The 57,671-nt window shown below is 60.6% G+C and carries 48 protein-coding genes, 1 tRNA gene and 1 other RNA gene (1 of these 50 running past the window's edge); 42 read left to right on the forward strand and 8 right to left on the reverse strand.

The window, feature by feature from the left end:
- Positions 1-245 precede the first annotated feature (245 nt).
- The 6 genes from CKO36_RS07635 (at position 246) to CKO36_RS07660 (ending at position 5,315) form a co-directional block, all read left to right on the forward strand.
- Positions 246-1,268 (forward strand): glycosyltransferase family 2 protein, encoded by a 1,023-nt coding sequence (locus CKO36_RS07635; RefSeq protein ID WP_242469456.1) that lies wholly within the window; start codon positions 246-248, stop codon positions 1,266-1,268.
- Positions 1,269-1,275: 7 nt separating this feature from the next.
- On the forward strand, positions 1,276-1,689 hold the full coding sequence (locus CKO36_RS07640) for a GtrA family protein (protein WP_200282879.1): 414 nt from the start codon (positions 1,276-1,278) through the stop codon (positions 1,687-1,689).
- Between the two features lie 13 nt (positions 1,690-1,702).
- Entirely contained in the window at positions 1,703-2,503 is an 801-nt protein-coding gene (locus CKO36_RS07645) for a class I SAM-dependent methyltransferase (RefSeq protein ID WP_200282882.1), read from the forward strand.
- A 76-nt stretch (positions 2,504-2,579) separates the two neighbouring features.
- Entirely contained in the window at positions 2,580-4,133 is a 1,554-nt protein-coding gene (locus tag CKO36_RS07650; RefSeq protein ID WP_200282885.1) for a hypothetical protein, read from the forward strand.
- A gap of 235 nt (positions 4,134-4,368) precedes the next feature.
- On the forward strand, positions 4,369-4,683 hold the full coding sequence (locus CKO36_RS07655) for a hypothetical protein (protein ID WP_200282888.1): 315 nt from the start codon (positions 4,369-4,371) through the stop codon (positions 4,681-4,683).
- Positions 4,680-5,315 (forward strand): hypothetical protein, encoded by a 636-nt coding sequence (locus CKO36_RS07660; protein ID WP_200282891.1) that lies wholly within the window; start codon positions 4,680-4,682, stop codon positions 5,313-5,315. Before CKO36_RS07655 ends, CKO36_RS07660 begins: the two co-directional genes overlap by 4 nt.
- A 276-nt stretch (positions 5,316-5,591) precedes the next feature.
- On the opposite strand, the gene hisF is transcribed toward CKO36_RS07660, so the two are convergent.
- Together hisF and lptF are read right to left on the reverse strand one after the other, a co-directional pair.
- Positions 5,592-7,244, reverse strand: a complete 1,653-nt coding sequence (gene hisF / locus CKO36_RS07665; protein ID WP_200282893.1) for an imidazole glycerol phosphate synthase subunit HisF — start codon at positions 7,242-7,244, stop codon at positions 5,592-5,594.
- A 15-nt stretch (positions 7,245-7,259) separates the two neighbouring features.
- The gene (gene lptF / locus CKO36_RS07670; protein WP_200282895.1) at positions 7,260-8,384 is read right to left on the reverse strand and encodes an LPS export ABC transporter permease LptF; all 1,125 of its coding nucleotides are present in this window, start codon (positions 8,382-8,384) and stop codon (positions 7,260-7,262) included.
- Positions 8,385-8,581: 197 nt separating this feature from the next.
- On the opposite strand from lptF, the gene CKO36_RS07675 reads away from it, so the two are divergent.
- Positions 8,582-9,406 carry a PilZ domain-containing protein gene (locus tag CKO36_RS07675; RefSeq protein ID WP_338053441.1) on the forward strand — a complete coding sequence of 275 codons (825 nt, stop codon included), beginning with the start codon at positions 8,582-8,584 and terminating at the stop codon, positions 9,404-9,406.
- A 58-nt stretch (positions 9,407-9,464) separates the two neighbouring features.
- Complete coding sequence (locus CKO36_RS07680) at positions 9,465-11,279, forward strand: AAA family ATPase (protein ID WP_200282899.1); 1,815 nt, start codon at positions 9,465-9,467, stop codon at positions 11,277-11,279.
- A 27-nt stretch (positions 11,280-11,306) separates the two neighbouring features.
- Here CKO36_RS07680 and secF read toward each other — a convergent pair whose 3' ends face one another.
- The 3 genes from secF to yajC form a co-directional block, all read right to left on the reverse strand.
- On the reverse strand, positions 11,307-12,254 hold the full coding sequence (secF, locus tag CKO36_RS07685; protein WP_200282901.1) for a protein translocase subunit SecF: 948 nt from the start codon (positions 12,252-12,254) through the stop codon (positions 11,307-11,309).
- 56 nt (positions 12,255-12,310) lie between these two features.
- Positions 12,311-14,167 (reverse strand): protein translocase subunit SecD, encoded by a 1,857-nt coding sequence (gene secD, locus CKO36_RS07690; RefSeq protein WP_200282903.1) that lies wholly within the window; start codon positions 14,165-14,167, stop codon positions 12,311-12,313.
- A 74-nt stretch (positions 14,168-14,241) separates the two neighbouring features.
- Entirely contained in the window at positions 14,242-14,574 is a 333-nt protein-coding gene (gene yajC, locus CKO36_RS07695) for a preprotein translocase subunit YajC (protein WP_200282906.1), read from the reverse strand.
- 197 nt (positions 14,575-14,771) lie between these two features.
- Here yajC and CKO36_RS07700 point away from each other — a divergent pair, with 197 nt between their 5' ends.
- The gene (locus CKO36_RS07700; protein ID WP_200282909.1) at positions 14,772-15,503 is read left to right on the forward strand and encodes a tetratricopeptide repeat protein; all 732 of its coding nucleotides are present in this window, start codon (positions 14,772-14,774) and stop codon (positions 15,501-15,503) included.
- Positions 15,504-15,514: 11 nt separating this feature from the next.
- Here the strand turns inward: CKO36_RS07700 and CKO36_RS07705 are convergent, their stop codons facing one another.
- Complete coding sequence (locus CKO36_RS07705; RefSeq protein WP_200282912.1) at positions 15,515-20,020, reverse strand: hypothetical protein; 4,506 nt, start codon at positions 20,018-20,020, stop codon at positions 15,515-15,517.
- 106 nt (positions 20,021-20,126) lie between these two features.
- On the opposite strand from CKO36_RS07705, the gene CKO36_RS07710 reads away from it, so the two are divergent.
- From CKO36_RS07710 to CKO36_RS07720, 3 genes are all read left to right on the forward strand, one after another.
- Complete coding sequence (locus CKO36_RS07710) at positions 20,127-21,269, forward strand: aminotransferase class V-fold PLP-dependent enzyme (protein WP_200283025.1); 1,143 nt, start codon at positions 20,127-20,129, stop codon at positions 21,267-21,269.
- Positions 21,270-21,341: 72 nt separating this feature from the next.
- A tRNA-Met gene (locus tag CKO36_RS07715) sits at positions 21,342-21,418 on the forward strand.
- 123 nt (positions 21,419-21,541) lie between these two features.
- Positions 21,542-21,838, forward strand: coding sequence for a hypothetical protein (locus CKO36_RS07720; protein ID WP_200282915.1), 297 nt, complete (start codon positions 21,542-21,544; stop codon positions 21,836-21,838).
- A 13-nt stretch (positions 21,839-21,851) separates the two neighbouring features.
- Here the strand turns inward: CKO36_RS07720 and lptG are convergent, their stop codons facing one another.
- Positions 21,852-22,913, reverse strand: coding sequence for an LPS export ABC transporter permease LptG (gene lptG, locus CKO36_RS07725; protein WP_200282918.1), 1,062 nt, complete (start codon positions 22,911-22,913; stop codon positions 21,852-21,854).
- Positions 22,914-23,028: 115 nt separating this feature from the next.
- Between lptG and CKO36_RS07730 the strand changes: the two genes are divergently transcribed.
- The 28 genes from CKO36_RS07730 (at position 23,029) to lpxC (ending at position 53,764) form a co-directional block, all read left to right on the forward strand.
- Positions 23,029-24,543 carry a leucyl aminopeptidase gene (locus tag CKO36_RS07730; RefSeq protein ID WP_200282921.1) on the forward strand — a complete coding sequence of 505 codons (1,515 nt, stop codon included), beginning with the start codon at positions 23,029-23,031 and terminating at the stop codon, positions 24,541-24,543.
- Positions 24,544-24,557: 14 nt separating this feature from the next.
- Complete coding sequence (locus CKO36_RS07735) at positions 24,558-24,989, forward strand: DNA polymerase III subunit chi (protein WP_200282924.1); 432 nt, start codon at positions 24,558-24,560, stop codon at positions 24,987-24,989.
- Positions 24,990-25,051: 62 nt separating this feature from the next.
- An RNA gene (rnpB, locus tag CKO36_RS07740) (RNase P RNA component class A) lies at positions 25,052-25,453 on the forward strand.
- Between the two features lie 32 nt (positions 25,454-25,485).
- Positions 25,486-26,175 carry a site-2 protease family protein gene (locus CKO36_RS07745; protein WP_200282927.1) on the forward strand — a complete coding sequence of 230 codons (690 nt, stop codon included), beginning with the start codon at positions 25,486-25,488 and terminating at the stop codon, positions 26,173-26,175.
- Positions 26,176-26,250: 75 nt separating this feature from the next.
- Positions 26,251-27,468, forward strand: coding sequence for a tryptophan--tRNA ligase (locus CKO36_RS07750; RefSeq protein ID WP_200282930.1), 1,218 nt, complete (start codon positions 26,251-26,253; stop codon positions 27,466-27,468).
- Positions 27,469-27,474: 6 nt separating this feature from the next.
- Positions 27,475-28,302, forward strand: coding sequence for a segregation and condensation protein A (locus CKO36_RS07755; protein ID WP_200282943.1), 828 nt, complete (start codon positions 27,475-27,477; stop codon positions 28,300-28,302).
- Between the two features lie 2 nt (positions 28,303-28,304).
- Complete coding sequence (scpB, locus tag CKO36_RS07760) at positions 28,305-28,919, forward strand: SMC-Scp complex subunit ScpB (protein WP_200282945.1); 615 nt, start codon at positions 28,305-28,307, stop codon at positions 28,917-28,919.
- On the forward strand, positions 28,916-29,803 hold the full coding sequence (rluB, locus tag CKO36_RS07765) for a 23S rRNA pseudouridine(2605) synthase RluB (protein ID WP_200282947.1): 888 nt from the start codon (positions 28,916-28,918) through the stop codon (positions 29,801-29,803). Before scpB ends, rluB begins: the two co-directional genes overlap by 4 nt.
- Positions 29,804-29,842: 39 nt before the next feature.
- Positions 29,843-31,711 carry a phosphoenolpyruvate carboxykinase (GTP) gene (locus CKO36_RS07770; RefSeq protein ID WP_200282949.1) on the forward strand — a complete coding sequence of 623 codons (1,869 nt, stop codon included), beginning with the start codon at positions 29,843-29,845 and terminating at the stop codon, positions 31,709-31,711.
- Between the two features lie 106 nt (positions 31,712-31,817).
- Positions 31,818-33,533: a glutamine--tRNA ligase/YqeY domain fusion protein gene (locus tag CKO36_RS07775; protein ID WP_200282951.1), complete on the forward strand. Its 1,716-nt coding sequence runs from the start codon at positions 31,818-31,820 to the stop codon at positions 33,531-33,533.
- Positions 33,534-33,548: 15 nt separating this feature from the next.
- Complete coding sequence (locus tag CKO36_RS07780) at positions 33,549-34,118, forward strand: DinB family protein (protein ID WP_200282953.1); 570 nt, start codon at positions 33,549-33,551, stop codon at positions 34,116-34,118.
- A gap of 372 nt (positions 34,119-34,490) precedes the next feature.
- Positions 34,491-34,670 (forward strand): division/cell wall cluster transcriptional repressor MraZ, encoded by a 180-nt coding sequence (locus tag CKO36_RS07785; protein ID WP_200282955.1) that lies wholly within the window; start codon positions 34,491-34,493, stop codon positions 34,668-34,670.
- Positions 34,671-34,854: 184 nt separating this feature from the next.
- The gene (gene rsmH, locus CKO36_RS07790) at positions 34,855-35,829 is read left to right on the forward strand and encodes a 16S rRNA (cytosine(1402)-N(4))-methyltransferase RsmH (RefSeq protein WP_200282957.1); all 975 of its coding nucleotides are present in this window, start codon (positions 34,855-34,857) and stop codon (positions 35,827-35,829) included.
- The gene (ftsL, locus tag CKO36_RS07795) at positions 35,826-36,110 is read left to right on the forward strand and encodes a cell division protein FtsL (RefSeq protein WP_200282960.1); all 285 of its coding nucleotides are present in this window, start codon (positions 35,826-35,828) and stop codon (positions 36,108-36,110) included. The genes rsmH and ftsL overlap by 4 nt, the downstream gene beginning before the upstream one ends.
- Complete coding sequence (locus CKO36_RS07800) at positions 36,103-37,947, forward strand: peptidoglycan D,D-transpeptidase FtsI family protein (RefSeq protein ID WP_200282963.1); 1,845 nt, start codon at positions 36,103-36,105, stop codon at positions 37,945-37,947. Before ftsL ends, CKO36_RS07800 begins: the two co-directional genes overlap by 8 nt.
- Positions 37,944-39,551, forward strand: coding sequence for a UDP-N-acetylmuramoyl-L-alanyl-D-glutamate--2,6-diaminopimelate ligase (locus CKO36_RS07805; protein WP_200282966.1), 1,608 nt, complete (start codon positions 37,944-37,946; stop codon positions 39,549-39,551). Before CKO36_RS07800 ends, CKO36_RS07805 begins: the two co-directional genes overlap by 4 nt.
- 2 nt (positions 39,552-39,553) lie before the next feature.
- Positions 39,554-40,951, forward strand: a complete 1,398-nt coding sequence (locus CKO36_RS07810) for a UDP-N-acetylmuramoyl-tripeptide--D-alanyl-D-alanine ligase (protein WP_200282969.1) — start codon at positions 39,554-39,556, stop codon at positions 40,949-40,951.
- A gap of 1 nt (position 40,952) precedes the next feature.
- Positions 40,953-42,035, forward strand: a complete 1,083-nt coding sequence (mraY, locus tag CKO36_RS07815) for a phospho-N-acetylmuramoyl-pentapeptide-transferase (protein ID WP_200282971.1) — start codon at positions 40,953-40,955, stop codon at positions 42,033-42,035.
- Positions 42,032-43,456, forward strand: coding sequence for a UDP-N-acetylmuramoyl-L-alanine--D-glutamate ligase (gene murD / locus CKO36_RS07820; protein ID WP_200282973.1), 1,425 nt, complete (start codon positions 42,032-42,034; stop codon positions 43,454-43,456). The genes mraY and murD overlap by 4 nt, the downstream gene beginning before the upstream one ends.
- A complete protein-coding gene (ftsW, locus tag CKO36_RS07825; protein ID WP_200282974.1) occupies positions 43,453-44,712 on the forward strand; it encodes a putative lipid II flippase FtsW in 1,260 nt (419 codons plus the stop codon). Before murD ends, ftsW begins: the two co-directional genes overlap by 4 nt.
- Positions 44,697-45,776, forward strand: coding sequence for an undecaprenyldiphospho-muramoylpentapeptide beta-N-acetylglucosaminyltransferase (murG, locus tag CKO36_RS07830; protein ID WP_200282976.1), 1,080 nt, complete (start codon positions 44,697-44,699; stop codon positions 45,774-45,776). Before ftsW ends, murG begins: the two co-directional genes overlap by 16 nt.
- The gene (gene murC / locus CKO36_RS07835) at positions 45,773-47,224 is read left to right on the forward strand and encodes a UDP-N-acetylmuramate--L-alanine ligase (RefSeq protein ID WP_242469457.1); all 1,452 of its coding nucleotides are present in this window, start codon (positions 45,773-45,775) and stop codon (positions 47,222-47,224) included. The genes murG and murC overlap by 4 nt, the downstream gene beginning before the upstream one ends.
- Entirely contained in the window at positions 47,221-48,129 is a 909-nt protein-coding gene (murB, locus tag CKO36_RS07840) for a UDP-N-acetylmuramate dehydrogenase (RefSeq protein ID WP_200282978.1), read from the forward strand. Before murC ends, murB begins: the two co-directional genes overlap by 4 nt.
- Positions 48,126-49,082 carry a D-alanine--D-alanine ligase gene (locus CKO36_RS07845; protein WP_200282980.1) on the forward strand — a complete coding sequence of 319 codons (957 nt, stop codon included), beginning with the start codon at positions 48,126-48,128 and terminating at the stop codon, positions 49,080-49,082. Before murB ends, CKO36_RS07845 begins: the two co-directional genes overlap by 4 nt.
- Positions 49,046-49,888 carry a cell division protein FtsQ/DivIB gene (locus CKO36_RS07850; RefSeq protein ID WP_200282982.1) on the forward strand — a complete coding sequence of 281 codons (843 nt, stop codon included), beginning with the start codon at positions 49,046-49,048 and terminating at the stop codon, positions 49,886-49,888. Before CKO36_RS07845 ends, CKO36_RS07850 begins: the two co-directional genes overlap by 37 nt.
- Positions 49,889-49,900: 12 nt before the next feature.
- A complete protein-coding gene (gene ftsA / locus CKO36_RS07855; protein ID WP_200282985.1) occupies positions 49,901-51,130 on the forward strand; it encodes a cell division protein FtsA in 1,230 nt (409 codons plus the stop codon).
- Between the two features lie 85 nt (positions 51,131-51,215).
- Entirely contained in the window at positions 51,216-52,388 is a 1,173-nt protein-coding gene (ftsZ, locus tag CKO36_RS07860; RefSeq protein WP_200282988.1) for a cell division protein FtsZ, read from the forward strand.
- Between the two features lie 464 nt (positions 52,389-52,852).
- Positions 52,853-53,764, forward strand: a complete 912-nt coding sequence (lpxC, locus tag CKO36_RS07865) for a UDP-3-O-acyl-N-acetylglucosamine deacetylase (protein WP_200282991.1) — start codon at positions 52,853-52,855, stop codon at positions 53,762-53,764.
- Positions 53,765-53,821: 57 nt separating this feature from the next.
- Here the strand turns inward: lpxC and CKO36_RS07870 are convergent, their stop codons facing one another.
- Positions 53,822-54,379, reverse strand: coding sequence for a DciA family protein (locus CKO36_RS07870; RefSeq protein WP_200282994.1), 558 nt, complete (start codon positions 54,377-54,379; stop codon positions 53,822-53,824).
- Between the two features lie 349 nt (positions 54,380-54,728).
- Here CKO36_RS07870 and CKO36_RS07875 point away from each other — a divergent pair, with 349 nt between their 5' ends.
- Both CKO36_RS07875 and secA read left to right on the forward strand, forming a co-directional pair.
- Positions 54,729-55,649 (forward strand): M23 family metallopeptidase, encoded by a 921-nt coding sequence (locus CKO36_RS07875; RefSeq protein ID WP_200282997.1) that lies wholly within the window; start codon positions 54,729-54,731, stop codon positions 55,647-55,649.
- Positions 55,650-55,804: 155 nt separating this feature from the next.
- Positions 55,805-57,671: the 5' portion of a preprotein translocase subunit SecA gene (gene secA, locus CKO36_RS07880; protein WP_200283014.1), read on the forward strand. The gene runs 977 nt beyond the window's last position; the window shows 1,867 of its 2,844 coding nt (coding positions 1-1,867); it begins with the start codon at positions 55,805-55,807; the stop codon falls past the right edge of the window.

Raw genomic sequence — 57,671 nt, forward strand, 5'->3', positions numbered from 1 at the left:
AATCGCTCAAGCAGAGCGCGTACCATGACCGTGGCAGGCGCGCGTTCAGCAAACCGGTTGAGAACATCATCAAACATCGGTTGTCAACTCCAACTCTAGAAATAATATCCATATTATACAATGAGTTGCATCACCTTAAAAGGGCTGGTCTGGGGTATAATACGACATGATTTCCGGCCGGGCTGCTGACCGGCACCGTTTCTTTACTTCACCAGCTGCCAATATTGCGCGAATGGCCTCTGGAAATGGAAGAACATGATCCCATGGGCGCGAGATCACCCGATTTCATTGTCCCGCCATGCCTGCAAATCGCAGTTATGGTTCCCTGCTACAACGAAGCCGGCGCAATTGGAAAAGTCGTCGCGGATTTTCACCACGCCCTCCCTCAAGCGACTGTTTACGTCTACGATAATAATTCTAATGATACGAGCTGCGGCGAGGCAAGCGCGGCTGGTGCGATTGTTCGTAGCGAGCATCACCAAGGGAAGGGGTTCGTTGTGCGACGGATGTTTGCCGATGTCGATGCCGACATCTATCTGATGGTGGATGGCGACGATACCTACGAGCCAACCGCCGCGCCTGCGATGATCCAGTGCCTGGTCGCTAACAATCTTGACATGGTTATTGGCGCCAGGATCGGATCTGGTGAAGGCCGCTACCGTCCTGGTCATGTTCTCGGCAATCGTTTGCTCTCTGGCCTGGTCAGAATTCTCTTCGCTGACGAATTCACGGATATGCTGTCTGGCTACAGAGTATTTTCACGCCGCTTCGTCAAGTCCTTTCCGCTTTTGTCCGGTGGCTTTGAGATTGAGACTGAACTCACGATTCATGCACTGGAACTCCAAATGCCCATCGCCGAGGTTTCCACCACCTACCGCGAACGTGCAGCGGGCACAGTAAGCAAGCTACGTACTTTTTCTGACGGGGCGCGCATTCTTTGGTTTATCCTTGAGCTCCTCAAGCAAGAGCGCCCGATGCGGACTTTCGGGCTGATCGGGCTTGCGTTGGTGCTGGTAGCCGTCATGATTGCCTACCCCTTGCTGGGCGAATTTCTACGCACCGGCCTGGTTCCGCGTTTTCCAACCGCGATTCTCAGCGTTGGCTTGGTGCTGCTTGGATTTCTGAGTATTGCCTGCGGTTTTATTCTTGATACAGTCACCCGCGGTCGTCAGGAGGCAAAGAGAATGTGTTACTTGAGCATACCTAGCACCAGCACACGACTCGAGATTTGCCGCGCATCAGTGGAACCCACCACCGCCCAACCCTGAATGATCCATGGATCCGGTTTTGCGCCGTTTCGTGGTAATCGGGGGCCTTGGCTTCATCGTCGACGCTGGACTCTTGGCGCTGATGATCTCGGCAGGCAGTGGGCTTTACGCCGCTCGTGCTCTATCCTTCCCGGTCGCGGTGACTGTCACTTGGTATTTCAACCGAATCTGGACTTTTCGAGACGGCGCCACTGATCGTCCCGGCCGTGAATTCGCCTACTACTTAATGGTTCAGATCGTTGCCGCACTGGCAAACTTTGCCGTCTATGCCGCGCTATTGCGTTTCTTATTTGCGGAGCGCGCAAGCATGGCCGTGCCCGCGCTCATTGCTGGAGCTGGGATTGGCTTGGTCATTAACTTCACAGGCTCCAAAGTTATCGTGTTCGTCGACCGCAAGATTGCGAACCCTCATCATGCTTGAAGCGGAGACCGCCATGAACAACACAAGCAACCGTTTCTATGATGGAATTGATAACCTTGACATCATGGAGAAAGCCGAACGATACAATCGGTTTCTGTCCAAACTGGTGGTGTCGAATGCTCGGGGCTTGGTGCCCGTATTAGATTTTGGTGCAGGTACCGGCCTACTAGCCAGGATGATTACCGATGCCGGCATTGAAATTGTGTGCGTAGAGCCTGATCCAGAGTTACGTAAGCGTCTAATAGCAAGGTCACTGAAAACTCATTCACGCATTGAAGACTTGGCTCCGGAAAGCGCGAGCGGCGCATATTCGTTTAACGTGCTTGAGCACATTGAGGACGATCTGGCGGCTGTTCGAGCGATATACAGTCGGCTTACGCCAGGTGGTCTATTTATTGTTTACGTGCCTGCCTTCCCGATGCTTTATGGCCCAATGGATCGCAAGGTTGGGCATTTACGTCGCTATACAAGAGTCTCCCTGTTGGCTGTACTGCGTGCTGCTGGATTCGTCGTAAAGCGCACCGAGTATGTCGATTCGCTCGGATTTCTGGCTTCGCTGGCTCTCAAGTGGCTTGGCGATGACAGCGGGAATCTCAACCTATCAATGGTTCGGTTATATGATCGCTTTGTTTTTCCGATCAGTCGGTTCTGTGATCAGCTTTGGCATCCATTTTTTGGCAAGAATGTTGTGGCCTTTGCCCAAAAGCCGAGCGGCAGCTGCATTGCACGTGACAAGGTTCGTCGCAAGATGCAAGCGCCTGGTCAATTCGATGCCCAAGGGGCTCGTGCTAAAAGCTCATTAGGGAACAGGTAACTACATGAATCCGTTGGCTACATGGTTTGCTGATAGGCCCAGGATCAGACTTCTTTACTGGATAGCGCTTGCACTATTGTCCGCTGCCATTGCCGGGCAGACTGCGGTTATGCTAGGGGCCGACACAAACTGGGATTTGCGAAATTATCACTTGTATAACCCCTTCGCCGTCCTTAAGCACCGCCTTTCCGTCGATCACAACGCTGCCGGCGTACAAACCCATATCAACCCCACGCTTGATTTGATTTTAACCTACCCGGCTTATACCTTGGGCAGCCCAAGGTTCGCGACGCGCATGATGGGTGCCGTTCAGGGGCTGAACTTGGTGTTAATTCTTGCAATTATATTTAGTGTTGCAGGTACAAGCCGCCCGATCTCCTTTAAGTTTCTGCTGTTCGCATTATCTGCCGCGATGCTTGGGATGTCCGGTGCGCTTACAGTCTCAGAACTCGGCACTTCCTTTGGTGACCTCACAACTGCAGTGGTGGTGCTTGCTGGGCTGCTGTTCGCGCTTATTGCGTTTACTGAGGACAGGCATGTGCCCGAGGTGCATTTGCTAGCTTTGGCTGGCTTGCTGGTCGGAGGGGCCGCAGGCCTTAAACTGACCAATGGCATATACTTGGTGGGCCTGGGTGCGGCAACGATCTTTGTGAGTGGCCGAACCTGGCTGAGAACCGGTCTAGCTTTCGGCGGCGGCGCTGTTATTGGATTGCTCGCAACTCATGGGTGGTGGTCGTGGTATCTCTGGCAAGAGACCGGCAACCCCGTGTTTCCGTTCTTCAATTCGATTTTTGGCTCACCCTTGTTTCCCGATATCGACTTTTCCGACGGAAGATTCTTTCCTAAGGACTGGTGGCAATCCTTGTTTTATCCATTCTGGTTTTCCTGGAACAGTCAAACAGCCGAGGTATCTTTTCGGGATTTCAGGTTCCCAATCGCCTACGTACTTGCCATTGCACTTCTGATCAAATTCGCAGCACGGAGGTTCGCGATCGTTTCAACCGATTCCGCCCCACCGCAGAGACGTCTGTTGCTATTTACATTTTTTCTTGTGATCACCTATATCCTTTGGCAGATTATGTTCTCTATCCAACGTTACGCTATCGGTGTCGAGGTCGTGCTCCCCGCCTTTGTACTCGTTGCTGCAGTGGTGCTTATGGGGCGTTTCGGCTGGGGGTTCTTCGCGGCAGCTGCCGTACTTTTAATCTTCTCCACGAAGGTGCCTGACTGGGGACGCATCCATAATGAACACGAGATCAGCCTTTTGGTCACGCAGCAGATCGTTGCTGAGTTTTCGCCGCTTTTGGATGACGCCGTGGTAGTGATGGGCCAGCCACCGATCGCCTATGTTGCGACCGCTTTCCATAACGCACGTTCCACAACCTGGCTCGGTCCGACCTTGACTGAAACGGACCGGAAGGAAGCCTTTCGCAAGGCAAGCGGGCGTAAACGGGTGCTTGCTCTTCGGCGAGAAGGAATGGAAGAAGGCGAGTATATAGCGCAAAGACTGCGAGAACTTAGCCTGCCTCTTTCCGACTCCGATAGCGGTAGCTGTCGAGATTTACGCACCACCCTGGAAACGCTTGTTCTCTGCGAAATAGGAACCATCATGCCCAAACCAGCCCGCTAAAACAGCCATCTTCCGCAACGAGCATCGGATGGTCGCGACAGCGCCGGGCAGAGCCCGGCGCTAGGCCTAGGCCGCTTGCGATGGGCAGGCTAGCTCTCAGAAACGATCAGCATATTCCGTGCTGGAGAGTTGGCTGTCGATCAAGGTGAGCACTGTAGCACCTTGCTCCAACTCGGTTACACTGGAATCGAATTCTGCTTGCTTGGGTCGCCCTCAGTGTTTGTTAGCGGTCTTTGTGCCGTATGAGACCGGTGTTCAGTTGCTCAAGCGCTTGACAGGGGTGTCCGTAGCGCCCGATACACTCTGGCGCTGGGTTCAGCAAGCCGGACAGCGCGCGAGGCGGGCGTTGGAGGAGGCCTTGGCGGCACCGACACCTGAACCGTTAGCAGCGTCGCTGCAAGCGTTGCCGCTGGTGATTGGCGCCGATGGGGTGATGGTGCCCTTTCGCCCTACCCCTGGCACAGCGAAGGGGCCTACCCGTTGGCGCGAGATTAAGGTGGCGATCTTAGCCCGTCTCGGCGAACGCCTGACACGTCGGGGCAAACGGTGAGTCTCCTCCACCAACGCCGCCTGGTGGCTGTCTTAGGCAGCATTGAGGCGTTGGCACCACGGTTATGGCTGGAAGCGGTTCGCCAACAGGTACACAGTACCACTCAGATTGTGTGGCTCAGCGATGGCGGAGCCGGCTTTTGGACCGTCTTCCAGCGCTGTTTCAAAACACTCGCAGCGACAGCGATTCTGGATTTCTACCATGCTGCACAAAACCTTTACAAGGGTGTAAGCGCGTGGCTTGATGGGCGCACCCGCGCCTGCCAGCAGCAATTTATCGACTGGCGTCACCGTCTGCGCCATGGCCAAGAGCAACAAGTGCTGGCCGAGTTGCTCACAGTCGTCGAAGACAGACAGTTACCGGACTCAGCACGCGAGGCATTGACGAAGGTTTACAACTACTTGAAAGCGCACGAAGATCACATTCACTATGATGCCTTCAAGGCGGCCGGGTTACCTATTGGCAGCGGCTTGGTGGAGAGTGCCTGCACGTGGCTGATTCAGCAACGCCTCAAAGGGGTTGGAATGCGCTGGAGCGAGACAGGGTTCAATCATCTACTCCATCTGCGATTGGCGTGGGTGAACCAGCGATTCGATCAGCTGTTTCCGGAAATGCTTCCCTCCCCCAACTAGGGGATGCACCCGAGGCTGACGACGGCCGTTTCGCAGGGCTGGGAGGTCGAACATGACGCTACCGCTGCGCGTGACATAGGCCGGCTGCGCTGATTCTATGTTGTCGGCGACGGAACGAGAGGCGGGGGTGGCGACGGGCCACAGGATGTCGCGTGGTTCGGCGTTAGCCGGTGGAGTCGCCATAACCAGCACGGCCGCCAGTAGGAACCATGCAATGGGTGCGGACAATAGAAAGATGATGAATCGCAATATCATACCCTCTTCATGAGGATGCGCTCAGGCACGAACAATCTCGCCCTTGCCATCCAGCTCAGCCTTGACAGCATCAATAGGCACTTCACGACGATGGAAGATGCCAGCAGCCAGGGCGGCTTCGGCATCCACAGCGTCGAACAGGGCGCTGAAGTGCTCAGGGCAGCCAGCGCCGCTGGAGGCGATGACCGGAATGCGCACGCCTTCGCGGACCATGCGCAGCAGTTCCAGGTCAAATCCGCGGCCACTGCCGTCGCGGTCGATGGAGTTGACCAGGATTTCTCCAGCACCCAACTGCTCGCAGGCCTGGACCAGTTGCAACACGTCGAGATCGCGACCTTCACGTCCGCCCTTGATGGTGCACTGGAACCAACAGTAACGCTCACCCTGGGGGCCAGGTTCCTGAGTTTCAATGCAGTGATGCGGTGTCGCCGCTGGCGAGTCGACATAGACCCGACGTGGATCAACCGAGATGACCACCGCCTGGTTGCCGTAGACCTGCGCGATCTGCTCGATAGCACTGCTCCCGTCGCCCTGCCCGCCGCATGCATGGAAGGCTTCGGCAATCAGCACCGCCTCGGAGCCAATCGACACCTTGTCCGCGCCGGAGCGGAAATACTCGGCGGCGACATCCAGCGCTGAATAGTGGCGCCCGTCCTGATCGACAAAGGCGCGAATGCCACCGCCGATGGTGAGCGGGACGAAAATCTCCTCGGAAGCACGCCGCAACACCTTAAGCATAGGCTGATCGGCAAGGGGGAAATCCCGGAAGGCGGTGATGTTCAAAAAGGTAATCTCATCGGCGCCCTCGGCATAGTAGCGCTTGGCCAATTCGACGGGTTTGCCCAGGTTGCGCACCTCGCCCTGTTCGCGCACGTCGTATTGATCCCCCTTGGTCACCACCAGATCGCCCTGATCATTGGTGCGCACATCCAGGCAGGCAATGATGCGCCGGGCCAAGGCGGTTGAGGTCGGTTCGGCGAGAGGATCCGGTAATACCGGAGAGTCTGACAGAGGCTGTGCGGAATGGCTCCGTGGCTGACTCAGCGGCCGGGGATTCAGGGTGCATTGGCCGGCCAGAAAGCGCCTCAGCACTTCCAGCCCGGCGGCGCCGCTTTTCTCCGGGTGGAATTGCACCGCCGCCACTTCGCCCTGCTGCACGGCGCTGATAAAGGGGCGTCCGTAATCGGTTTCGGCCAGCACCCAGTCGCGATTGCGCGCCTCGGGCTCGGCAAAATAAGAGTGCACGAAGTAGAAGCGGTGCGCGTCGGCATCCTCAAGCAGCTCACACTCAGCTTGTTGCAAACGCAAACCGTTCCAGCCCATGTGTGGCACCGAGCGATGGCTATTGTCGAAGCGCCGCACCTGCCCGGGAATAATTCCCAACCCCGGCACGCCGGGGGATTCCTCACTCCCCTCGAACAGTGACTGCAAGCCAATACAGATCCCCAAAAAGGGCCGCCCGGCCAGCAGAAACTCGCGCAGCGGGGCTTCAAAACCCTGTTCGCGCAGTCGCTGCATAGCTGGTCCAAAGGCGCCAACGCCAGGGAAAATCAGCCGCTCAGCGGCCAGGATGTCCTCAGGGGCACGGATTTCGCTCAGCGGATAACCGAGTGCAGCAATGGCATTGCGCACACTGCGCACGTTACCAGCACCATAGTCAAGCAGGGCAATCATGACAGCATTCTGTCCTTAATAAACACGATAGCGAGAATAAATAAATGACCACAGCCGCTGAATTCTAACAGCTTGCCAGAACGCGCGTGGGGCCAGCAGCGCAAACACCAGCAGCACCACCAGGGGTTGATACCACAAACTGCCCAGCCAGGCCGGCGTGACCCCCAGGTTGCACCAGTCTTCCGCCAAACGTTGCAGATTGAAAAAAGCGAAATAGGTGACCAGCGCCAGCATCAGTCGCCCACTGCCCGTCTGCCGGGGTGAGGTGGCGGTTAAGGGGATCGCGATCAGCGCCAGGGCAAAGAGCGCCAGCGGATTGGCGATGCGATGCTGCAACTCAACCCAGTCGCTGGGATCCTCGGAATCCAATAGATCCATCGTCTTGCGGCTGGACTCTTTGCTGCGCGTCACCGGGCCGGGCTCAGGCGAGTCCAGCTGCAGCTGGTAACGATCAAAGGCACTGATACTAAAGCTCGCCGTACCCGGCGCGCCGTCGTAACGCCGCCCTTGTTGCAGCACGATCGAACGCTCACCCCCGTTCCTGGTTTCCTGATAGTAGCCCAGATCGGCCAACACCAGGCGCGGCGTAGCCGCGCGGTGATCGCGCAGAAAAACACCCTGCAAACGCTTGTCAGCATCGAAGCGGGCAGCATAAAAGGTGATGGCACCGCCGTCAGGTTGATAGAAGCGCCCGGCCTGCAAACCGGCGATCTGCGTGGCCTGATCGCCCTGCAAATGGCGAATCACCTGGATTTTTGCCGAGGCTTCAGGTTGCACCACCAGCGCCAGCCAGGCAGTCAGCAGCGCCAGTGGCACAGCTAAATACAGCAGCGAGCGATAGATGCGCACCGAGCCGACGCCGCAGGCCTGCAAGGCAATGAGTTCGCTGTCGCGCGCCATACGCCCGAGCGCGACCAGCGCGGCGAGAAAAAACGCCGGCGGAAGCAAATGACCGCTGTCGCGCAGCAATTGGTAGCTCAGATAGCGCCAGGCCGTCTCGGTGTTGAGCGCACCCAGGTTGACTTCTTCGAGGCTGCGCAAAAACAGCACGCTTGCAGTAATCACAAAAAGGGTTGCGACAATCGCCGCAAACACTTTGGCGACTTCCAGCATCACATAGCGATCAATGACGGTCAACATTGGCGCGAGGGCATCCTTTAAGAAGTATTTGTGGCGCGTTTTGCGCTTTTTACTTGCGGCCGGGGGTTAGGATATGACAAAAGTGGCCGTCAGAATCATAATCCATCCTGCAACAAGCGATCATGCGCCCCGGTTTGATGCCTTGGTTTGATCGCCTTGATAAGGCCATTACAAGAGCGGCTACGAGACTTTAGCTTATGGAAGACCGGCGCCTACACCCCAGATTTGGCTGCAAACTCAGAACTGGTGTGCGTTTTCCTGACGGTCATACCGAGCTGCTATGGGCTGAGGATATTTCTCACTATGGCCTGAGCATTCACGCCGACAAGCCGCAACGGGTTGGCGTCAAACTCCGGGTGCTAGTGTTCATGTTTAACTCTCAGCTTGGCAAGGAGGTCCATGCTGAACTCGTTGTCCAGGTTGTCAGTTGCGTGCTGGACAGCACCACGGCGGATTTTCGCCTGGGCTTAAAAGTGGAAGAGTTCATTGGCGATGCCGAGGAACACCTGCTCGCTCAAATCAATGCCTTATCCAAGCCAATGCAGACCGGTACCACGAGCAAGGGGCAGTACAATAAGCACGATCCCCTGTTATCCATGTCCGTCCCCACCAGTTTTCCTCTGCACCGCCGGGTCAAGCTCGCACTGGCCAACGGCAGCAATCTGATCGGCTGGACAGAGGACGTTACGCCCAACTACATGCGTATTGCCCTGTCGACCAAGCTCGACGACAAGTCAGTGCACGGGATCAACATTCCAGTCATATTATCCAATGAACCGGAAATCATCTCTGTCCACGCCAAGGCGCGCGTTGAATCGGTGGTCTTCCGACCCATGGGTGCCTTTGCAACCAATTTTTCGATCTTCGATTACAAGCAGGACGGTCTCAATCAGTTGCGTGCAGAGCTGCGGGAACGCTTCCCGATGATTGCGCAGGATACTACTTCAGATGCGCTCGAGGACGCCGCAGAAGATGACACCGAGGCCCTGCCCTTCCTGGGCGACATGGGCATCTATAATTAATGCGCATGCTGTATTCGCGTCTTGATCAACGCACTCTCCCGAGTCACCAGAAACAACCATGCCTCTGACAGCGGAATGCCTCAAACGCCTGTCGCTTCAGGAACAGCCGTTCGCCCCCGATTCGCGCGGCGCTTTCCTGTACCGCGACGCTCAGATGCAAGATCAACTAGGGCGCATGCAGCAGACGCTGGTAAAGCCTGGCGCCATTTTGTTGCTCAGTGCCAGCAGCGGTGCCGGGCGCAGCATCCAATTGATGCGATTGCTCAGTGCCTTGCCGAAACATTTCGAGATCATCGCCTTTCGCGGCCGCAACAATACCAGCTTTGCGTCCGTTGAAGTCACGATTCGCAAACACCTGAAAACACATGGGGAAAACGACCCCAGCCGGCCATTGAATGAACTGCTGATTGAGCGCGGACATCGTAAAATCAACACCGTGATTGTGGTGGATGACGCGCACTTGCTGGGCTCGGATATTCTGCGGCAGTTACTCAAGCTGGGAGAGGACGCCAATGGGGCCACCCATCGCGGACCCCGCCTGCTGCTGATGGGCGATGCAGTCCTGGGGCGCAATTATCCACGCATGCTGATCGTAAACGACACGCGCCAGGTCCGGCATATCAGCCTGCCACCCTTTACCCAGGAACAGGCAGCGGCTTATCTGCGCCACCGCCTGACAGCAGCCGGCAATGCTGCTATAGCGAAATTATTTACACTGGATGTCGTTACCAAACTGCACAAAAGCAGTCGCGGCCTGCCCAGGGATCTGAACACTGTCGCTGAGCAGTGGCTAAGCGAGAACTGCCAGCCACCAGAACAGACAGAAGCAACGGCTGCGGCAGCTGTTGCAACCGCAGCAGCAGAGGAGGAGAAACCGAAAGAGCATCCACCAGCGGAACCAGCAGCAGAAGAAGGAGCGACGACGGCACCAGAAGCCGCACAGGAAACATCTTCAGAGCTGGAAGCGGACTCTGAACCGGAAGCACCGTCAAATTTAGACGAGACCGCGCCGTCCACGCATGCCCCACCAGCGCCTGAAAAAACAGCCCCAAAAGATCGCAAAGCGGCCGTCGCGTTTTGGAAACAACCTTGGTTTCTCGCAACGGCGACCAGTCTCGGACTCGGTGCGTTTGTTTTCCTGCTGCTACCCAGCCTGTCGGATAACAAGTTTTCCTTCGAACAACTGTCGCTTGGTGGAACAACCGCCAACCCCTCCCAGCAGCCAGCGGATGACGCCAATGGCGATGCAGCCGATTCTGGTGGCGATACCAATGCCGACGCGACCGCCACCGCGCCAGACACCCCGGAGAATGAAGCCACTCCCGACGCACCTCAGGGTGATAACACCGCAGAGACTGCAAACCGCACGCCTGAGGGAAAGACCGCAGCAAGCACGCAACCACCCGCTCCTGATGAGCAAACCTCACCGGAGACCACTAGGCCACCAAAGGCGGCTAACCGGCCACAAGCGTCCTCAACTTCTGCCAGTGCAACACCACCAACAGAGCATCGAGAGCCAGAACAAAACCAGACACCAGCAGCATCCGAGGAGCCAACCACTACTGAGGCAATGCTCAATCAGCAGCGGGCCTACACGCGTGCCGATCTTAGCTGGCTCGCGCAACAAGACCCCAACCACTACACCATACAGCTGATTGCCCTGCCGAAAATTGCTGCGGTCAAAGACTATATCAACACCCATTTGCTTGAGGGTGCGCGGGTCATCTCAACCCGCTCGCTGGCGATTGCAGTCTATGGCAGCTTCCCGGATATCAACAGCACCATGGTGGCACTGACCAAAATACCCCAGGACATGCTCGCTCAGGGCTATTGGATTCGCACCATTGCAGACGTACAGGCCGAGGTACGCTAAGCAAAAAACCCTGACGGGTTCGAGTCGTCAGGGCCGATCATCCAACAACTCCCCTTCCTTGACGGCTGGCAGAAGATCCGTGCGACTGATGCCCAGCCAAATCGCCATGGCGGTGGCGATAAAGATGGTCGAGTAGGTTCCAACTACCACGCCAATAATCAGCGCGATGGAAAAGCCACTGATCGCCGCACCACCAAGAAAATACAAGGCCAGCAGCACCAGCAGCGTGGTACCGGAGGTCACAATGGTGCGCGAGAGGGTCTGATTGATAGAGCGGTTAGCGATCTCGATCACCGTGCCCTTGCGCATCTTGCGGAAATTCTCGCGGATGCGGTCAAAAATCACGATGGTGTCGTTTAGGGAGTAGCCAATCACCGCCAGGACGGCGGCCAATACGGTTAGATCGAAGGGAATGGCGAAAATAGAGAACAGGCCAATGGTAAACACCACATCATGAATAATGGCCACCACGGCACCGGCGGCAAAGCGCCACTCGAAACGCAGGGCGACATAAATCAAGATGCCGATCAGTGAGAACAGCACCGCCAGGCCGCCCTGCTCACGCAACTCCTCGCCCACCTGCGGGCCGACGAATTCGACCCGGCGCAGTTCCACGTCCTCCCCGGCCTGCTGCGTCAGAATGCGCAACACCTGATCGCTCAGCTCAGCGCTGGCGACATCCTCATCGCGCGGTGCGAGGCGAATCAGTACATCCTGGCGCGAGCCGAAATATTGCACCACGGCGTCGTTAAAGCCCTCATCGGCCAGAGCCTGGGTAACACCCGCCAGTTCCGCCGGCTGCTGGTAACCGACCTCAATGACCGTACCACCGGTGAAATCAAGGCCAAAATTAAAACCTCGCACCAGGATCGACAGCAGAAACACCACCATGAGCGCCCCGGAACCCATCGCCGCGATCTTGCGCTTGCTGATAAAGTCGATATTGAGTTCTTTCGTCAGTTGGGCGTGCGCCATGCAGTTCTCCGCCTGGTAAAAATACCGTTCCTAAAAAGACCGTTCCTAAAGGATACCTAGATGGCCAGCGTCTTCACCCGGCGCCCGCCGTAGATGAGATTGATCAGGGCGCGCGAGCCAAGGATGGCCGTGAACATGGAGGTCAGGATGCCAATGAAGAGCGTCACCGCGAAGCCCTTGATCGGCCCGGTACCAAAACTGAACAGCACCACGGCAGCAATCAGGGTGGTGACATTGGCATCGACAATGGTCGATAAGGCTTTGTCGTAGCCGGCATGAATGCTGGCCTGCGGTGAGCTGCCATTGCGAATTTCCTCACGAATACGCTCGAAAATCAGTACATTCGCATCCACCGCCATACCGACGGTCAGCACAATGCCGGCAATGCCAGGCAGGGTGAGTGTGGCTTGCAGCACCGACAGCACTGCCACGATTAGCACCAGATTGACCACTAGCACCAGATCCGCCACCAATCCAAACAGTCGGTAGTACAGCGCCATGAAGGCCACCACTGCCGCCAGACCGATCAGGACCGACTCAAAGCCCTGATCGATGTTATCCTGCCCCAGGCTGGGGCCAACGGTGCGCTCCTCGACGATTTCGATCGGCGCGGCCAGGGCACCAGCGCGCAGCAGCAATGCCAGAGTGTGCGCTTCTTCGCTGCTGTCAAGCCCGGTGGTCTGAAACCGTCGACCAAAGGGCTCCAAAATGTTGGCGACGCTGATAACTTCTTCGGTGCGCTCGCGTGTTTTCACCGGCTTGCCATCAACCATGCGGGTGACGGAACGGTTCTCGATGAAGACCACGGCCATGGGTTTGCTGACATTTTCCGTGGTGACATTGCGCATGCGCCGCGCGCCTGGGCCGTCGAGACTGACAAAGACCGCCGGCGAGCCAGACTGCTGATCGAACCCGGCAGAGGCATCGGTAATCTGATCGCCGGTGACGATCACCCGGCGCTTGAGCAGAATTGGCTGACCATCGCGCTTTTTGTACAGGGCCGCACCGACCGGCACGCGCCCGTCCAGGGCATCCTGCACGCTGTGCTCAGTATCGACCAGCCGGTACTCCAGCGTGGCGGTCGCACCCAGCAGCTCTTTCAGGCGTCCGGGATCCTGTGCGCCCGGCAACTGCACCACAATGCGCCGCTCGCCTTGGCGCTGAATAATGGGTTCGGCCACGCCGAGGGCATTGACGCGATTGCGCAGGGTGGTGATGTTCTGCTGCAAGGCAAAACGCTTGACTTCCTCGCGCTGCGCCGGCGGCAGTGAGCCGGTAACATAGAACTCGCCCTCGCGCTCGCTGGTCTCAACCGTAAGGTTGGGAAACTCGCGGTGAATCCGCTTCGCCGCCTGATCACGGGTAGCCTCATCGCGGAAACGCACCTCAACCTTGTCACCTTCGCGCAGCACGGTGACATAGCGAATTTTGGCCTTACGCAGCTCGGTGCGAATGTCGCCGGTATAGCGCTCCACCGCCTGTGCCAGCGCCGCTTCCATATCGACATCAATCAGGACATGGATGCCACCGCGCAGGTCCAGGCCCAGAAACATCGGCTGGGCGCCAATGGCTTTGAGCCAGCCCGGCAGATCCGGCGACAGTGTCAGCGCGCTACGATAGCGATCCGCCAGGGTGTTCTGCATCACCTCCAGCCCGGCGAGCTGCTCGCCGGAACTGCGAAAGCGCGCTAGCAGATGATCCCCCTCCAAAGACTCAACATCCTTAACCGGCACCCCGGCATTCTCGAAAGCCGCGCGAATCTCGGCGACACTGGCGTCGTTGATCTGGTTACCACGCTCGGCGGTAATTTCAATGGAGGGATCCTGGGAGAACAGATTGGGCAGCGCGAGCAGCAGCCCGGCCAGGATCACGGCCAGAATCAGCAGATTCTTCCACAGAGGATAATGATTCATTGCAGCGTGGTGGCAAGAGCGGTCGTTAATGGATCAGTCAGATAGAGCGCGAGCGGACCAAAAAGCGCCTTCCCTTACAGTTCTTTCAGAGACCCCTTCGGCAGCACAGCCTCGACCGAGGGACGTCGAATCTTAATGGTTACACCATCGGCCACCTCCAGCTGGGCGAAGTTATCGCCAAGCGCGACAATGCGGCCGGCCATGCCACCCATGGTGATGACCTCGTCGCCCTTGCTCAGCCCATCGACCAGCGCCTTATGCTCTTTCTGGCGCTTAATCTGCGGGCGAATCATCAAAAAGTAGAGAATGACGATCAGACCGATCGGAAACAGCAATCCAAAGAGTGAATTGGCTGGGCCGGCAGCACCTTCAGCCTGGGCCAGCGCATCGGAAATGAAAAAACTCATTGTTTGTCTCTCCACACGGCGCCCGGCGCCGCTTAGCAAAAATCAGCGCGCAACTATAGCACAGGTCAAGGCGTTTTCGCGCCTGCCTTGCGCAGGGCGTCAAGTTTTTGGGTTATGCGGGCGTTAACAGTGGAAATCATCAATCAATTCGCACAAACTGGAAGAGAACCCCTGAAGCCCTTGAGGACCCCACCACCATGGCCGAGATTTTCACGCCCACCGACGCCTCGTCCGAGGCCACATCCACGCTGAGCGAAGACGCCAAGCGCGTCGCCGAAGAGCGCATGATTCCCCTCGAACTTGCGGAAATGATGAGCCAGGCCGACCAACTCCAAAACGAGGGCAAGCTTGCCCAGGCCGAAGAAGCCTATCGTGACGTGCTGAACCAGGATCCCTACGAACCCATCACCTTAAACCAGCTTGGCGTACTGAAAATCAACAGCGGCGATCCCGAAGCAGCGCTGACCTTCATCCGCCGCGCCCTGGCCTCGGAGCCGGATGCCTCTGAGTATCATTACAATCTCGGCGTGGCACTCGCGCAACTGCAGCGCACCGAAGAAGCCGCTGCCGCCTTTGACCGCTGCCTGGAGCTCAACCCCAATAACGCCGCCGCCTGCAACAATCTCGGCGCGATGCTGATGCTGCATGAGCAAACCGAGGCCGCCACCGCCGCCTTCCTGACTGCCATCAAGCTCAATCCGCAAGATGCTGGCGCCTACAGCAATCTCGGTCGCCTGCTAGCGCAGACCGGTAATCATGAAGATGCCGCGACCATGCTCGAACAAGCGATCAATCTGAATCCCACCGATCCCAATGCCTGGCAGATACTCGCTGATATGCAGGCGGCCCATGGTCAACAACAGGATGCAGACAGCAACCAGGCGGTCGCGCAATCACTGACCTCCGCCGCTGAGCAGCCATCGCATTAAGCCGATGACTTTTAAAGATCGACGCTCAGCGACTCCTTGGCGCCGGTCGGCGGCGCCCGGTGTGCCGGACGCTGGCCTGACTTAAACAGCGTCGGCAGCGGGCGCCACAATAACGGCTGCGAGAATGCCTGCCAGCCCCAGCGCAGCCAGTCGAGCAGGCGCACCGCCAGCCACAGCGCCCAGGCCAGCATCAGCAGCCGATACACCAACCGGGGTACCGAGACCACCAGCCCCTCACCAAGCGCCGGGCCGCTGCGATCCAGATACCAGCGCAAGTGCTCAGAGGTCGAACCGTTGCCGAGGATCTGCATGCGCGGCGAACCAAGCAATCCCTGCTGTATGGCCGCCAGCAGCCCCAGCAAGGCCAGCAGCGTCCAGCCAAGCAGAGCCAGTTGTGCCAAATCGAAGCGCCAGGCCGACAGCTGCTCAAGCCGCGCTGGCGCCAGTTGCTGTCGCCAGCCCAGCGCCAGCAGCCAGCCAACCACCAGCACACTGACCCAGGGGTCGGCCTGACTCAAGCCGATACCAAGCAGCAGCCAGTCGAAACCGTGCAGGGGCGTCAGACGCAGCCGCGCCAAGCCCCAGGCCAGCAGCCCCAGCACCACCAGCTGACTCCAAAACAGCACGGCTGGCCCCAGCCCAGCCCCCTGGGTCCAGAGCACCCAGCGATCTGCGCCCAGCTGTATCTCAGTGGTGGCGTTCACGCTGCCAACGCCAAGCTCGACCGGTGCCGGACGATAGGCCAGTCTGAGTCCACCCGGCTGCTGCCAGGCGAGTTGCAGCGACTGCACACCAGGCACCAGCGGCACATCGACCTGCCCCTCTTTCAGTACCAGGCCACGCGCCTGATCATTGATGCGCACTTCCAGGCGTTCGGCCCCAGGCGGCAGCCGGAGACGATACTGACCGCCCTGGCTGCTGCGAACCTTCAGCCATAGCTGTGCTTCGCTGGCGCGGCGTCCCGGCTTAAGTGCATAGCGACTCTGATCCAGCGTCAGCGTCGGCCCTGGCACAGCCTCCGGACGGCTCAGATCAAGCGCCAGCGCCTCGCCCGGCCAGGGACGCCACAGTCGCGCCGGGGTCGGGAAGCCGGCGCGCCCCGCACGCGCAGCGGCACAATCATTCGCCACCGCTGCCAGACCCAAGGTTTCCAGATGCCAATAGGGACTGACGCCGATGCACCAGGTTTCCACTAGGCGCGGGTCGCGACTCGCTCGCAGTTCAAAGTGATCCATCGGCGCCAGACGCGACGACCAGGTCAGCTCCTGCTGTGTGGGCGCCAAAGACAGCAGCAGGCGCTCATCCACCACCTGCGCCTCGGCACTGGTCACCGCCTCCCCCGGCAGCAGCGGCAGCCCCAGGCTCACCGCAGTCCCGGTCGGCGATAGCCGACGCACACGACTGCGCAGCTCCCAGGTCAACCCTAGATGCAGATCGCGCTCCAAGCGCAGTAGCGGCACGAGCGCCGTCCCTGAGACGCTTGAGGCCTCAGATTCCTGTGCTGTCGTGGTAGACACCGACACCAGGCGCAACTGCAAACCCGCCTGACCATCGGAGCGCAGACCTTCGAGCCGCCAAGACGGCTCCAGCTCGGTGGTCACCAGACGCGGCGGCAAGGGCAGAGGCAGCTCAATGCGCCCGGCCGCATCCAGGGGGCCGGTCAGTTCCAGCTGATGCCGCCCGGTGGTCACCGGCACCAGCCGCTGGCCATCCTGAGTGCGCCGCGCCAGTAACACTTCGGCCCCATCAAGCCACATCTGCTCCGGCAACCAAGTGGACTCCCCACCCGGCAAGGGTAAGGCACCAGCGGCGCCAGCGGCCACCGTCAGTTGCAAGCGCAACTGCCCGTCCTGCACCTCGACATGCAGTCGGCTGAGCGTAATACAGTCCGGCCAGCAGGGCGGCGCTTGCAGCAGCTGCTCACGCAGTTCCGTCAGCAAGGCCGGCGGCGGAAAGCCGGCAGCATCGGCAAGGGACGCACGGGCTGAAGATGCACTGACAGAAGACGCAATGGCCGGCGCAACCGCAGGCTCAGGCTCGCTGGCCGCGTGCGCCGGAGCCGGCAACAGACAGGCGACTCCTGCAACTCCCCAGCTCATCACTCCCAGGAGTACCACCCTTGGCGCCTGAGCACCCAGCGCACCCCAGGACTTAGCCAGCACACGCCTTGCATCCAGCACAGTCGCCCCGCCACCGGCCACCTTGAGCGCCAGAGCCGGCAACAGCAGTACAGCGGCGCAGGCAAGCAGCAAACCCATCAGCGGCGATAACAACCACAGATGAATCACATGGTCAGGCGCCACCGGCCCGTTCCATTCCAGCCGCACCGGGTTCCAGTTCCAGTCCGGCACCCCAGCCCCGGTCTGGAGCACCGCTCCAGGCGGCGGCGTGCGCAAGGGCGCTGGCGCGGCGGATTTGGCGACCGATGCCCAGCGGGTGTCGCTTGGTGCCCGGCTGAGCGCGACCTCGTCTGAGCTGACGCGATCTACGGACTGAGCGCCTACCAAAGGCGTAGCACTCGATGTGATGTTCAGCTGAGGATAGAGTCCATCGCGCATCTGCATGATCAAAAAGGGCAAGGAAATCAGCACCAACACCAGCAGCGCGCCTCGCCCGTACCACTGCACCAGGGTGCGCGCACGCTCCAGGGCGCGCGGCACGGAGCCCTGGGGTTCCGAGCGCTGCGGCAGCAACCGCAGCAATGCAGCTGCCGCGAGCAAATGCAGCCAGACGATCCGTGGCGCCCCCGGCTCCTGCCAGATCAGTGTCAGAGTCAGCAGCGCCAGTACCCCCCAGCGCCAGCCCCATAGACGCGTGCTGGCCAGGGCACCGATTAACACCAAAAACAAATCCAGCAACGACCAGCGCGCCAACCAGCTATGAGGTCGATTATCCACCCCGGTGACCGCGAGCAGTTGCCAACCCGGTGGCAAATGCAGATCGGCCTCAATGTGCTCAAAGGGGACTGTCCAGCCGGAAGCTGGCAGACGGGTACGCACAGCTTCCAGGCGGCCATCGGCAATCAATGACAGCTTCTCCCCGCGCACTTCGACGCCACTCAGGGTGCCAGTGCCAGTGCCGGTACCCGTGTCAGTACCAGCACCGCCAACAGCCTCAGCCATCACTTCAACATTGGCATCGGCACCGGTATCAGCCTCAACATCTAAATCAGTTGCTGCCGCGTCACTGGACGGCGGCCAGCGGGTGATCAGACGCGGCTCGCCATCGACCTGCACCTGCCCCAGCTCCAGAGGCGCCTGCACTTCCAGGCGACTTAGCCCCGCCAGCTCGCCATTGATACGGTCACGCAGGCTGTAGCCGTTGCCACTGAAATCAAGCCACAGCTCCCGCGTCAGACGCAGCCGCTCACGCCCGGCGCGCGCCTGCGGCAAGGGATTCAGCACCAGCGTCTCGCCGGCATTCAGTACATAGGCTGGCAGATGCTGCCAGGCCGAGGGCAGGCGCGCCTGGCGTGGATCAACCGCCTTGGCCCCACTCAGCTCAACCTGACGCAGCGTCGGAGCGGCGCGGAAGCTCCAGACCTCTCGCGCCGGCCAGGGCGCTTCGGCCTCCTGAAGCGCAAAGCGCGTCGGGCGCCCCGGATAGCGCGCCTCGATTTCCACCACCCAGTGACCGGGGCGCAGCTGCAACTGAAAACGGCCCGCTGCATCAAGCCGCGCCGGCAACGCACTGGCGATACGCAAGGGCAAGGCCTCCGGCAACACCGCACCGCTCAGCGTCAGCTCGCGCGGCTGGCCCGACACCTCAAACTCCAGACGAGTCGTGAGGCGCACGGGCACCCCATCGGCCAGCAAGCGGGTAACATTCAGCGCCAGTCGGTCCCCGCGCCCCACCGCATCCGGTGGCAAGGCCGGTGCCGCCGTCGGCGCATCGCTCAGCCACAGCCGTCCGGTGGCATCAATACGCGGCGCAGATACCTCGGACTGATCCAGGCGCAGTCGCACCGAGGCACGCAGCTCCGGCAGTTGCAGGCCATCGGGCAATCGCGACCAGAGAAAACGCCCGCTCAGCTCATGGCTCCCGACCGGCAAAAATAGCGCCGGGCGGCCCTGGCGCTCCAGCACCGGCCAGGACGCATCATTGACCTGCACCTGCTGAGGCCAGGCCTGCGCATCCCCCGGCAGCGGCACCCAGCGCGGCGCATACAGACGCCAGTGCTGCGTAAAGCGCGCGCCGCTGTCACTCACATCCAGGTGCAGCAGACCCGGCCAGCGACACAGCCGCTCCGACCCGGCCCCTTGGCCTGATTCCTGATCCGCAACCGGCCCCGGCGCCAGCGGACAGTGGCGCCAGTCAGCATCGCGCAACACCCAGGACACCCAAGGCGCCAACAGTGGCGGAATATCTCCAGCATCCGGCATAGCGGCGCTGGACGGCTGCGGCGCCAGCAGCCCCGTCAAAGCCAACAGCACCAGCCAGACGGCCATCATCAGCCGGCCAAAGCCACCGGTCAGCCAAGCACGCGCCCGCTTAAAGGTCGCTGAGGTCTGTTGCATGTCGGAAGGCCCTCTGCCAGGATGCCTGAGATCGGGAAGCGCCACTATAGCGCGAATCATAATGTCCGATCTGAACGCTCCACAGACCCAGCGCGCGAGGCTCGCCATGCACTCGATTCAGTCGGAATTCGACTTCTCCCCCTCTCTGCTTCATTTAAATCATGCCGCCGTGGGGCCCTGGCCGCGCCGCACCGCCGAGGCAGTGTGCCGCTTTGCCAAGGAGAATGCCGCGCTCGGCTCGCTGCACTATCCACAGTGGCAGGCGGTTGAGCAACGTTTGCGCGAACGTCTGGCACGCCTGATCAATGCAGCCTCCAGTGATGACATCGCCCTGGCCAAGAGCACCTCCGAAGCCCTGTCAGTCATTGCTTATGGGCTCGACTGGCGCAGCGGCGACAACATCGTTGGCATTGCCGAAGAGTTCCCATCGAACCGCATTGTCTGGGAATCTCTGGCCGATCAGGGCGTGCAATGGCGCGCGCTGCCCCTGGCGCAATCACAGGCCATCGAAGAAGAGCTGCTCGCACGCTGTGATGCGCGCACCCGACTGATCGCCGTCAGTTGGGTGCAGTACGCTCGGGGGCGCCGACTGGATCTGGAACGTCTGGGTCAGGCCTGCCGCGCGCGTGGCATCCTGCTGTGCGTCGATGCCATTCAAGGGCTGGGCGCCCTGCCCTTCGACCTTCAGCGCATGCCGGCGGACTTTGTGGTAGCCGATGCGCATAAATGGATGCTCGGCCCCGAGGGCCTGGCACTCTTCTACTGCCGCCCCGATCTGCGCGAACACCTGCGACTGCATCAGTTCGGCTGGCACATGGTCGCTGCGCCGGGCGACTTCGACCGTCACGACTGGCGCCCGGCTGAGAATGCGCGGCGTTTTGAGTGCGGCAGCCCCAATATGCTCGGCGTGCAGGCCTTTGAGGCCAGTCTGTCGCTGCTCGAAGAGGTCGGCCTAGAAGCCATTGAGCGCGCTATCACCGAGCGCATCGACCGTCTCATTGATCTGATTGACGCCCAGGGCTTTGAGCTGCTCTCCCCACGCGCTCCCGAACAGCGCGCCGGCATTCTCAGCTTCCGCGTCCCCGGCGCTGATCACCAAGCCCTGTGGCGCAGCCTGATGGAGCAGAATCTGCTCTGCGCCGCACGCGGTGGCGGCATCCGCTTTTCACCCCACTTCCACACCCGTATCGAACAACTCGACCGAGCCGTCACCATCACCGCCGCCAGCGCTGCGCGAGCACGAGACTGATTGCACATGCGGGTGATCGCAAAACTGGGGTTGCATCCGACAGGCAAAAGCATTAGTATGCTGAGTCTCAGTTGCGGGGTGGAGCAGTCAGGCAGCTCGTCGGGCTCATAACCCGAAGGTCGTAGGTTCAAATCCTGCCCCCGCTACCAATTGTGCATTTTCGGTCTCTGATCGAAAATAAGAAACCGGCTTCAAAGCCGGTTTTTTTATGCCTTTATGCCAGAGATCTGCATCTCCAGCTGAATTCGCCTGTGCAACACTGTAACACGGCAATGGCCAACGCAACGACCCTCACCCTCCCAAGCGCGCGCGAAGACCTTAACACGAATAACGGCTGGGAACCCTACCAGGAAAAGTACAGGATCATCTACAATGATAAAGCTGACGGCTGGGATGTTCAGATTCAGGATGAAAGCGTGTGGGACACAATAGACAGCGCAGCCACCGAGGCTGAAGCCATTCAACTCGCCAAAGCGGACGCTGAAGCCAACCTGGAAGAGTTGCGCAAGGAAGTGGCCAAGCTCAAACAACGGCTGGCCAGGTTCGAGGCGCACCTGAACAACGCCTGACGGGACTGAACAACTACCCCACCCGCCGCAATAGCCAGAGTGCAGCGGCGACAAACAACAGTGGCGGCAGCACAGCGGCAATAGCTGGATGCAGTCCGTAGAGCAGTGCCAGATAACTGAACGTGCGGTTGATCAGGTAAAAGGCGATGCCAATCAGGATACCGACAAAAATCTTCACACCCAGTCCGGTGCTGCGCGCCGAGCCCAGCAACACCGGGATGGAAACGAAGATCATCGCCAGCACTAGCAGCGGATGTACCAGCTTGCTCCAGAAGGCGACTTCATAAGGACCGCTGTCCTGCTCACTGTCTTGCAGAAACCGCAGATACCGCCACAACCCCCAGATCGGTAGCGCCTGAGGCTCGGCCACAATCACCCGCAACAACGCCGGGTCAATCAGGGATTGCCAGGTATCCCGCGCCTGATGTTCCACCCGCACCTGATCAGCGCCAATGTGACTGCGATTGATGTCCGTCAGCACCCAATGGTCACCGGCGTAATAAGCCTCTTGCGCATGGGTGGCAGTGATTAGCCGGGTGCCCTCCAGCTCATAGATAAAAATATCCTGCAAGCGGGCATTCGGCAACACTTCGCGCACATTTACAAAGGCATCCCCATCACGCGCCCAGAAGCCACGCTCAATCATCTGAAAGGTCTGGCCACTCTGGGCGCTGGAGCGCAAGACTTGCGCGCGTTGCTCGGCAACCGGCGCCACCCCCTCACCGACCAATACGGCGAGCATGGCCAGTACCAGACCGCCGGTTAAGGCCCCTTGCACAATGCGACCGATGGAAACGCCGGCCGCGCGCATAGCCACCAACTCCGAGCGACTGGCCAGCACACCGAGTCCCACCAAGGCACCGATCAGAGTCGCAATGGGAAATAACTGATAGGCATAACGCGGCAGACTCAACGTCACGAAGGCCAGGGCGGCGGACAACCCATAGGCATGCGTGCCCAGGTTGTCCATCTCATCGGCCAGGATAAATACCCCCAGCAGCGGCAACAGCACCGCCAGAGTAATCAGGGTGCCACTGATCACAGCAGTGGCCAAGTAGCGGTCGAGAATCTTCATTAAGCGGCAGGGAATCCGTTAGACTGACGGCCAATCGGCCCGTTGTTGGAGAGTGACGCTGAGCATTATGCTGCGGGCCAACGCGATTGTGGCCTGTGGGCCTTGTGGAGGATACATGGATTTTTCAGTCAAAACCGGCGAGCTTGCAACCCTGGAGACCGCCTGCCTGGTGTTGGGGGTGTCGGAGCCACGCACGCTCTCGTCCGCTGCTCAGGCTGTCGATCATGCCAGTGGCGGACAGCTCAGTAAACAACTTGAGACGGGTGATCTGGATGGCGATGCCGGTCGGATGCAACTGCTGTATCAGTTGCCGGGAGTGGCCGCCGAGCGGGTGTTGCTGGTCAACAGCGGCAAGAGCGGCGAGCTGGACCGACGCACTTTTGACAAAGTCCTGAAAGCGGTCTTTGCGCGTAGCGCCGAGCTGGGCCTGACTGAGCTGACCAGCACCCTGGCCGAGGCGCCGGTTGCCAAGATGACGCCCTATCAACGCCAGCGCGCGATTGCCCAGGCCGGAGCGCACAGCAGCTACCGCTACGAGCACACTAAAGCCAAAAAGCCCAATGCTAAGCCCCCCCTGACCACCCTGAACCTGTGGGTCGCGAGCGACGCCGAGCGCGCGGCGGCTGAACAGGCTGCCACCCACGCGGCTGCCCTGGCCGCCGGTGCCAATCTGGCACGCGAGCTTGCCAACCTGCCGGGCAACATCTGCACCCCCAGCTATCTGGCCGAGCAGGCCCGGGCACTGGCCGAGGGCGGCACACCAAGCTTCACTGTTGAGGTACTGGACGAAGCCGCCATGGGTGAGCTGGGCATGGGAGCCCTGCTGTCGGTGGCACGCGGCAGTCGCGAACCGGCCCACTTGATTGTAATGAAGCATAACGGCGGCTCGCCGGGCGAGGCGCCGGTGGTACTGGTCGGCAAAGGGCTCACCTTCGATGCTGGCGGCATCTCCATTAAGCCGGCTGCCGACATGGACGAAATGAAATACGACATGTGCGGCGGTGCGGCGGTGATCGGCGCCATGCAAGCGGTGCGCAATCTCAAGCTGCCGCTCAATGTCATCGGCGTGGTGCCAACCTCCGAGAATCTGCCCGATGGCGCGGCCAACAAACCAGGCGACATCGTCACTACCCTCTCGGGACAAACGGTCGAGATTCTAAACACCGATGCCGAGGGACGCTTGATTCTGTGCGATGCGCTGACCTACTGCGAACGCTTTGAACCGGCGGTGCTCATTGACATGGCCACCCTGACCGGTGCCTGCGTGGTGGCCCTGGGGCGCCATCCCTCCGCTCTGTTTGCCAATGATGACCAACTGGCCGAGGCGCTGGCGACAGCAGGTGAAGCCGCCGGGGATCGCCTGTGGCGCATGCCGCTGTGGAAGGACTACGACAGCCAGCTGGAGAGCAACTTCGCCGACATGGCCAATATCGGCGGCCGCGAGGGCGGCGCCATCACAGCAGCGGCTTTTCTCGCCAAATTTGTTGGCAACTACAGCCAGACAGTGCCCTGGGCGCATCTGGATATTGCCGGCACCGCCTGGGTGAGTGGCAAGGAGAAAGGCGCTACCGGCCGCCCGGTGCCCTTGCTGGTGGAATATCTGCTGCGCCGCGCCGGGCTGGCCTCCTAGGGCTCTGGGGCGCCATGGCGCGGATCGACTTCTATACCCTGGGGCCGAAGTATCGCGGCGACCGCTTGCGCTTTGCCTGCCAGCTGATCGAGAAAATTCGCACCCAGCATTGGCGGATCCTGGTGCATTGTCCGGAGGCTGCGCTGGCACAAACCCTGGATCAACTGCTGTGGAGCTTTCGCCCCGACAGCTTCCTGGCGCATGGACAGCTGGGCCGGGTAGATCCTGAGCTGACGCCGATCCTGATCAGCCCCAATGGGGAGCCGGAACAGGAACGGCAGGTGCTGATTAACCTGGGCCTGGAAGTGCCCGCGTTTTTTTCCCGCTTCGAACGGGTGTGCGAGCTGGTTGACCAGACCCCGCAGGTACTGGCTGCCGGGCGTCGGCGCTGGGCTTGGTACAGCCAGCAGTCCCTGACCCTGGAGCACCATCGGCTGGGTGGCTGAAAATTGCACGACGAAAGGTTTTGCACTTGGCGCCCGGAGCGAGTCTGGTTAGACTGCCCGTGGGAGTCGGCCAGGCAATCGCGGTCCGGGCGCTGTCGATACCTATTTGGCAGCGCGACGGATGGAGGAAAGTCCGGGCTCCGCAGGGCTGGGTGCCAGGTAACGCCTGGGAGGCGTGAGCCTACGGAAAGTGCCACAGAAAAAATACCGCCAACTCCGCTTAACGGCGGACGGTAAGGGTGAAATGGTGCGGTAAGAGCGCACCGCGCCCCTGGCAACAGGGGTGGCAGGGTAAACCCCACCCGGAGCAAGACCAAGTAGAGGAGCCAGCGGCCCGGTTTGACCGGCGCCGCAGCATGTGGCCCGCATGCGCTCTCGGGTAGGTCGCTTGAGGCCGGTGGTGACACCGGGTCCAGATGAATGATTGCCCACGACAGAACCCGGCTTATCGGCCGACTCCCACTCCGCGCCAACCCGAAGGTATAGAATCAGCGCCATGGATGTCCTCAACCAGTTACTTCCCCTGATCGCCATCCTGGCACTGCCGATGCTGTTTGCCATCACCGTGCATGAGGCCGCGCATGGCTGGGTGGCCAACCGCTGCGGTGATCCCACCGCCCGCATGCTGGGGCGAGTTACCTTCAACCCCATCAAACACATCGATCCGGTGGGAACTATCCTGGTCCCGTTGGGTATTTTCACCGTCTCATCGCTCAGCGGCAGCCCCTTTCTGTTTGGCTGGGCCAAGCCGGTGCCGGTCAATTGGCGCCAATTGCGTAACCCGCGCGCGGACATGGCGCTGGTCGCCGCCGCCGGCCCGACCGCCAATCTACTCATGGCGCTGGCCTGGGGCCTGACCATCCACCTGGGCACCTGGCTGCTGCCGGTTTCGCAGTGGGTCGGCCTGCCATTGATTTATATGGGAGCGGCCGGGGTGCTGATTAACCTGGTGCTGATGGTGCTGAACCTGTTTCCACTGCTGCCGCTCGATGGCGGGCGGGTGTTGAACGCCGCCTTGCCGCCGCGCCTGTCTTATTACTACAGCCGCCTGGAGCCCTTTGGTCTGATGATTCTGATCCTGATGCTCTTTACCGGTGTCTTAGGGCTGGTGCTGTTTCCGGTGGTTGCCGCCCTGCTGCATCTGATGCCGGGCGCAGCGGTCGTGCAGCAACTGTTTCCAATCTAAACCTGCACATCTTTAAGATTTCACCAGCGGCCAGGCGCCGCTGATCTTTTGCCACTCTCGCGAGGTAATGCGACATTGTCTTCGGTATCCGCTCAGCATGCACGCGTGCTCTCGGGCATGCGCCCGACCGGTCGCCTGCATCTGGGGCACTATCATGGCGTGCTCAAAAACTGGGTTGAATTGCAGCATGAATATGACTGCTTCTTTTTTGTCGCCGACTGGCATGCCCTGACCACCGACTACGAGCAGCCGGGCGCCATTCCCCAGGCGTCATGGGACATGGTGATCGACTGGCTGGCCGCCGGGCTGAATGCCGGTTCCGCCACCCTGTTCGTGCAGTCCCGGGTGCCGGAGCACGCTGAATTGCATTTACTGCTGTCGATGATCACCCCGCTCGGCTGGCTGGAGCGGGTGCCAACCTATAAGGATCAGCAGGAGAAGCTCAAGGAAAAAGACCTAGCCACCTATGGCTTCCTCGGCTATCCGCTGTTACAGAGCGCCGATATCCTGATCTACCGCGCCGGACTGGTGCCGGTGGGCGAGGATCAGGTCGCTCATGTCGAGATGACGCGCGAAATCGCCCGCCGCTTCAACCATATCTATGGACGCGAGCCCGATTTTGAGGAACAGGCTGTGCAGGCAATCCGCAAAATGGGCAAAAAGAACGCTCGCCTGTTCAATAATTTGCGACGTAACTATCAGGAAAAAGGCGACCAGGAAGCGCTGGAAGTGGCGCGCGCCCTGCTGGAGAGCCAAGCAAACCTGACCATGGGCGATCGCGAGCGCCTGCTGGGGTATCTGGAAGGTGGTGGCCGGGTGATTCTGCCGGAGCCACGTCCGCTGTTGACCAAGGCTTCCAAAATGCCGGGGCTTGATGGGCAGAAAATGTCCAAGTCCTATGGCAATACCATTGGCCTGCGCGATGATCCGGCCGTGATCGAGAAAAAGCTGCGCACCATGCCCACCGACCCCAAACGGGTACGGCGCACCGACCCGGGCGATCCGGATGTTTGTCCGGTGTGGCAGTTTCATCAGGTCTACTCCGACCAGACACAACGCGACTGGGTACAGGATGGCTGCCGCTCGGCCAGCATTGGCTGTATCGAATGCAAGCGTCCGGTCATCGACGCCGTACTCGCCGAGCTGGAACCCATCCAGGCCCAAGCGCGCGAGCTGGAGCAGCAGCCGGAGCTAGTGCGCTCCATTCTCAACGATGGCTGCGATCACGCGCGCGATGTGGCGCGGGAAACCATGGCCGAAGTGCGCCATGCCATGTCCCTGGTGCAGAGCTAGCCCGCGATGACTGCGGATGCCGAGGCCGCATCAGCCGAAATCGCCCAGCACGCCCTGGTGCATGGCCAGCCTTTTGTTGACTGGCCGCAGGATTTGTTCATCCCGCCCGATGCGCTGGAAGTGTTTCTTGAAACCTTCGAGGGGCCGCTTGATCTGCTGCTGTATCTGATTCGGCGCCAAAATCTGGATATCCTCGACATCCCCATCGCCGACATTACCCGGCAGTACATGGACTATGTGGAACTGATGAAAGAGCTGCGCCTGGATCTGGCCGCTGAATATCTGGTGATGGCGGCGCTGCTGTGCGAGATTAAATCGCGCATGCTGTTGCCACGTGCCGCCGAGAGCGAGGACGAAGACGAGGATCCGCGCGCCGAGCTGGTACGCCGGCTGCTTGAATATGAGCGTTTTCAGCAGGCCGCCATCGCGCTCGACGAACGGCCGCGACTGGAGCGCGACTGGCTGCAAACCCACATTGAGATTCCAAGCGGTTATCTGCGGCGCATCCCGCCGCAGGTGGAGCTGACCGATCTGCTGGCGGCCGTGCGCGCGGTCTTTGAACGCGCAGATCTGTCCAGCGCGCATCGGGTCGAGCAGGAGTCGCTGTCGTTGCGCGAGCGCATGGGCCTGGTGCTGGAACGCTTGCAAGGGCGTGGTTTCACCCCCTTTAGTGAACTCTTTGATGCCAGCGAGGGCCGTCCCGGTGTGGTGGTGACCTTCCTTGCCATTCTGGAACTGATCAAAACATCCGTGTTGGAACTGGTGCAAACAGAACCCTTTGCTGCCATCCATGTGCGCGCCCGGCAGGCCGCCGACGAGCCAGCCGCCGCCTGAGCATGGAGGCCCCGGCACTGAAACAAGTGGTCGAAGGCGCGCTGCTGGCCGCCGGCGGCCCGGTGAACATTGAGCGTTTGCTCTCCCTCTATGACGAGGAGGAACAGCCCTCGCGCGCGGCGGTTCTGGAGACGCTGCAAGTTCTGGAGCAGGAATACGCTGAGCGGGGCATTGAAGTCATGCAGGTGGCCAGCGGCTATCGCATTCAGGTGCGCGCCAGCGTGGCCCCGCGCGTGGCGCGTTTGTGGGATGAAAAGCCGGCGCGCTACTCGCGGGCGCTGCTGGAAACCCTGGCGCTGGTGGCCTACCGCCAGCCGATTACGCGCGGGGAGATTGAGGACATTCGCGGGGTGGCGGTCAGCACCCAGATCATCAAAACGCTGCTGGAGCGCGACTGGGTGCGGGTGGTCGGCCACCGCGATGTTCCGGGACGCCCGGCGCTCTACACCACCACCAAGGCTTTTTTGGACTATTTCGGCTTAAAATCCCTCAATGAATTACCTCCGCTGGCGGACTTGCGCGAGCCGGCTGATTTGCTACGCGAGCATCCCACGCTGGCCGGCCAGCCCCCTGATTCCGCTCCGCCAGCACCGGACAACCAAGAGATGTCACCATGAGCAGCCACCCCCCTACTCCACCCGCCGGCGTGCGCCTGCAAAAGGCACTGGCCGAAGCCGGCCTGGGTTCGCGACGCCGCATTGAGGAATGGATCACTGCCGGGCGGGTGCGCCTCAACGGACGCCTGGCGCAGCTCGGCGACCGGGCACTGCCGAATGATAAGATTACTGTCGATGGTCGCCTGATCAAACAGGTGCGGGAACCGAACAAACGCCGGCGGATCCTGGCCTATCACAAGCCCGAGGGCGAGATTGTCACCCGGCAGGATCCCGAGGGACGCACCACGGTATTTCAGCATCTGCCCGGCATTCGCGATGGCCGCTGGATTGCCATCGGCCGTCTGGATATCAACACCGCCGGGCTGTTATTGCTCACCAACGATGGTGCCCTGGCCAATGCCCTGATGCACCCGTCGCGGGCCGTGGAGCGGGAATACGCGGTGCGGGTGCAGGGGCCGGTTGAGGATTCTGTGCTGCACCGCCTGACCCACGGCATACAACTTGAAGATGGCGAGGCGCGTTTTGAGGAGATTGTCCCCTCCGGCGGCAGCGGCTTGAACCAATGGTTCCATGTGGTGCTGTGCGAAGGGCGCAACCGCGAAGTCCGGCGCCTGTGGGAAGCTGCCGGTTGCACCGTCAGCCGCTTAAAGCGGGTGCGCTTTGGCAATGTCATCCTGGGAGCCCGCCCCTTGCCACGCCAATGGCGGGAGCTGACCGACGAGGAAGCCTCCGGGCTGCTTGCGCTGGCCGGACTCACAGCAGCGTCGCCAGCCAAGCGATCCAAGCGCAACTCCCGCAGCGCGGCTTCGCACCGGCAGCGTCCCCAGAACGGCTCCTGGCCATCACCGACCACCCATCACCGACCACCAGGCCGCAACCACTGACCACCAACCACCGATCACTAGCGACGAGGAGTTTTGCGTATGACCATGACGCATGATGGCAACACCCGCACCCAAAACAGCCAATTGCTGGCCTGGGTGGATAAAATGGCGGCGCTCTGCACGCCAGACCGCATCTTCTGGTGCGACGGCTCCGAGGAAGAATACAAGCACATCTGCGATCAGGCTGTGGAGAGTGGCACCTTCATCCGCCTGAACCCCGAGAAACGCCCCAACAGTTTTTTGGCCCGCTCGCATCCGAGCGATGTCGCACGGGTCGAGAACCGCACCTTTATCTGCTCCGAGCGCGAGGAAGATGCCGGGCCGACCAACAACTGGATGGACCCCAAGGCGATGCGCGCCGAGCTGAACGAGCGCTTTCGCGGCTGCATGCGCGGGCGCACTATGTACATTATCCCCTTCAGCATGGGTCCCCTAGGCTCCCCCATTGCCCACATTGGCATAGAAATCACCGACTCGCCCTATGTGGTGGCCAATCAGCGCATCATGACGCGCATGGGCCAGCCGGTGCTGGACGTACTGGGCGCGGATGGCGATTTCGTGCCCTGCCTGCACAGTGTGGGTGCGCCCTTGGAGCCGGGTCAGGACGACGTGCCCTGGCCCTGCGCGGCAAATATTGAAGACAAGTACATTGTGCACTTCCCCGAGACGCGGGAAATCTGGTCCTTCGGCAGCGGCTATGGCGGCAATGCGCTGCTAGGCAAGAAATGCTTCGCGCTGCGCATCGCCTCGGTGATGGCGCGCGACGAGGGCTGGCTGGCCGAGCACATGCTGATCCTGGGTGTCGAATCACCCCAGGGTGACAAGCACTATGTCGCCGCTGCCTTCCCGAGTGCCTGCGGCAAAACCAACTTTGCCATGGTGATTCCACCCAAGAGTCTCGATGGCTGGAAGGTCACCACCGTCGGTGATGACATTGCTTGGATCAAACCCAATCCCGAAGATGGTCGCTTTTATGGCATCAATCCCGAATATGGCTATTTCGGGGTGGCACCGGGCACCAATGAAGGCTCGAACCCCAATGCACTGGCCTCTCTCAAAGAAAACGCCATTTTCACCAACACTGCGCTGACCGACGATGGCGATGTCTGGTGGGAAGGGCTGACCAAGGAGCCACCCGCACATCTGATCGACTGGCAGGGCAAGGACTGGACACCCAACAGCGACCGCCCGGCGGCGCATCCCAATTCGCGCTTCACCGCCCCGGCCAGTCAGTGCCCTTCGATCGACCCGGACTGGGAAAACCCTGCCGGCGTGCCCATTAGCGCCTTCCTGTTCGGTGGACGCGTCAGTAAAAACTTCCCACTGGTGTTCCAGAGCTTTAACTGGGAGCACGGGGTTTACCTGGCCGCCACCATGGGCTCCGAGGCCACTGCCGCTGCGGTGAGCCAGCAGTCGATGCGCCGCGATCCCATGGCCATGTTGCCCTTCTGCGGTTACAACATGGCTGAATACTGGAAGCACTGGCTGCGCATCGGGCGGCGCAAAGTCGGGACACCCCCGCCGATTTTCCGCGTCAACTGGTTCCGCAAGGACGACCGCGGGCATTTCATCTGGCCGGGCTTTGGCGACAATATGCGCGTGCTCAAATGGATCGTCGAGCGTTGCGAAGGCCGCGCACCCGCCGTAGAAAGCGCCTTTGGGCTACTGCCACCCTACGCAGCCATGAGTTGGGAGGGACTTGACTTCAGCCAGGACGCCTACGATTCCATCATGCGCATCGACAAGGAGATCGCCCAGCACGAGAGTCTCGATCAGGCTGAGCTGTTCGCGCGCTTTGGCGATCACATGCCGCGTGAGCTGGAACAGCAACGCGAGCTGTTGCTCAGTCGCCTGTTCCATTCCCCAGATGTCTGGCATCTGCCCGAGAGCGACGCCAAGGCCAGCTGAGGCTCCACTCAGGCGCACAGCCGCACAAGCGACGATGTCACGTCGCTTGCGGCTGTAGTATCCTCCCGCGCTCGTTCCCTTCAACCTTTGCCGGAAGCCCTGCTTGATGTCCGAGACCGCTGTCGCGCCACCCACGCATTTTATTCGCCAAATCGTCGCCGCCGACCTGGCTGCGGGCAAGCATGAGCGTCTTGTAACGCGCTTCCCCCCCGAGCCGAATGGCTATCTGCACATTGGCCATGCCAAATCGATTGCTCTGAACTTCGGTCTAGCCCAAGACTTCCAGGGTCAGTGCAACCTGCGTTTCGATGACACCAACCCCAACAAGGAAAACCCGGAGTTCGTCGCCGCCATCCAAGCCGATGTGCAATGGCTCGGCTACGACTGGGGCGAGCGGGTGTTCTTCGCCTCCGACTACTTCGAGCAACTCTACGCCTTCGCACTGGAATTGATCGATAAAGAGTTGGCCTATGTCTGCGATCTGAACGCTGAGCAAACGCGCAGCTATCGCGGCACCCTTACCGAACCGGGACGTGACAGTCCCTATCGCGAGCGCTCGGTAGCCGAGAATCGCGACCTGTTTGCGCGCATGCGCGCCGGCGAATTCGAGGACGGTACCCGCACCCTGCGCGCGCGCATCGACATGGCCTCGCCCAACATCAACCTGCGCGACCCGGTGCTCTACCGCATCAAGCGCGGCGTGATTCATCATCAAACCGGCGCCGCCTGGTGCCTGTACCCCACCTACGATTTTACCCACCCCCTGTCGGATGCGCTGGAAGGGGTGACTCACTCGCTCTGCACTCTGGAGTTCGAGGATCATCGCCCGCTCTATGACTGGTGCATTGAGCATGTCTCGGTGCCGACACGCCCGCGCCAGATCGAGTTCAGCCGCCTGAATCTGGAATACGCGGTGATGAGCAAGCGCATCCTCACTCGGCTGGTTGCAGACGGCCTGGTGGCCGGCTGGGATGACCCGCGCATGCCAACCCTGGCCGGACTGCGCCGGCGTGGCTACACGCCGGCGGCGATTCGCGACTTCTGCACTCGCATCGGCGTGACCAAAGCCGACAATCGGGTCGAGATGGGTCTGCTGGAAAGTGCCATCCGCGACGATCTCGACGCCAGCGCGCCGCGCGCTATGGTGGTACTGCGCCCGTTGAAGGTGGTACTAGAGAACTGGCCCAACGAGCGCCTCGACACCCTTGAAGCGCCACGCCATCCCAAAAACAGCGACCTGGGTACGCGTCCCCTGCCCTTCGGCCGCGAACTCTGGATTGATCGTCAGGATTTTGCCGAGCAACCGCCCAAGGGTTTCAAGCGCCTGGTGCCCGGCGGCGAGGTGCGCCTGCGCAATGCCTATGTGATCCGCTGCGAAGAGCTGATTCGCGATGCCAGCGGCGCGCTGATCGAACTGCGCGCCAGCGTGGATTTCAACACCTTAGGACGCAATCCTGAGGGCCGCAAGGTCAAGGGTGTGATTCACTGGGTTGCCGCCAGCGCAGCCGTTGAAGCGGAGGTGCGCCTCTATGACCGTCTGTTCCAGACCCCCACGCCGGGCGCTGGTGGGGAAGGAGGCGGGGGCGACATCATCGCCGACTTGAATCCTGACTCCCTGGTCGTATTGAGTGGCTGCAAGGCCGAGGCCAGTCTGGGCAGCGCCCAACCTGGGGAACGCTTTCAATTTGAGCGCGAGGGCTATTTCACCGTCGATCCGGACAGCACCGAGCCGTCCCTGGTATTTAATCGCACCGTGACCCTGCGTGATACCTGGGGCAAACAGGTCGCGGCGCAGGACTCCAAACGCCAAACCGCGCGCTAAGAGATCAGCATGGGCATGACACCACAGCCACAATCAGCCGCAAAACCCAGTATCCCCAAACTGGAACGCCTGCTGCTGGCCTCCGGCATCCGGCTGGCGGCGCGCTTTTATTCCAAAGATCGTCTCACCGCCCTATTTCGCCACGAAGCACATCTGGCGCTGGAGCTGGCCTCCCGGCTGTCGGTGGCCGAAGGCCGGCGCCGGGTGAACATCCCGCGCTTCTTTGGGATCGAGAGCGACAGTTGCGACTGGTCGGTCTATATGACGCTGGAGCACCTGGTCATCACCAACACCGCCATCACCGCGCTATTGCCACGTCTCTATGCCGGACGCGAACCCGATGTGGATATTACTTTCGAGGATCTGAAGCCGGTCACCGAGGCCGGCCCCGAGCAAATCGACAGTCTCGCCGCCCTGCGCGAGCGCTACACCGAGGTGGTTGATAAGCTCGGCAACCTCCACGCCGGCACCCGCACTCTTCACCCCTGGTTTGGCATTCTGTCAGCCGCCCAGTGGCATGCGTTGGCGGCCTTTCACACCAGTACCCACCGCCGCCAAATCGAGCGCATCCTGAAGCTGATCTAACCCCACGCCGGCGCCCGGGCAGGGTTCACTTCCCTGAAAAACCTTAAAAATTAGATGAATGACTGCGATTACTCCATACCAAAGCAGTCGTTTTTTAGCTGTCTTTGCGGCAGTAAAAGACCCGTCATAAACTCGGAATTACATTATAAATACCCTTTAACAAATTGATTTATATTTTAATATCACATCTTTTCGAGATTTTTTTTCGTAAGTCATTGTAAGTAGCTGGCAGCCCAGAAAAAAAGCGACGCAGTTCCTTGACCATCGCCAGAATCTTTCCTAATATCCTTGCGGTGGGGCATTACCGCTGACCCACAGCATTGCCTGTTGATTGACCCGGAACCGACCTAGACCGACATTGAGCGCCAGCTGATGCGTTTACCGTCCCTCAACCTGAAAAGTCGCGCCTTGCAGCGACTGCCGATCGGCTACGCCAATGAAGTCAGGCCTAGCACCCAAGGGCGCGTGTTGTTGACCATCAAACAACGCGAATACGCGCAATGTGAAACAACAATTTCATCCTCTGGGGTGGTGATCCCCCATGAGCGTTAGAGAAGCACGCTGCCCTGATGGGTGTTGGCAACCAATGTGGGCTGTGGGACAAAGCGACCGGCACCAGAGGTTGCAGGACGCCGAAGCGTCCCTGGATATGCAGAGCCTGGCGGCAGATTCGGAGCTTGGCTCGTTGTCTCTTTAATCCCGGCCGGATCCCGGATTTTGCTCAACGGAGAACAGGATGGACCCGATCAGCCGCAACACCTGCGGGGCGGGCGCGCCCCCTTGGCACGCGGCGCATCAAGCTGTCCTTGTCGAAGAAAGCATGCATGCACTGGCAATCAACCCTGGCGCAATCTATGTCGATGCTACCTTTGGGCGCGGCGGCCATGCGCGTGCCCTGCTGGAACGCCTGGGTCCGGAGGGACAGCTGTTCGCCTTTGACCGGGATCCCGAGGCCGTAAACGCCGGCTTCGCCTTGCAGAGCAGCGATCACCGCATGCAGATCGAACACAGCCGCCTGTCGGAAACACCGCAGCGCCTGCACGAACGCGGCCTGAGCGGGCGCATTGCCGGCGTCCTGCTCGATCTGGGCGTGTCCTCGCCACAGCTCGACACCCCGGAGCGCGGCTTCAGCTTCTCGCAGGACGGTCCGCTGGATATGCGCATGGACCCCAGTCAGGGCGAACCCCTGTCGACCTGGCTGGCGCGCGCACCGGCGGATGAGATCGCACGGGTGCTGAAAGACGCCGGCGAGGAACGCTTTGCGCTACGCATTGCCCGCGCCATTGAGCGCGAACGCGCGCAGCAGCCCCTGACCAGCACCGGCGCCTTAGCACGGCTGATTGAACGCACGGTTCCCACCCGCGAGCCGGGCAAGCATCCGGCTACCCGCAGCTTTCAGGCCTTGCGCATCACTGTGAATCAGGAACTCGATGAACTGCGTGCCGGCTTGGCTGGGATTACCGACTTGCTCGCCGCCGGGGGCCGCCTGGTGGTGATCAGTTTTCATTCGCTGGAGGATCGCATCGTCAAACGCTTCATGCGTGACGCGGCACGCGGACCCCAGGTACCCAAATCAGTGCCCGTGCGCGCGGATCAGGCCAGTGGCCCCCTGCGCCTGATCGGTGCCGCCCAGCGTCCGGGCGCGGCGGAAGTCGCACGCAATCCACGCGCACGCAGCGCCATTCTGCGCGTGGCGGAGCGCCGCCCATGAATGTCTCCCGCTTGACTGGCCTGGCCATATTAGGCTTTCTGGTGATCGCCAGCGCCGTGTCGGTGGCTTACGTCAAGTATCTGACGCGCGCTGAGTTTGTACACCTGCAGGAGGCGCGCGCCGAGCGCGACGCCCTGGATCTGGAATGGGGACGGCTGCGTCTTGAGGAAGCCTCGCTGACGGCGCATTCGCGCCTGGAGGAGCGCGCCCGACAAGCACTCGGCATGCACCTGCCCCAGGCGGCAGAAGTCCGGGTGCTGGAGGTGCACGCGCATGACTAGGGCAGTCAATCGCAAAAAGCGCGCGGAACGCTGGGAGAAAGCGCTGACACACCAACCCAACTTGCAGGCGCGGCGCTTGGTGTTGCTGCTGTGCCTGGGATTGGCCTTCAGCGCGGTGCTGGCCAGTGCCTTCTACCGCCAGGTGCTGGAGACGGATTTTCTCAAGCACGAAGGCGATTTGCGCTCAGTGCGCGAACGCGAGATTCCGGCCCGCCGCGGCATGCTGATGGACCGTCACGGCGAGCCGCTGGCCATTAGCACCGCTGTGGCCACCCTGAGCATCGACCCGCGCTCGCTGCTGCAACAGCCCCAGGCCGTTGCGCCCCTGGCCGCCGCCCTGGAGCTGGATCCTGCGGAATTTGAGCAGCGCTTGCAGCGGCATCGGGACAAGGCATTCATGTACCTGCGCCGCCGCGTTGAGCCACGCCTGACCGAGGCGGCGCAGGCGGTCATTCGCCGCTACGAAGTGCAGGGCTTCAGCATCGAGAACGAATATCGCCGCTTCTATCCCGGCGGCGAGGTCTTTGCCCATGTGTTGGGCTTCACCAACATCAACGACCAGGGACAGGAAGGCCTGGAGCTCGCCTATAACGACCAACTGCGCGCCATTCCCGGCAAACGGCGGGTAATTCAGGACGGGCTGGGTCGGGTAGTGGCCGAGGTCGAGCAAATCCGCCCGCCGCGTCATGGTCAGGATCTGTACCTGAGTCTAGATCGCCGCTTGCAATTCCTGACTTACCGGGAACTCAAGCGCGCCGTGGCCAAGCATCAAGCGGTCAGCGGCACAGCGATTCTGCTGGATGTGCAGTCCGGCGAGATACTGGCGGCGGCCAGCCAGCCGTCCTACAACCCCAATGCACAGCGCTCGGAACAGATCGCCCAGCGACGCAATCGGGTCTTTACCGACGTATTTGAGCCCGGCTCCACAGTGAAACCACTGGTGGTCGCCAAGGCGCTCGAATCGGGCGTCATCAACCCCAACACGGCGGTGAATACCGAGCCAGGCTCGTTGCAAATCGGCCGCAACCGGGTGCGTGATGTGCATAACTACGGGCTGCTCAATACAACCAGCGTCATCACCAAGTCCAGCAATGTCGGTATCGTGAAGATTGCCCGCAAGATGGATCACGCGCACCTGTGGCAGCTCTACCATCATCTGGGCTTTGGCTCGCTGGAGCATCAATGGGATCCCAATGAGCCCGCGTTCCCCGGTGCCAGCTCCGGCTATCTGCCAGCAGTTGATGACTGGTCGGAGTTTGAACACGCGACCCTAGCCTTCGGCTATGGGCTAAATGTCACCACGCTGCAACTGGCCAATGCCTACAGCGTGCTGGCCCGGGATGGGATTTTACGCCCCGTTTCCCTGCTAAGCCATCGCCAGATCCGCAACCAGTTTGGCGACCCGAACCACCGTCAAACCAATGCATCCAACCGCTGGGCGCTGCGGGTGTTCTCCACCCCTACCGCGCGCGAGGTACGCAAGATGATGGAAACCGTGGTCTCGCCCCAGGGCACGGCCAGGCGCGCGGCTGTGACCGGCTACCGGGTGGCAGGCAAGACCGGCACGGCGAAAAAGGCCGGCCCCGGTGGTTATATGCAAGGACGCTATCAGGCCGTCTTTGCCGGCATGGCGCCAGCGAGCGCACCACGTTTCGTCATGGTGGTCATGATCGACGAGCCAGGCGGCAAGCAATACTACGGCGGCCTGGTTGCGGCCCCGGTGTTTGCCAAGGTGATGGAACGGGCCCTGCGTTTGTATAACGTGCCACCCGATGACCCCAGTGCCTCCTTGCTGCTGACCGCCGAATCAGAGCTGCGCATGGGAGCGAGCCGATGATGACCGCTCACCAGCACCCGCACCGCACCTGCCCGCTCAACGAGCTGCTGGCGGGCTTGGTCGCGCCCTCTGTTGCCGTGCAGCCAGTGCCAATCTCCAGCCTGGCGCTCGACAGCCGTCTAGCCAGTCGGGGCGGACTCTTTCTCGCCTATCAGGGCAGCCAAGCGCACGGTCTTGACTATACCCGCGCCCTGGCCACGCGCGGTCTGCGCGCCATCGCCGCCGAGCCCAGTGCGCGCTGGCCACGCGCGGCGCTGGATGCCCTGGCGACTGAACTTGAGATACCCATTATCCCGGTTGAGCACCTTGGCGCGCAGGCGGGCACCATCGCGGCACGCTTTTATCAGGATCCGAGCGCCCGGCTGGAGATGATCGGCATCACCGGCACCAATGGCAAAACCAGTGTCAGCCATTTCATCGCCCAGGGTCTCGCACACGAAACTCGTTGTGCGGTCATCGGCACCCTGGGACAGGGCTTTCCAGACGCCCTGGTCAGCACTGGTATGACCACCCCCGATGCGCTCAGCTTGCAAGCCAGTCTGGCGGATCTGGCTCATCAGGGCGCCACGGCGATAGCGATGGAAGTCTCCTCGCATGCCCTGGCACAGCAACGCGCCGATGCAGTGCATTTTGACTATGCGCTGCTGACCAATCTGACCCGCGATCACCTCGATTATCACCAAACGATGGAGGCCTATGCAGCGGCCAAGGCACGGCTGTTCGTGCATCCCGGATTGCGCTGGGCGGTGCTGAATGCTGATGAAGCCTTCAGTGCCCAGCTGATCCCGACACTGGCACCGGAGGTTCGACTCGCGCTCTATAGTCTGAATCCCGCGCTCACGCTGGACCCGGCCGTACAAGTGCGCTGCGATCTGTTGGTCAGAGCCACAGAACTTACTTTGCAGCCACGCGGTTTGCGCCTGGAGGTCGAGGTCGATCAACAGCGATGCCATGAGTGCTCACTCACTGGCACGCTCAGCGCGGAGCTGGTCGGACGCTTCAATGCGGCGAATCTGCTCGCCGCGCTGACGCTACTGCTGGCGCGCGGTGTTGCCTTCGAGACCGCCGTGCAGCAGCTGGGGCGGATACGCGGAGTTCCGGGCCGCATGGAAAGCTTCGGCGCCGCCGGCGAGCCGCTGTGCGTGGTGGATTACGCCCACACCCCGGATGCACTCGAACAAGCTCTGGTCGAAGTGCGCGCACACTGCCAGGGCCAGCTGATCCTGGTGTTCGGCTGCGGGGGCGAACGTGATCGCGGCAAGCGGGCGCTGATGGGACAACTGGCCGAGCGGCTGGCGGATCACATTATTCTGACCGATGACAATCCGCGCCATGAGGATGGCGACGCCATTATTGCTGACATTCGCGCCGGCATGCGACCGCCGGCATCCCAAACGGAATCCAAGAACCGTCCTGCACTCACCATTGAGCGCCAGCGTGGGGTCGCAATTCGCCGCGCGCTACTGCTAGCCGGCCATAAAGATGCGGTACTCATCGCCGGCAAAGGCCATGAGAGCGAGCAGGATATGGGTGAGCTGCGGGTGCGTTTCAGTGATCGCGCCCAGGTCATGCAGGCGCTGCGCGAATGGCGTGGGAGGGCATGAATATGTGGACACTTGCGCAGGCGGTGGCGAATGCCGGCGGACAGTTGCAGGGCGCGGATGTGGCCTTTCAGGGTGTGGTGACTGACAGCCGCCGTGCCTGTGAAGGTCAGCTGTTTGTCGCCCTCAGCGGCGAGCACTTCGATGGCCATGACTATGTAGCCGCAGCCGCTGAGCGCGGCGCGGTCGCTGCAATGGTGAGCCGGGCGCTGCCGATGGCGATTCCGCAGTGGATTGTGGATGATCCGCTGCAAGGCCTCGGGCGCCTGGCGGCCGCCTGGCGGGAGCGCTTCCAGGGCCGGGTGATCGCCATTACCGGCAGCAATGGTAAAACCACCTGCAAGGAAATGACCGCGTCCATCTGCCGGCAGGTTGGCACCACCCGTGCCACAGCCGGCAACCTGAACAATGCCATCGGTATGCCGCTGACGCTGTTGAGTGCGCGTGATGAGGCCTTTCTGATTCTGGAAATGGGAGCTAATCATCACGGCGAGCTTACCTACCTCAGTGGCCTTGCTGCACCCGAGGTGGCGGTGATTACCAATGCCGGGCGGGCCCATCTGGAAGGCTTCGGTAGTCTGGAAGGCGTGGCACACGCCAAGGGTGAGATTGCCTCGGGCCTGCGCCCGGACGGCTGCTTTGCCTTCATGGCAGATGTGCCCTGGACGCCGCTGTGGCAGCAGCTTGCCGGCACGCGGCGCCATATCACCTTCGGCATGGGACCGGGCGCTGAGCTGCAGGCGGACCCGGACTCGATTCGCACCTGCTGGGATGAAAACGGCTTTCGTACCCTGTTCAACGTCTGGCTGCCTGCTGCTTGGCAACAGCCAACCGGCCAACCCAAGTCGCCGCCAATCGAAATCAGCCTGGCACTGCCCGGCCGGCACAATGTGAATAACGCACTGGCAGCGACAGCCATCGCCGTGGCGCTTGACCTGCCGGTCACGGCCATTGTGCAAGGACTCGCCGCGCTGCAACCGGTCGCACGGCGCATGCAGCCGCGTCGCACTGCAAACGGCATTCGCCTGATCGACGACAGCTATAACGCCAATCCGGATTCTCTGGCCGCCGCAGTGGAGGTGCTGGTGGATCTGCCGGGCCGTCCGGTGCTGGTACTGGGCGATTTCGGCGAGCTGGGCCCCGACAGCGCCGCCTTGCATGCCGAGATGGGGCGTCAGGCACAGGCGGCCGGGGTCAAACGCCTGTTTGCGGTGGGCGATTTGGCAGGACGGGCCGCTGCGGCCTGTGGCGACTCAGGAGTGATCTGCCCGACTCAGGCGGATTGTCTGCGTCGGCTGCGCACCGAATGGCATCCCGAGGATGTATTGCTGGTAAAGGGCTCGCGACTTGCGGCCATGGATCGAATAGCCGATGCCCTGTGCAGCGGCAAGGAGCTGGTTTGACATGCTGTTGTTGTTAACCGACTGGCTAACGCAGTTTTATTCCGGGTTTGCGGTGTTTCGCTACCTGACCCTGCGCGGCATTCTGGGCGTGCTGACGGCGCTGATGATCGCGCTGCTGGTGGGGCGTCCGCTGATTCGCTGGCTGAGCAGCTACAAGGTCGGGCAGGTGGTGCGCGACGACGGGCCCAGCAGCCATTTATCCAAGGCCGGTACTCCGACCATGGGGGGCACCCTGATTCTGGTGGCCATCGCCGTCAGTACTCTGTTGTGGGCAGACCTGTCCAATCGCTTTGTGTGGGTGATCTTGCTGACGACCCTGGCCTTTGGCGTCATCGGCTTTATTGATGACTACCGCAAGCTGGTATTGCGCGACTCGCGGGGACTGCCCGCGCGCTACAAGTATCTGCTCCAGACCATCTTCGGGTTGACGGCCGCAGGCTATCTTTATGTCACAGCAGCCACACCACATGAAACCGAGCTGTTGCTTCCCTACCTTAAGGAAGTCTCCATTCAACTCGGGCCGCTGTTTATTCCCTTTGCTTATCTGGTCATCGTCGGCACCAGCAATGCGGTGAATCTGACCGATGGCCTGGATGGACTGGCGGTGCTGCCAGCCGTGCTGGTGGCCGGTGGGCTGGGCATTATGGTTTATGCCGCTGGTCACGCCGAGATTTCAAACTATCTGAAGATTCCTTATATTCCCGCCGTCGGTGAGGTGGTAATTGTCTGCGGCGCCCTGGTCGGCTCCGGGTTAGGCTTTCTGTGGTTTAACACCTATCCGGCGCAGGTCTTCATGGGCGATGTCGGCGCCTTGGCGCTGGGCGCGGCCCTGGGCACCATTGCCGTGGTTGCCAATCAGGAATTGGTGCTCTTTATTATGGGGGGCATCTTTGTATTGGAGACCCTGTCGGTGATCCTGCAAGTGGCGTCCTTTAAGCTGACCGGGAAACGCCTGTTTCGCATGGCGCCGCTGCATCATCACTACGAACTCAAAGGCTGGCCAGAGCCACGGGTGATCGTGCGCTTTTGGATTATTACCGTCATTCTGGTACTGATTGGGCTGGCGAGCTTGAAGATCCGATGACGTCACAACCCCCCATGATTGCTGCATTGCCCCAACTGGCGGGCGCCCGGGTTCTGGTGATCGGCCTGGGGCTCACCGGGCTGTCATGCATCCGTTATCTGCGCAACCTCGGATGTCAGGTGATGGTCATGGATACCCGTGAGCAACCACCGGGAGCCGCCGCGCTGCGCCGGGAGTTTCCCGAGGTCGCCATGAGGCTCGGCGGCTGGAACTGCGCGACCCTGGCTGCGGCAGATCAAATCCTGCTCAGCCCTGGCGTGGCACTGGCAGAGCTGATGAGGACACTTGAGCAATGCCCCCAGGCCAACCCCCGGATTCCGGTCTGTGGTGATATCGAGCTTTTCGCCCAAGCCGTGTCAGCGCCGGTGCTGGCTATCACCGGCTCTAATGGTAAGAGCACGGTCACCGAGCTGCTCGGCCAGATGGCACGACGCGCTGGCGTCAAGGTCGCCGTCGGCGGCAACCTGGGGCCACCGGCTCTGGATCTCCTGGCCCCGGATGTGGAGCTCTACATTCTCGAACTCTCCAGTTTCCAGCTTGAAACCACCGCCTCTCTGCGCCCGCGAGCCGCCGCGTTGCTGAATCTGTCGGCGGATCATCTGGATCGCTACACCGATGTTGGCGCCTATGCCCAGGCCAAGCAGCGGATTTTCGCGGACGCCCAGGCAGCGGTGATCAACCGCGATGATCCGGTCGCACGCGAGCTGGCCGCTGGTGTGGCCGAGGTGGTGAGTTTCGGGCTTGGTCAGCCGGATGAGACCGCAAAACAGGACTGGGGCCTGCTTCCCGCCGCTGAGGGCGCCGGTGCCTGGATTGGGCGCGGTACCACCGCACTGATACCGGTCAGTGAAATGCGCCTACTCGGCGCACATAATCTCGCCAATGCCCTGGCCGCGCTGGCACTGGCTGATCTCTACGGGCTGGCGCTGGCGCCCATGCGCGCCACCCTGGGCGAGTTTTGCGGTTTGGCACATCGCTGTGCACCTGTGGCGGAGATCGAGGGCGTGCGCTGGATTGACGATTCCAAAGGCACCAACCCAGGAGCAACCATCGCCGCCATTGAAGGCATCGCGCGCAGCCAGACCGGCGCTGGAGCCTCAGGGGCTGGCAAAATTGTGCTAATCGCTGGTGGCGAGGGCAAGGGTGCGGATTTTTCCTCACTCGCTCCCACACTCGCACAGCATGTGCGGGCACTGGTGCTGATCGGTCGCGATGCGCACCTGATGGCCGCCATCGCCCCGGCCACAGTGTTCACCGAGCGGGCCATGGATATGCCAGCGGCGGTGACGCGCGCCGCCGAGCTGGCGCAGCCGGGCGATGTCGTGCTGCTGTCCCCCGCTTGTGCCAGCTTCGATATGTTTGATGACTACCGCCAGCGCGGACGCGTCTTTGCCGAGGCGGTAATGAGGATGGCTGCATGAGCACGCATAATCCCACGACCACCGCCGGCACCTCGCTGGTCGCGCTGGAGCAGGAACTGCGCCAGCCGCGCATGCCGCGCAGTCGGCATCAGCGCATTGGAGCCATACCAGCGCCGGTTGACTACCCCCTGGCGCTGGCTGTGGCCTGCTTGCTTGGCTTGGGCGTGGTGATGGTGGCCTCGGCCTCAATGCCGATTGGCGCCCAGGCCCCGCATTACCAGCCGCTGTTTTATCTGTATCGGCATCTGCTGGCGCTGGCACTCGGGGTGGCGGGCGGACTGGCCTGCTGGCTACTGCCGATCAGCTTCTGGTCGCGCTCCGGATTCTGGCTGCTGCTGGGCAGCATTGGGCTGCTGATTTTGGTGTTAATGCCGGGAATTGGCTACAGCGTCAACGGCGCCACACGCTGGATTCGCCTGCTGGGCTTTAATCTCCAGCCCTCGGAAATGGCCAAGCTGGCCGCCGTGATCTATTTGGCAGGCTATCTGGTGCGTCGCCCCCTGACCGGGGCAACCGGCACCTATGATGTCCTGCATCCCCTGCTGCTGATCGGCCTCGCCGGGGCTCTGGTCATGGCGCAGCCGGATTTCGGCACCGCAGCCGTGCTCCTGGCCACCATGCTCGGGCTGCTGTTTCTCGCCGGTGCGCCCCTGGTGCATTTTCTGGTGCTGATTGCCCTGGTACTGGCGGCCCTGGTGGCCCTGATTCTGTTTGAGCCCTACCGGCTGGAGCGGGTGACTTCCTTTTTGAATCCATTTGCCGATCCGTTCAATTCCGGCTATCAGCTGACCCAAGCGCTGATTGCTTTTGGTCGCGGGGAGTGGCTGGGCGTCGGGCTCGGCAATGGGATTCAAAAACAGTATTTCCTGCCCGAGGCACACACGGATTTTCTACTGGCGGTGATTGGCGAGGAACTGGGCTTTGTTGGTGTTGCGGCTGTCATCAGCCTGCTGGCCTTCGTCTGTTGGCGCGCGCTGAAGATCGGCGCGCGTGCCCACAGCATGGGGGAGGACTTCCTGTCCTATGTCGCCTATGGCATTGGTTTGCTGATCGGGCTGCAAACCTTCGTTAATGCCGGCGTCAACACCGGCTTGCTGCCAACCAAGGGACTCACATTGCCCTTTATCAGCTATGGCAATAATTCCATCCTGATCGCAACCATGAGCGCAGCGCTCTTGTTGCGCTGTGACGCCGAGCTGCGGCGCAAAACCCGGAAACCCAGAACGGGCGGAGGTATGCGATGGCGGCGCGGATAGCCGTAATGGCCGGTGGCACCGGCGGTCATGTGTTCCCGGCCCTGGCGGTGGCACAGCAGCTGCGCGAGCGCGGTGCCGAGCCCTTTTGGATGGGCACCCGGGCGGGCCTGGAGGCGCGCCTGGTGCCGGCGCACGACTTCGAGATCGAATGGCTGCAAGTACAGGGGGTCCGTGGCAAAGGCGTGAAAACCCTGCTGCGGGCGCCCTGGCAACTGGGCATTGCCTTGCGCGAAGCCGCTGCCGTGCTGCGCCGCCGCGCCCCAGATGTGGTGCTGGGCATGGGTGGCTTTGTCTCCGGCCCCGGTGGACTCATGGCCTGGCGGCAGGGGCGGGCTTTGGTAATTCAGGAGCAAAACAGCATCCCCGGCATGACCAATCAATGGCTGGCCCGGGTCGCGGATCGAGTGTTTGAAGGCTTTCCCGGCAGCTTTCCACCAGCGCGCGCGGCCATGACCAGCGGCAACCCGGTGCGCGCGAGCATCAGCGCCCTGGCATCACCAGCTGAGCGACTGGCGGGACGCTCCGGTCAGGTGCGACTGCTGGTGCTGGGCGGTTCCCTGGGCGCGCGGGCGCTGAACCTGATGGTTCCGCAGGCCCTAGCGCAGCTGCCCCAGACGCAGCGCCCCGAGGTGCGGCATCAGGCCGGCGAGCGCACACTGGCGCTGGCGCAAACCGCCTATCGGGAAGCCGGAGTCACGGCCGATATCCAGCCCTTTGTCGAGGATATGGCGGCGGCCTATGCCTGGGCGGATGTGCTCATCTGCCGGGCCGGCGCCCTGACCGTGGCCGAAGTCGCTGCCGCCGGCATACCGGCTATCTTCGTGCCCTTCCCCTATGCCGTTGATGATCATCAGGTTGGCAATGCCGAGCATCTGGTCAAGGCAGGCGCCGCCCATATGATTCTGGAATCCGCCCTGACCCCAGCCACCCTGCTGGCCCGGCTGGAGCCACTGCTGAGCAATACCGCCCAGCGCCTGATGATGGCCCAAGCGGCCCGAGCGCAAGCCAGGCCCGAAGCCGCCGCACAGATTGCCACAACCTGCCTGGAGTTGGCTGAAAGATGAACCAAGCCTGTCCACTGCAATTGGTACAGACGCACAGCGCCGCTAGCATGGGGCGCATCCGTCGCCTGCATTTCGTCGGCATCGGCGGTGCTGGGATGAGCGGCATTGCCGAGCTGATGCTCAACCTGGGCTATCAGGTGCAAGGCTCGGATCGGCGCGCCGGTGCTGTGACCGAGCGCCTGGAGCGCCTGGGCGCCGAGGTGTTCATCGGTCACCGCGCCGAGCAGGTGTTTGGCGTGGATGCCGTGGTGGTCTCGACCGCCATCAGCACTGAAAACCCAGAACTCGAAACCGCGCGCGCGGCGCGTATCCCCATTGTCCGCCGCGCCGAAATGCTGGCTGAGCTGATGCGCTTCTATTACGGCGTCGCGGTGGCGGGCACCCATGGCAAGACCACCACCACCAGCCTGATTGCCAGCATTCTCGGCGAAGCAGAGCTGGATCCGACCTTCGTGATTGGCGGCCTGCTCAACAGCGCCGGCAGCCATGCGCGCCTGGGCAGCAGCAAATTCCTTATCGCCGAGGCCGATGAAAGCGATGCCTCCTTCCTGCTGTTGCAGCCGATGATGGCAGTGGTCACCAACATCGATGCTGATCACATGACCACCTATGGCAACGATTTTGCCCGCCTGAGCGCGACCTTTGTCGAATTTCTGCATCACCTGCCGTTTTACGGGCTCGCCGTTCTGTGTGCAGATGATCCACAGATCGCGAACATCCAGGCGCAGGTGGCACGGCCAGTACGCACCTATGGCACCGGGAGCAAGGCAGATCTGCGCGCCCTCAATATCCAGCATCAGGCCGGGCGCATGCATTTTCTCGTGCAGGATCGTGACTCAGGTCTCGAATTGCCGATTGAACTTAATCTGCCAGGCCAGCACAATGTTCTCAACGCTTTGGCCGCCATTACTGTGGCGCTTGAGCATCAGGTACCGCCGACGGCGATTCAATCCGCCTTGGCGCGCTTCCAGGGCATTGGGCGACGCTTTGTTGTTAAGGACTTGCATACGACCACCGACCAGGCCATCACACTGATTGATGATTATGGTCATCACCCGCGCGAACTGGCGGCAACTCTGAGCGCCACGCGCCAGGGCTGGCCGGGGCGACGCTTGGTACTGATCTTTCAGCCGCATCGCTACACCCGCACTCAGGAGCAATTCGATGACTTTGTGCAAGTGCTGTCCGAGGTTGATGTCTTACTGCTGTGCGAGGTGTATCCGGCCGGCGAACAACCGCTGCCGGGTGCCGATGGGCGCAGCCTGAGCCGCTCGATTCGTGCCCGCGGGCAGGTTGATCCGGTGTTCGTGCCGGATCTCGACGAAGTGCCCGAGCGGCTGGCGCATCTGCTCAACGACGGTGACATGGTGCTGATCAGTGGCGCCGGTGATATTGGCACCCTGGCGGCGCGCCTGACACGCGACTGGTCGCAGGAGCAGGCCGCATGAGTTTGTACGACAGCACTGAGTCCCCACCCTGGCGCGGAGAACTCAGATGCAACGAACCCCTGGCCCGACACAACAGTTGGCGTGTCGGAGGGCCGGCCGCGCGCCTGTATCGACCGACGGATGCCGAGGATCTGGCCGTCTTTTTGCGCCAGCTCGACCCTCGCGAACCGCTGGAATGGATTGGACTTGGCAGCAATCTGCTGGTGGCGGATGCCGGTTTTGCCGGCACCCTGATTCAAACCCAGGGCTGTCTAACTGGGCTGCGCTGCCTGGAGGACGGTGCGCTGCATGCCGAAGCCGGTGTCGCCAGTGCCAAAGCGGCGCGCTGTGCCGTGCACCATGGATTGAGCGGACTTGAATTTCTCGCCGGAATTCCCGGCACCATCGGCGGAGCGCTGGCCATGAACGCCGGCGCCTGGGGCGCAGAAATTTGGGATTTTGTCACTGAAGTGACCACTATTGATCGCTACGGAGCCACCCATGAACGTCAACCGGGGGATTTTCAGGTCGGATATCGTTCGGTGCAGGGGCCGCCGGGTGAATGGTTTCTGGCTGTTCAATTGCATCTGACCACCGGCGATCCTGCTGTGGGTGCGGCGCGGATCAGGGATCTGTTGGCGCGGCGTTCAGCGACCCAACCGATTGGCCAGGCCAGTTGCGGATCGGTGTTTCGCAATCCACCGGGCGATCATGCGGCACGCCTGATTGATGCTGCAGGTCTCAAGGGGCTGCAAATCGGTGGTGCCATGGTATCGGACCAGCACGCCAACTTTATTATCAATCGCGGCGCTGCCAGTGCCGCAGATATTCATGCCCTCATCAAGCGGGTGGCGGATGTGGTTGAACAGACCTATGACATTCGGCTGATTCCCGAAGTACGGTGCATTGGAGGAGAACCGCAATGACCCCTCAGGAAGCTGCTGCCTTCGGCAAGGTCGCCGTCCTCATGGGCGGGCGCTCGGCGGAACGGTCGATCTCCCTTAAAAGTGGTGAGGCGGTGCTGGCAGCCCTGCACGAACTGGGTGTGGATGCGCATGCCCTGGACCCGGCCGATCAACAGGTACTGACGCAGCTGGAACACGGCAGCTTTGACCGCGCCTTTATTATTCTGCACGGTCGGGGTGGCGAGGATGGCCAGATTCAGGGGGCGCTCGATACGCTGGGTCTGCCCTATACTGGATCAGGCGTGCTCGGTTCAGCCATCAGCATGGACAAGGTCCGCACCAAGCGCATCTGGGCCGGCAGCGGTCTGCCGACGGCGGACTTTGCCGTCGTGCGTGAGGCGGGCGATCTGGAAGCGGCCGCCGCGCTCGGTTTTCCCTTGATGATCAAGCCAGCGCGTGAAGGCTCCAGTCTGGGCATGGCACGCGCCGATTCGCGTGCCGAACTGGCGAGCGCCTGTGAGGCGGCCGCCGCTTACGATGCCGAGGTGGTTGTTGAAACCTGGCTGACCGGTGCCGAGTACACCTGCGCCATCGTCGCTGGCGAAACCCTGCCGCTGATTCGCCTTGAAACGCCCAATGTTTTCTATGATTTTCAAGCGAAATATCAAACCGATACCACTCGTTATCACTGCCCCTGCGGCTTGCCCGCCGCACTTGAGGCGGACTATCGCCAGCTGTGCTGGCGTGCGTTCGAGGCCGTCGGCGCCAGCGGCTGGGGACGGGTGGATTTTATGCTCGATGCGGCCGGTCAGCCACGACTGCTAGAAGTCAATACCGTACCCGGCATGACCGATCACAGCTTGGTGCCTATGGCCGCCGCCGTGCAGGGGCTGGATTTTCAAGCGCTGGTGGCACGGGTATTACAAACGAGTAAACCATGGCCAATCCCGCCGACCGCAACTACTACAGCCTGATCGCCGCCGGTCTCAATCGCGATACCCCCAAACGCCCCCTAGTCATGGGGGTAACGACCGAAGTGCTGCTGATGCGCCTGTTTATGGCGCTGCTGCTGTTCGTGGTGCTAGCCGCGGGCCTGTGGCTGGCAGTTGAATGGGAGCCGCGGATTCTGCCTATCCGCGCGGTCCGGGTCGATGGGGAAATCCGCAGCCTCTCGCGCCAGGCGCTGCAAGAGCAGGTGGCGAATCATCTGACCGGCGGCATTCTGTCGCAGAATTTGGATGACCTGCGCGAGCAGGTCGAGGCTCTGCCCTGGGTGCACAGCGCCAGCTTGAAGCGTGTATGGCCAGATCGACTGATGCTTGCGGTCAGCGAACATGAAGCCATCGCCCGCTGGGGTGATGATGGTCTGGTCACCCGCGAAGGCCTAGTGTTCCACCCGCGTGATCGACGAGTGCCGGCCGGGTTGCCGCGCCTGTCAGGACCGGATGCACAGGCGCCCGCAGTGGTTGAGCGACTGCAGCGCTGGCAGATGCGCCTGGCTGACCTCGGACTCCTGATCGATGCGCTGAGCTGTGACCGGCGCGGCGACTGGACGCTGGAACTGCTGGGCGGCCCCGTGCTGCACTTTGGTACCGAACAACTTGAGCAGCGCTTTGCCCGCCTGCTTGCAGCCTTTCCGCGCATTGAATCCGTGGCCCTGCCGCAACGGATCGATCTGCGTTATAGCAATGGTCTCGCGGTGCTGTGGGGCACCGACAGGGATAGCGAGTTTCAGGCGCGAGGCAAGAAGCGCATGGCCGCCGTCAACGAACAGCGATAGAGCCTAGGAATTATGTCGAGACGCAAAGAAAATCTCGTGGTTGGCCTGGATATTGGCACCTCGAAAGTGGTTGCCTTGGTCGGTGAAGTCAAAACCGATGACAGCATTGAGATTGTCGGCCTGGGAACCCATCCATCCCGCGGCCTGAAAAAGGGTGTGGTGGTGGATATTGAGTCCACGGTACAAGCGATACAGCGTGCCATCGAAGAGGCCGAGCTGATGGCTGGCTGCGAGATCAACTCGGTGAACGCCGGCATTTCCGGCAGTCATATCGGGAGTCGCAACTCCGATGGGGTCACAGCCATCAAGGAGCATGAAGTCGGACAGGGTGATATTGATCGAGTGATCGATGCCGCGCGCGCGGTGCCAATTCCCGCCGATCAGAAAATTCTCCACATCCTGCCGCAGGAATTTCTGATTGATAATCAGGAGGGCATTCGCGAGCCGGTGGGTATGTGCGGCGTGCGGCTGGAAGCGCGTGTACATATTATCACTGGAGCCGTCAGTGCTGCGCAGAATATTGTCAAGTGCATCCGCCGTTGCGGGCTAGATGTGGATGATCTGGTGCTCGATCAACTGAGTTCCAGCTATTCGGTGTTGACCGAAGACGAAAAAGAACTCGGCGTTTGCCTGATCGATATCGGCGGCGGCACCACCGATCTGGCAGTCTTTACCGATGGCGCCATTCGTCACACGGCCGTGGTACCCATTGCCGGGGATCAGGTCACCAATGATATCGCGGTGGCGCTTCGCACACCGATTCATCATGCCGAATCCATCAAAATCAACTATGGCCGTGTCCAGAGCGAAGCCGCAGGAGGTGATAGTATCGAGGTACCAAGTATTGGTGATCGTCCTGCGCGTCAACTCTCACGCCACACCCTGACCAACGTGGTGGAGCCGCGCTACGAGGAGTTGCTCGGTTTGCTGCAAGGCGAATTACGCCATAGCGGCTTTGAGGATCTGGTGCCGGGTGGCGTGGTACTGACCGGCGGCAGCGCCAAGATGAAAGGCCTGGTCGAACTAGCCGAGTCAGTGTTTCAGATGCCGGTGCGCATCGGAGTGCCACAATATTTCACCGGACTCGAGGAACGTCTGAAGGATCCGGTCTATTCCACCGGGATCGGGCTTCTGATCTACGCCAAGCAACACAGATTCGAGACCCATCCTGAGTATCACGAAGCTCATGGCGTCGGTGCAGTCTGGCACAAATTTCGCTCCTGGTTGAGTGGCGATTTCTAGAATTTTTTTGTCGCTGGAGCCGTCGCTTTAAAGACAAGATACTTTAATGAACCATCTTAAATTTTCACGCAAAGAGAGAACTGCTATGCCTTTTGAATTAATAGACGACCAAGCTCAAACCGCAGTCATCCGAGTCATCGGGATTGGCGGTGGTGGCGGCAATGCCATCAATCACATGGTGGCGTCTGATATCGAAGGCGTCGAATTCATCTGCGCCAACACCGATGCCCAAGCACTGGAAAACTCCAATGTAAAAACCATCCTGCAACTCGGCACCGATATTACCAAGGGATTGGGCGCCGGCGCCGATCCGGCGGTGGGACGCACGGCCGCTGAAGAGGATCGTGACCGTATCAAAGACGCCCTCGAAGGCGCTGACATGGTATTCATCACCGCTGGCATGGGCGGCGGTACCGGCACTGGAGCCGCCCCTGTGGTAGCACAGATTGCGCGTGAACTGGGCATTCTGACCGTAGCCGTGGTCACCAAACCCTTCCCCTTCGAAGGCGCCAAGCGCCGCAAGGTGGCAGATCAGGGTATTGAGGAGCTGGCCAAGTCTGTGGATTCGCTAATCACCATCCCGAACGAAAAACTCCTCGCCGTGTTGGGCCGGGAAATGACCCTGCTCAACGCCTTTAGTGCCGCCAATGATGTGTTGCGCAACGCCACCCAGGGCATTGCCGAACTCATCACCCGCCCGGGACTTATCAATGTTGACTTTGCTGACGTCAAGACGGTCATGACGGAAATGGGCGTGGCCATGATGGGCACCGGAGCGGCCAGTGGTGATGAGCGCGCGCGCGAAGCGGCGGAAGCCGCCATTAACAGCCCCTTGCTGGAGGATATTGATCTGTCCGGCGCGCGCGGCATTCTAGTCAACATCACCGCTGGCAGCTCACTGACAATCGGCGAATTCACCGAAGTCGGCGATACCGTGCGGGATTTCGCCGATGATGATGCAACTGTGGTTGTGGGTACAGTTATCGACACCAGCATGGACAAAGAGATGCGCGTGACCGTGGTGGCCACCGGACTGGGTGCGCGTGCCGCCGCCGCGCGGGCGGAGCAGCCGAAGATGCGCCTGGTTTCCAATGAACGCGATCGCGCCACACCACCGGATTATCGCGACATGGATCAGCCAGCCTTCATTCGCAACAAACGCGCAGCCGCCAATGCCGCCGCCAGCGAGCAGGGATCGGCTGCCGCCGATCTGGATTACCTCGACATTCCCGCCTTTCTGCGACGTCAAGCGGACTAGTCGGACCAGCAGGTTTGAGCGCAACCTGCAGTTAACCATAGCGGCCCGCCATCCGGGGGGTCGGTCAGCGAAGTTGCACGCATGACCGACCCTTTCATTTGCAATCAAGCTGTCCACAAATACTGTAATTCCCGCCTGGCCAGCCAGCAGCGGAGTGGATGTTTATGTGCTTTTAAGTAACCATCCAATAGCCAACCCGGTTCCAAGTGGCACGCCACAGCCACTTGCTATAGGCATGCAAGCGGCTGAAATTCTAAGATTTTCCTAAAGAGCGCTTGATTCTTCTTCGGGAAAACCCTAATATGCCACTGGTATAAAATCAAGGGATGCGGGTGTTCATCCGGTCTTGCGGATTCGGTTTCGTAAGCGACTGATCGGCAGCCCGCTGGCTCGATTCGTCCTATATCAGCAAGCAATTGGCGACACCACAGGGACCGCCGCAGCAAACGGAGAACCTTAGAGTAATGATCCGGCAGCGAACACTTAAGAATGTCATCCGCGCCACAGGCGTCGGCTTGCATACCGGCGAGAAAGTCTTTCTCACTCTGTCTCCAGCCGCTCCGGACACCGGCATCCTATTCTGCCGCGATGACCTGCCCGAGCCTGTTGAGATCAAGGCGTCTCCGGCCAATGTCGGCGATACCCGCTTATCGACCACCCTAGTGCGCGATGGCGTGCGCATCTCAACGGTGGAACATCTGCTAGCAGCCTTTGCCGGGCTGGGCATTGATAATGCCTATGTGCGCGTCAGTGCCCCAGAAGTTCCCATCATGGACGGCAGTGCCGGCCCCTTTGTCTTTCTGATTCAATCCGCCGGCATTGAGGAGCAATCGCGCCCCAAGCGCTTTATTCGCATCAAGCGACGCATTCGCGTCGAAGACGGTGATAAATTCGCCCAGTTTGACCCATTCAACGGCTTCAAGGTTTCCTTCAACATTGATTTTGATCATCCGGCGTTTGCATCACGCGAGCAATCGGCCAGCATTAATTTTTCTACAACCTCTTTTGTGAAAGAAATCAGTCGCGCACGAACCTTCGGTTTTTTGCGTGATATTGAAGCCCTGCGTCAGCAAAATTTGGCACTTGGCGGCACCATGGACAATGCTGTCGTGGTTGATGATTACCGGGTGCTGAATGAAGAAGGGCTGCGCTACGAAAACGAATTTGTCAAACATAAAATGCTGGATGCCATTGGCGACCTGTACCTGCTAGGCTATTCGCTGATTGGTGCCTTCCATGGCTATAAGTCCGGTCACGCAATCAATAACCAATTATTATGTGCGCTGCTGGCCAATCAGGATGCCTGGGAAGAAGTTACTTTTGACGATACGAAAAAGTTGCCCATCAGTTACGCACAACCCGTTCCTGCCGTCTGAGGAAGCAAGCGCTGTTGCAACGGGAAGAGTTTCCTTTTGCCGCCTGATCGGCTAACCTTACTTTGAATCAGGAATTTCCTCCTCTGGGGATGTTGATATCCCATCAGCGTTAGTCACCATGCCGGCACCCGACGACGAACCCGTCTCCAGTGTGCGACGCTGATGGTTAGCAATGCGCTGAAAGCAGGCCGCAAGACGTGTATCAGGCATGCTTTGGGCCGCCTGTTCGAGATGCGCAGCAGTTGCCGCTGAAATGCGCGCGGCATTGCGCTGCCCTTGTGGCGGCCCCTGAGTTGAGGATCGAACACTTAACAGCGGTGGAGAAACGCGTACCTGACACTTTTTGAGCACAAAACCGCGTTGACCCATCACATGTGGAAGCTCTTGAGTGCAGAGCCGAAGTTTTGCTGCCCACACTGGGGAATCGGCGAACAAGAGTAGGCACTTGTTCTTAATGCTGGCCTGGGAGCAATGATCGCGAACGTCCTGCGGCAGCAGCGGCTTGACGGTTTTGAGCAGTTTTTCGCGCTCGGTGAGTTCACGCAGCAGCTTATCAAGGATCTGTTGGCGTGGCAGTTTGGCAAGACTTTTGGCTGGTGTGAGTTTCTTTAGCATGGAGCACCTCTTTGCATAGCCACATCGTCTGCCCGGATATTGACAGTAGAGAAATCAGCATGCAGTGATCGACACTTGGCATTGACTTGGAAGCTGAGCCGCCACTGGCGTGTAACAGCCGCCACCTCCGCCGTCAAAAGATCAAATTCAGACACCGAGATTCCGTCCTGTCGTAATTCTGACGTTTTGCAGTGGATCTACCAGACAAGACAGGATTCCGGAAGAAACACCAGGAACGTCAGTGGCCTTGGGAACCGCAAAGGCACCGAGGCCCCCTGAACACAATAAGCCAAACACCTCCCTTTAATTGATACACTTTTGTTGTATGAACCCCATTTCAGGAGAACGTATGCGTCGACGTCACCATTTTGCCGCCGAGCAAGGTTTCAGCTCTGTTGTGCTGCTGAGTATTATGCTTACCAGCCTGATGGCTGGTGGCTTTGGTTACTGGCTGGGCAAATATCGCCTCAGCGATCCGGTTTCAGAGCACCAGCACCTGGCACTCGCCCGCAACCTTGAAAGCTCGCAGCTCGAACTTGAACAAAAACGGCGCCAGATTCAAGCGCACATTGATACCATCGCCATACGAGTGGCGGAAGTGCAGGCTGAGGTGCTGCGCGTCAATGCCCTGGGCCAGCGCCTAGTCAAGATGGCAGGTTTAAGCAGCGACGAGTTCGACTTTGAAAACCCAGCTGCCGCTGGGGGACCGGATTACTACAAGGACGCACCAAACCGCGTATCCGAGGTGGCCCAGGATCTGGCCAAGGTACTGGCGGCCCTGGATGACCGCAAGCGCAAGCTCGGACTGCTGGAAACCCTGATTATGGAGCGCGATCTGGTACGGCACAGCATGCCTGAGGGCTGGCCGCTGCGCTCGGGTGGAGTCATTACTTCCGGCTTTGGCTACCGTCGCCATCCCATCACCGGGCGGCGCAGTCTGCACAATGGCATCGACATCGCCGCCAAATCAGGCTCTCCCATTGTGGCCATGGCTGATGGTCTGGTGGTGTTTTCCGGTCGCAAGCAAGGCTATGGGAACATTGTCGAAATTCGCCACGGCAATGGTCTGGAAACCTGGTACGCACACAACAAGCGCAACCTGGTCAAGGAAGGCGATCTAGTCAAACGCGGTCAGCAAATCGCGGCCCTGGGTTCCACCGGGCGCTCCACTGGACCCCATGTGCATTTCGAGGTGCGCAAGCATGGCAAGCCGGTGAATCCGAAAGCCTATCTGAATCCGCGCGGCTCGGCACAAATCGCCCACTTATAAAGCCGCCGCTGGCTGCGTTATCGCCGCCCTTCCCACTCGCTTCACTCTGCCGCCCGCCGTTGTAACCCAAGCTTTAAGCGCCGTCGTGCCATAGCGGCCGGCGTGCGCTTGGCGCTATACTGCTTGTAATTTTGTGCCTCCGTTGAGAATCACCTATGGGGATGAATATTTTTAAGAAGATTTTTGGCAGTCGTAATGAGCGTCTGGTGAAGCGGCTGCTGAAAACCACTGAGCAGATAACCGCGCTGGAGCCGGAGCTAGCGGCCCTAACCGACGAGGCGCTGCGCGGCAAAACCGCCGATTTCCGTGCGCGTCTGGCCGCCGGGGCCATGCTGGATGATTTGCTGCCGGAGACCTTCGCGGTGGTGCGTGAGGCCGCCAAGCGGGTGCTCGGCATGCGCCACTTTGATGTACAGCTGGTCGGCGGCATGGTGCTGCACTCCGGTAAGATCGCCGAAATGCGCACCGGCGAGGGCAAAACCCTGGTTGCCACCCTGGCCACCTATTTGAATGCTCTGCCTGGCAAGGGCGTGCATGTGATCACCGTCAATGACTACCTCGCTCGCCGCGACGCGGCCTGGATGGGACAGGTGTATCACTTCCTCGGGCTGCGGATCGGCGTGGTGAACTCCTCCGGCGGCATGGGGCCGGATGCCGCCTCCTACCTCTATGATCCGGCGCATGATCCCGCCCAGCAGACCGGCGAGGCGGCCGGCTTTCGGCATCTGCGCCCGGTCACTCGACGTGAAACCTATCATGCCGACATCACCTACGGCACCAATAACGAGTTCGGCTTCGACTACCTGCGCGACAACATGGCCTTCACACCCGAGCAGCGGGTGCAACGTGATCCCTTCTATGCCGTGATCGACGAGGTCGATTCCATCCTGATTGATGAGGCGCGCACGCCGCTGATCATCTCTGGTCCATCCGAGGGCAATGTCGAACTCTATGTGCAGATCGACCAGATCGTGCCCAAGCTGGAACGCCAAGAACCCATCACCAATGAAGAAGGCCAACCCGACTTCGGCCCTGGTGATTATTCAGTCGATGAAAAAGCCCGTCAGGTCTATCTGAGCGAGGACGGTCATCAGAAAGTCGAGGACATGCTCACCGAGATGGGGCTGCTCGGCGAGGGCCAGAGCCTCTATGATGCCGCCAACATCGCGCTGATGCACCATGTTTACGCAGCCCTGCGTGCCCATGCCCTGTTTCAGAAAAACGTCGATTACATTGTCCGCGATGGGCAGATTATTATCGTCGATGAGTTTACCGGCCGCACCATGCCGGGGCGGCGCTGGTCCGAGGGACTGCATCAGGCGGTTGAGGCCAAGGAGCGAGTCAGCATCCAGCAGGAAAACCAGACGCTGGCCTCCATCACCTTCCAGAATCTGTTTCGGCTCTATCCCAAACTGGCCGGCATGACCGGCACGGCGGATACTGAAGCCTATGAATTTCAACAAATTTATGGGCTAGAGGTCGTCGTCATCCCCACCAACATGCCGATGATTCGCGCCGATCATGGCGATCTGGTCTATCTGGGGCCGGATGACAAGTACCAGGCGATCATTGACGACATCAAGGACTGTGTCGAGCGTGGTCAGCCGGTACTGGTCGGCACCGCCTCGATTGAGACCTCGGAGCTGGTGTCCAAGCTCTTGAATCAAGAGAAAATCCCCCACGAGGTGTTGAACGCCAAGCAGCATGAGCGTGAGGCCGGCATCGTCGCCCGCGCGGGCGAACCGGGCGCGGTGACCATTGCCACCAACATGGCCGGTCGCGGCACCGACATTGTGCTTGGCGGTAACCTGGATGCCGAACTCGAACAGGCCCAGGACGCCACACAAGCCGAGCGCGAACGCATCCAGAGCGACTGGAAAGCGCGCCATCAGCGCGTCATTGAGGCCGGCGGTCTGCATGTCATTGGCACCGAGCGTCATGAATCACGGCGCATCGACAACCAGTTGCGCGGGCGTTCCGGGCGACAGGGCGATCCGGGCTCCAGTCGCTTCTATCTGTCAC

Source organism: Rhabdochromatium marinum, from assembly GCF_016583795.1.
GTDB classification, from domain to species: domain Bacteria; phylum Pseudomonadota; class Gammaproteobacteria; order Chromatiales; family Chromatiaceae; genus Rhabdochromatium; species Rhabdochromatium marinum.

Excerpts from the sequence above, each read along its gene's own strand:
- CKO36_RS07635 (WP_242469456.1), top strand. The coding sequence starts at position 246 with ATGGAAGAACATGATCCCATGGGCGCGAGATCACCCGATTTCATTGTC.
- CKO36_RS07640 (WP_200282879.1), top strand. The coding sequence starts at position 1,276 with ATGGATCCGGTTTTGCGCCGTTTCGTGGTAATCGGGGGCCTTGGCTTC.
- CKO36_RS07645 (WP_200282882.1), top strand. The coding sequence starts at position 1,703 with ATGAACAACACAAGCAACCGTTTCTATGATGGAATTGATAACCTTGAC.
- hisF (WP_200282893.1), bottom strand. The coding sequence starts at position 7,244 with ATGATTGCCCTGCTTGACTATGGTGCTGGTAACGTGCGCAGTGTGCGC.
- lptF (WP_200282895.1), bottom strand. The coding sequence starts at position 8,384 with ATGTTGACCGTCATTGATCGCTATGTGATGCTGGAAGTCGCCAAAGTG.
- CKO36_RS07675 (WP_338053441.1), top strand. The coding sequence starts at position 8,582 with ATGGAAGACCGGCGCCTACACCCCAGATTTGGCTGCAAACTCAGAACT.
- CKO36_RS07680 (WP_200282899.1), top strand. The coding sequence starts at position 9,465 with ATGCCTCTGACAGCGGAATGCCTCAAACGCCTGTCGCTTCAGGAACAG.
- secF (WP_200282901.1), bottom strand. The coding sequence starts at position 12,254 with ATGGCGCACGCCCAACTGACGAAAGAACTCAATATCGACTTTATCAGC.
- secD (WP_200282903.1), bottom strand. The coding sequence starts at position 14,167 with ATGAATCATTATCCTCTGTGGAAGAATCTGCTGATTCTGGCCGTGATC.
- yajC (WP_200282906.1), bottom strand. The coding sequence starts at position 14,574 with ATGAGTTTTTTCATTTCCGATGCGCTGGCCCAGGCTGAAGGTGCTGCC.
- CKO36_RS07700 (WP_200282909.1), top strand. The coding sequence starts at position 14,772 with ATGGCCGAGATTTTCACGCCCACCGACGCCTCGTCCGAGGCCACATCC.
- CKO36_RS07705 (WP_200282912.1), bottom strand. The coding sequence starts at position 20,020 with ATGCAACAGACCTCAGCGACCTTTAAGCGGGCGCGTGCTTGGCTGACC.
- CKO36_RS07710 (WP_200283025.1), top strand. The coding sequence starts at position 20,127 with ATGCACTCGATTCAGTCGGAATTCGACTTCTCCCCCTCTCTGCTTCAT.
- CKO36_RS07720 (WP_200282915.1), top strand. The coding sequence starts at position 21,542 with ATGGCCAACGCAACGACCCTCACCCTCCCAAGCGCGCGCGAAGACCTT.
- lptG (WP_200282918.1), bottom strand. The coding sequence starts at position 22,913 with ATGAAGATTCTCGACCGCTACTTGGCCACTGCTGTGATCAGTGGCACC.
- CKO36_RS07730 (WP_200282921.1), top strand. The coding sequence starts at position 23,029 with ATGGATTTTTCAGTCAAAACCGGCGAGCTTGCAACCCTGGAGACCGCC.
- CKO36_RS07735 (WP_200282924.1), top strand. The coding sequence starts at position 24,558 with ATGGCGCGGATCGACTTCTATACCCTGGGGCCGAAGTATCGCGGCGAC.
- CKO36_RS07745 (WP_200282927.1), top strand. The coding sequence starts at position 25,486 with ATGGATGTCCTCAACCAGTTACTTCCCCTGATCGCCATCCTGGCACTG.
- CKO36_RS07755 (WP_200282943.1), top strand. The coding sequence starts at position 27,475 with ATGACTGCGGATGCCGAGGCCGCATCAGCCGAAATCGCCCAGCACGCC.
- scpB (WP_200282945.1), top strand. The coding sequence starts at position 28,305 with ATGGAGGCCCCGGCACTGAAACAAGTGGTCGAAGGCGCGCTGCTGGCC.
- rluB (WP_200282947.1), top strand. The coding sequence starts at position 28,916 with ATGAGCAGCCACCCCCCTACTCCACCCGCCGGCGTGCGCCTGCAAAAG.
- CKO36_RS07770 (WP_200282949.1), top strand. The coding sequence starts at position 29,843 with ATGACCATGACGCATGATGGCAACACCCGCACCCAAAACAGCCAATTG.
- CKO36_RS07775 (WP_200282951.1), top strand. The coding sequence starts at position 31,818 with ATGTCCGAGACCGCTGTCGCGCCACCCACGCATTTTATTCGCCAAATC.
- CKO36_RS07780 (WP_200282953.1), top strand. The coding sequence starts at position 33,549 with ATGACACCACAGCCACAATCAGCCGCAAAACCCAGTATCCCCAAACTG.
- CKO36_RS07785 (WP_200282955.1), top strand. The coding sequence starts at position 34,491 with ATGCGTTTACCGTCCCTCAACCTGAAAAGTCGCGCCTTGCAGCGACTG.
- rsmH (WP_200282957.1), top strand. The coding sequence starts at position 34,855 with ATGGACCCGATCAGCCGCAACACCTGCGGGGCGGGCGCGCCCCCTTGG.
- ftsL (WP_200282960.1), top strand. The coding sequence starts at position 35,826 with ATGAATGTCTCCCGCTTGACTGGCCTGGCCATATTAGGCTTTCTGGTG.
- CKO36_RS07800 (WP_200282963.1), top strand. The coding sequence starts at position 36,103 with ATGACTAGGGCAGTCAATCGCAAAAAGCGCGCGGAACGCTGGGAGAAA.
- CKO36_RS07805 (WP_200282966.1), top strand. The coding sequence starts at position 37,944 with ATGATGACCGCTCACCAGCACCCGCACCGCACCTGCCCGCTCAACGAG.
- CKO36_RS07810 (WP_200282969.1), top strand. The coding sequence starts at position 39,554 with ATGTGGACACTTGCGCAGGCGGTGGCGAATGCCGGCGGACAGTTGCAG.
- mraY (WP_200282971.1), top strand. The coding sequence starts at position 40,953 with ATGCTGTTGTTGTTAACCGACTGGCTAACGCAGTTTTATTCCGGGTTT.
- murD (WP_200282973.1), top strand. The coding sequence starts at position 42,032 with ATGACGTCACAACCCCCCATGATTGCTGCATTGCCCCAACTGGCGGGC.
- ftsW (WP_200282974.1), top strand. The coding sequence starts at position 43,453 with ATGAGCACGCATAATCCCACGACCACCGCCGGCACCTCGCTGGTCGCG.
- murG (WP_200282976.1), top strand. The coding sequence starts at position 44,697 with ATGGCGGCGCGGATAGCCGTAATGGCCGGTGGCACCGGCGGTCATGTG.
- murC (WP_242469457.1), top strand. The coding sequence starts at position 45,773 with ATGAACCAAGCCTGTCCACTGCAATTGGTACAGACGCACAGCGCCGCT.
- murB (WP_200282978.1), top strand. The coding sequence starts at position 47,221 with ATGAGTTTGTACGACAGCACTGAGTCCCCACCCTGGCGCGGAGAACTC.
- CKO36_RS07845 (WP_200282980.1), top strand. The coding sequence starts at position 48,126 with ATGACCCCTCAGGAAGCTGCTGCCTTCGGCAAGGTCGCCGTCCTCATG.
- CKO36_RS07850 (WP_200282982.1), top strand. The coding sequence starts at position 49,046 with ATGGCCAATCCCGCCGACCGCAACTACTACAGCCTGATCGCCGCCGGT.
- ftsA (WP_200282985.1), top strand. The coding sequence starts at position 49,901 with ATGTCGAGACGCAAAGAAAATCTCGTGGTTGGCCTGGATATTGGCACC.
- ftsZ (WP_200282988.1), top strand. The coding sequence starts at position 51,216 with ATGCCTTTTGAATTAATAGACGACCAAGCTCAAACCGCAGTCATCCGA.
- lpxC (WP_200282991.1), top strand. The coding sequence starts at position 52,853 with ATGATCCGGCAGCGAACACTTAAGAATGTCATCCGCGCCACAGGCGTC.
- CKO36_RS07870 (WP_200282994.1), bottom strand. The coding sequence starts at position 54,379 with ATGCTAAAGAAACTCACACCAGCCAAAAGTCTTGCCAAACTGCCACGC.
- CKO36_RS07875 (WP_200282997.1), top strand. The coding sequence starts at position 54,729 with ATGCGTCGACGTCACCATTTTGCCGCCGAGCAAGGTTTCAGCTCTGTT.